This is a genomic window from Cupriavidus sp. UME77, assembly GCF_014170355.1.
Classification (GTDB): domain Bacteria; phylum Pseudomonadota; class Gammaproteobacteria; order Burkholderiales; family Burkholderiaceae; genus Cupriavidus; species Cupriavidus basilensis.
In genome coordinates, this window is the sequence record NZ_LZZU01000049.1 from 1 (window position 1) to 56,463 (window position 56,463).

A 56,463-nucleotide genomic window follows, 5' to 3' on the forward strand; every position below is an offset into this window, starting at 1 on the left:
GCACTGGATCTCGCCAATGCCGACCGCGCGTGGCGCTGCCGACACAGGAGCGGCCGGCTCGGGTGCCCCCGCCCCCGAGCCGGCCGCTCCTGTGTCGGCAGCGCCACGCGCGGTCGGCATTGGCGAGATCCAGTGCAGCCCGCCGCAACCCACCTATCCGTCGCAATCGCGCCGCATGGGTGAAACTGGCAAGGCCGTGGTGCGTCTGACTACAGACGATACCGGCAAGGTGGTCAAGACCGCGGTCGTGACCTCGAGCGGATCCTCCAGGCTGGACCAAGCCGCCGAGGAGGCGGTGCGACGCATGCGCTGCAAGCCCTATCTGGACAACGGTCGTGCCGTGGCGGTTACCGCCCAGCAGCCGATCGGGTTCGAACTCAACTGATTTCAATACCGACCTCACCAGGAACCAACATGCAGGACCTCGGACTTTCTCACCTCTGGACGCAAGGCGATTTCGTCATGCGTGCCACCGCCATCATTCTGCTCATCATGTCGCTGGCCTCGTGGATCGTGATTCTCACGAAGGCGTGGGATCTCTTCCGGCTGAAGAAGATGGCCCATGGCGCTGAAAAGCAGTTCTGGCACTCCGACGATTTCGACCATGCCCTCGAAACCCTTGGCAGCAGCGAAGCCAACCCGTTCCGCGCGCTCGCCATGACCGGCAAGGAAGCCGCGCAGCACCATCGCGCCAGCCAGCCGCAGCTGCACGACGTGATGGACATCTCGGACTGGATCACCCGCTCGCTCAAGAGCGCCATCGACGAGGCCGTTGCACGCATGCAATCGGGCCTGGCCGTGCTGGCGTCCGTCGGCTCCACCGCGCCATTCGTTGGCCTGTTCGGCACCGTGTGGGGCATCTATCACGCGCTGATCAACATCGGCGCCTCCGGCGTCCCTACCATCGACAAGGTGGCAGGCCCGGTCGGCGAGGCACTGATCATGACCGCCTTCGGCCTGGCCGTTGCGATCCCCGCCGTGCTGGGCTACAACGCGCTGACCCGCGGCAACAAGGGCGTGATCTCGAAACTCAACCGCTTCGCCCACGACCTGCACGCCTACTTCGTCACCGGCGCCCGTGTGCGCCCGACCAGCGCCAGCGCGCGTGCCACCGATGACAACGGTGTGCGCCTCGCAGTCAAGAATCAGTAAGGCCGCAGCAAGGCAACAAGGAAGTCATCATGGCATTCGGCACCCTCGACTCGGACGATGACGAAGTAATGAGCGAAATCAACATGACGCCGCTGGTCGACGTCATGCTGGTGCTGCTGATCATCTTCATCATCACCATTCCCGTGATCAACCACACGGTCAAGATCGACCTTCCGCGTGCAACCAACACGCCCAACGATCCCAAGCCGCAGAACATCAACCTGTCGATCGACGCCAGCGGCAAGGTCTTCTGGAACCAGGCTGAAGTGGACGAGCCCACGCTCGAAGCCAACATAGCCCAGGCCGCGCAGCAGCAACCACAGCCTGAGCTACATCTGCGGGCCGATCGCGACGTGCGCTATGAGCGTGTGGCGGAAGTCATGGCAGCCGCGCAGCACGGCGGGCTGGGCAAGATCGGGTTCATCACGGAACCCAAGCATTAGTGTTGTTCGTGCCGCGCTCTTTGGGCCGGCAACGTGGCATCGACAAAAAGGGCACTCCATGGGGTGCCCTTTTTGTTTGCGCTGACCCGTCCGACACGATTAAAAATCCCTATTGTAATGATAACAATTCTCATTTAAGATTGAGCCAACTTGAACCCGGTCGTGACCGCTCGCAGTCCCGCGTAGCCGCCACGGACCACCGGACCGGAGCCCGCCCATGAGCACCCTGACCCTGCCGCTGTCGCAACCGCACGAAGTCACCCGTCGCCGCCTTTCTCTGCGCCGGGTCGAAGTCAATCCCAACAAGGCTGCGCAGGCGCGGCGCGAGAGCCCCGCCAGCGCGGCGATCGAATCAATGAAATCTGCTGTAGCTGCCCTGCCCGCCCGGCTCGAAGCGCTGGTGCGCGACAGCCTGCCCGCTGCGCCCGCAGGGGATGCGGTGCCCCTGGATTCGCTGATGCGTGGCGCCAACCTGCTGCCGATCCTGCATAACGGCGAGGTCTACACGCTGCGCATCACGCGCTATGGCAAGCTGATCCTGACGAAGTGACCGTGCCCAGGCGCGCACGCGCCAGCCCAAGCCATGCCGTGGGAAACCATCGTGGCAACCATGTAACGCTGTACGGGATTTCGATGCAAGAAGGGCTACCGGAACTGGCAGCCCGATGCCAAAGCCGTCGACAGGCATCAGCATCAGGGAGCACAAGCGATTTGCTCCGCAGTCGGCAGGAGGTGCTGGGCAGTGAGTCACGCTCACTGCCCTGCACCACGGCCGCCTCCGTTTGCAGGCGAGTATCAGACGCCCAGGGCGGCAATGCCCGCACGCGCGATCTGCGCGTCTTCGGTCGACTTCACGCCCGACACGCCAACTGCACCCACGACCTGGTCATTGACCACGATAGGCACACCACCTTCCAGCATGCCTTGCAGCACCGGCGCGGTCATGAAAGAGTGACGGCCGTTGTTGATCATGTCTTCGTAAACCTTGGACTCGCGACGACCCAGCGACGACGTGCGCGCCTTTTCGGTGGCGATGTAGCTCGAAATCGGTGCAGCGCCGTCCAGGCGTTGCAATGCCAGCAGGTGACCACCGTCGTCCACGATGGCAATTGAAACCGCCCATTGGTGATTCTTGGCTTCCAGCTCGGCTGCGGCCAGTACCTTCTTCACATCATCTGCCGTCAGCACGGTTTTTTGCTGCATACCACTCTCCTCGAAGATCATTTCAGTGAGCCGGAAGTATAGCGCCACGTCCCTTGGCATGACCATGCCGCTGCCGTCCTGGCACCTGCCCGCAAAAAGCAAAAGACCCGCTCGAGGCGGGTCTTTCGATGATTCACGGCGTTGCTGGATGCGGACGGCCGAAGCCCTCAGGGCCGCAGGCTAATGTCCGGCAAACTCAGGCTCCGTCGCTGAACTGGTCGCGGCGATCACCAACCTTGGCGCCGTCTGTGAACGGATCCACTTTGCGTGCGCCGTCGGTGTACGGGTCAACCTTGCCAATCTTGGCGCCATCGGTGTAGGGATCAACCTTGCCGATCTTGGCGCCATCGGTGTAAGGGTCTGCCTTGGCGATACCGGCTGCGAAGGCGGAGGCGGAGAGTGCGGAGAGGGCGGAGAGGGCGGTCAGGGCTGCAATCGCCACCAGGCTGTTTTTGATCTTCATGGGCGGATCCTCTTGGGAATTAGGTCGTGCTGGAGGGGCGCTGGATGATGAAGCATTGCGGAATCTTGTCATCACGGCGTCACAGCAGCAGTATAGGTGGAAACCCTAATAAAGATATGAGAGCCGGTTTGACCTGTCTCTTCAAATTTTTTGACCCCACTGATGACTATGGAACCTTGTCTGGATTGCCGCCTACAGTGTGACTCCCAAGGCCTCGCCTGCAAAACGAAAGGGCCCCGCGGGGCCCTTTTTTCCGGCCTGCGCAAGGCAGGTCGTTCATGCTTATCGCCAGTGGCGTCCATGTCCCGGACCGTAGTAGCCCCGCCCATAATAGCCGCGGCCGTAGTAACGCGGGCCGTAATAGCCCGGTCCCGGACCGTAGTAGACCGGAGCCGGCCGCACGATGACGGGCGGCGGTCCATAGTAGACAGGGGCAGGCGCCATGACCACGGGCGGCGCGGCAATATAGGCTGGCGGCGGATAGTACGCCGGGCCGCCGACCACGACACCAGGCACCCCAATCGCCACGCCAACGCTCACATGGGCCATTGCCGCACCGGATGCCAGCGCCCCAAGCAAAGCGAGTCCTGCGAGCCACCAACGTTTCATGATCCTTGCCTCTTGCAATGCGTTATTCGATAAGAGGTATTGTAGGTTCCTGGCAAATTGCAGGTGAAACCGAGAACGTTACATTGTTACCAGGAGTAACAACCGGCACATAAACACGTTGCCGCCACCCGGCTGGCTGCCCACGGTGCAAATCCCGCGCGGAGCTTGCATCACCGCGTCCAACCGACCACAATATCGGGCTTGCCGTGCGGCCGTGGAGAAATTGGTAGACTCAGCAGACTTAAAATCTGCCGCCTTTACGGGCTTACGGGTTCGACCCCCGTCGGCCGCACCAGCATCCACCCTCCCAGCATCCGCGCTCCCCTGCCCCGGCTTTGCGCGCTCAGGCCACCGCCGCGCACAACAACGCGCCACCGCACACCAGGAACACAAACAGCAGGCCTGCCAGCACCAGGGGCTTGCGCCCGGCGCGCAGCAGGGTGCTGATGCGGGTGTGCAAGCCAATTGCCAGCATCGCGCAGGCAAGCAGCCAGTTATCGAAGGCCAGCAGGGCAGGTTTCCAGTCCTGGGGCACAAGGCCAGCCGAATGCACGGCCATCACCGCCACAAAACCCACTGCAAACCACGGGATTGCCTTCAGGATGGCACCCCACGGACGCCCGCCTGCCGCCTTCTCGCCGTTACCTTCTTCCTCGAGCCCGATGCCAGCCTTCGGCCACAGCGCCAGCACCAGCAACAGCGGGCCCAGCGCCAGCACGCGCACCATCTTGGTCACCACGGCGGCATCCGCGGTGGCATCGCTGACCATCTTGCCCGAGGCGATGACCTGTGCCACTTCGTGCAGCGTGGCGCCTGTGTAGATGCCAAATGTGCGCTCGCTGATGGCAAGGTGCCAGTGCTGCGTGGCCAGCTCGAACAGATAGGGATACAGCAGCATGCCAGCCGTGCCGAACAGCACCACCGTGGCCACGGCCACGGCCGTCTGGCGGTCGTCGGTGCGCACCACCGAAGCCACCGCGATGGCCGCCGCGGCGCCGCATACGGCGCTGCCCGCGCTGACGAGGATGGCTTCCCGGCGGCTTAGTCCCAGCAGCGAAGAACCGATCCAGATCCCCAGCAGCATGGTCGAGACCAGCATGGCCAGCGGCACGAGCACGCCTGCCAGGCCCAGGTCGGCGATAGCACCGAAGGTGAGGCGCAGGCCATACAACGCCACGCCGAGGCGCAGCAGTTGCTGGCGCGCCAGCTGCATGCCCGGCGCAAGCGGGGTGAGCCAGCGTTGCGGCAGCGTATTGCCCGCCACCATGCCGGCGAACATGGCCAGCGTCAGCGCGCTCATGCCGAGGTGCGAGACCGCCGGGTTGGCCGAGAACACCATGGCCAGCCAGGCGATGAAACCCAGCGGCACCAGCGTCAAGACCCGGGTCGGCCACGAAGGAGCATCGGTGCCGAGATTGGCAACTGCGGACGATTGAATGGAAGACATGGCGGGGGTCCTGCCCGTAACGCCGGAGGGCTTCGGGGCGCATATTGAATATGTCCGAAGCGTACTTAGCAGGAAGAAATCTGTAAAACAGGTAATATCGCTATACATTACCTGTCTTTCAGATATGACTCATCGCCCGCTCCGCCTGACCCTGCGCCAGCTCTCCGTCTTCGTCGCGGTGGCGCAGCACGGCAGTACCGTGGCTGCAGCCGATGCGCTGGCCATGTCGCAATCCGCGGTCAGCGCCGCGCTGGCGGATCTGGAGGCCACGCTAGGCGGCGCCCTCTTTGACCGGGTCGCGCGTCGCCTGAGCATCAATGAGACCGGCCGGCTGTTTTTCCCGCGCGCGCTGTCGCTGCTGGACCAGGCGCAGGAACTCGAGCGCTTCACCGTGCAACCCGGGGTGCAACTGCGCATTGCCGCCAGCAACACCATCGGCAGCTATATCCTGCCGGGCCTGCTCGCAGGTTTTCGACATGCACAGAGCGGGCCCTGTGCGCTCGACATGCGCATCGGCAATACGCGCGAGGTCCTGCAAGCGTTGCTGCATTTCGAGGCGGATATCGGACTGATCGAGGGCACTTGCCACGAGCGCGACCTGCGCAGCGCCCACTGGCGGGACGATGTGATGGTGGTGGTGGTCAGCCCGTCACACCCGCTGGCAAGCGACCCAGGCAATCTGGCCGCCTTGCGCGACGCCGACTGGGTCGTGCGCGAACCCGGCTCGGGCACGCGCGAGATCATCGAACAACGGCTGGCACCACTGCTAGGCGAACTGCGCTTCGCGCTGGAACTGGGCAACTCCGAAGCGATCAAGCGTGCCGTGATGAGCGGCTATGGAGTGAGTTGCCTGTCGCTGCAGGTGGTGGAAGACGAATTGCAGCGCGGCACACTGGTGGCGCTGCGCGATGGCCTGCCCGACGTGGTGAGGCCACTGCACCTCGTGGTTCACCAGGACAAGTACCCTACGCAGGGCCTGTTGGCCTTTACGGAGTATCTTCGCCGCGATGCCGCAGCGGCCAGCCAGTGAGCAGCGCAGGGCGCTGCATGCCCGCACTCATGCGGGTTGGGGATCCGCTTCGCCTGCATGCTTCGCGGTATAGCGATCGAGCAGGTGGAAGAGCAACGGGTTCAGCACGATGGACAGCAGCGCGCCAGCCAGGATCAGGGCGTGGCCCCGCTCAGGCAGGATCTTCAGATAAACGCCGAGACCCGCGAGGATGAAGGAAAACTCGCCGATCTGGGCCAGGCTGACCGCGATGGTCATGCCGGTACGGGTGGAATGCCCGAACACCCGAACGATGCAAAGCGCAGCGAGCGATTTGCCCACCACGATGATGAACAGCGTGGCCAGCACGCCCCAGGGATCGTTGATCAGCACCATCGGGTTGAACAGCATGCCGACCGAAACAAAGAACAGCACGGCGAACGCATCACGCAGGGGCAGCGACTCCTCCGCCGCGCGGTGACTGAACTCCGACTCCGCCAGCACCATGCCGGCAAAGAATGCACCGAGCGCAAACGACACGCCGAACAGCGAGTACGCGCCAAAGGCCACGCCGAGCGCCGTTGCCAACACCGCCAGACGGAACAGTTCCCGGCTCCCGGTCCAGACGATGCGCTCCAGCATCCAGGGAATAAAGCGACGGCCGATCACCAGCATCACGGCGACGAAGGCGGCCACCTTGCCCAGGGTAGCGAATACGGCGAACACGATGTCGCCCGAGTCTGGTGCGGGCGCGCCTGACGCCGTGCCATCTGCGGATGGCGTGAGCAGGCCTGCCAGCGCCGGCAGCAGCACCAGCGTCAGCACCATGGCCAGGTCCTCCACGATCAGCCAGCCCACCGCGATCCGCCCCTGCGGCGACTCCACCAGTTCGCGCTCCTGCAGTGCCTTGAGCAACACCACGGTGCTCGCCACCGAAAGTGCCAGCCCGAAGACCAGGCCTGGCCCCCATTCCCAGCCAAAGCCCCAGGCCGCGCCCATCCCGAGCAAGGTTGCAATGGCGATCTGTACCACCGCCCCCGGAATGGCGATCGTTTTCACCGCCATCAGGTCTTTGAGCGAGAAATGCAAGCCAACCCCGAACATCAGCAGAATCACGCCAAGCTCCGCCAGTTCCGGGGCCAGCGCCTGGTCCGCGGTGTAGCCCGGCGTATACGGGCCGACCACGATGCCCGCGCACAAGTATCCGATCAGCGGCGGGAGCTTTAGCCGGTTGGCCAGCGCACCCAATATGAACGCCAGGACGAGACCGCCGACGATGGTGCTGATGAGCGGGGTAGCGTGATGCATGCGTTCTGGGTTCCTCGTGCTTGGCCATGGTGGCGGTGACTGGACAACCCGCCCGCCCCCAGGGACCGTAAGGCGGGGACCACAAAGCGACCTCTGGGCCGCGCTGCGGCGTTGAATGCCGGACACAGGCCGAGAGGTACCGCACTGATTGAGGGAAAACGGGAACAGGAGTTTTACGGCAGCCTGGAGGCGAAAAGCGCAGCATGAGTCCAAGCGGACGACGATGGCACGCTGTTCAGGTCGGATATCCCCTGAACGCCCCGTGAAGACTACAACGTGGAATGTAACACGATCACCACAATGGCAAAGCGCGGAATCGGGGCAGGATGTGCCCCCATCCCCGCAGAAGTGCGCCGCCGCCCTGCCATCCCGCCGCCCTGAAGCCCTAGCGCCCGGCCAGCTGGAACGTCGCCACGGTTTCGCGCAGCTTGTCGGCCTGCTCTTCCAGCGATTGCGCAGCCGCTGCCGCCTGCTCAACCAAAGCCGCGTTCTGCTGTGTGACCTGGTCCATCTGCCCGACGGCCTGGTTGATCTGCTCGATCCCGCTGCTCTGCTCGCTCGACGCCGCGGCAATCTCCCCGATGATGTCGGAGACGCGCCGCACGGCCTGGCGAATCTCGCTCATGGTCTTGCCCGCACCTTCGGCCTGCGTCGAGCCCTGGCGGACCGTGTCCACCGAGGTGTCGATCAAATCCTTGATTTCCTTCGCGGCGCTGGACGAACGCTGGGCCAGGCTGCGTACCTCACCAGCCACGACCGCAAAGCCGCGACCCTGCTCGCCGGCGCGTGCCGCCTCGACCGCCGCATTGAGCGCGAGGATATTGGTCTGGAAGGCGATACCTTCGATCAAGGTCGTGATCTCCGCGATACGAGTGGAACTGGTGCTGATTGCACCCATGGTTTCCACCATCTGCTGCACGGCCGTGCTGCCCTGCTCCGCCACCTCGGCGGCATTGTCCGCCAGGCCGCTGGCCTGGCGTGCATTGTCGGCATTCTGGCGTACGGTCGCGGTCAACTCTTCCATGCTGGCGGCAGACTGCTCCAGCGATGCCGCCTGCTGCTCGGTACGCGTGGACAGATCTACGTTGCCCGCCGCAATCTGGTGGGCGGCCGTGCTGACCGAGTCGGTCGACGAGCGGACTTCACGCAGTGCCGACGCCACGCGCTCGATCAACTGGTTGAAGGCAATCGCCGTGCGCCCGATCTCATCCTCATGGCCCACCAAAGCGCGGCGATCGAGGTCGAGCGACTCGCTCACATAGCGCAGGGTCTGCTCAATCTCGGCCAGGCTGCTGTGAATGCGGCGGTAGAGCGAATAGCCGAGCGTACCGGTGACCAGAAAGCCGCAGGCAATGATCGCCGAGAAGACTGTCAAGGCCAGTCCGTAAGCCTTGCCGTTGGTCGCCACCACTTGCTCGCCCAGACCCGCGTTGTACGCCACGTGCTTGTTGATGGCGGTGTGCAGCGCCGAGACCGCGACAAAGAGCGAGCCCCCCATCAGCATGCCACGTGCACCTTCATCGTCGTTGGCGGCGAAGCGCTCCAGGAAGCGCTCCCGCTCCGCGCGATATTGCCTCGCCGCGGCGCGGTCCGCCTCCAGCATCTGGCGGTCGGTCTCATCGGAAATATCGCTGCGCTCATAGGTTGCGACCGTGCTGTCGAAGATCTCGTCCGCCTTCGCCAAACTCTTCATGGCGTCCGAGCGGCTGCCTGCATTCGGCGACAAGGCATAGCGGTAGAGCGACACGCGCATGGTGCTGACGGTATCGCGCAGCTCGCTCAGCATGCGAACGCTGGTGAGCGTGTTGTCATTGAAGTAGGTAAAACGCTCCTGCGACTCGCGGAGCTGCCAGAGGCCACCGACTCCGACGGCAAGCAGGGCAAGCAGGGCCAGCGACAAGGTGGCTAAGAGACGTTGAGTGATGTTCATGACGCAATGTCGGCGCGCGCGAGAGCGGCGCCGATTCTCCATAGAGGTGGACGATGAAATGACGCCCGTGGGCAACGGGAACGGGGTCAGGCAGTCTGTTTTGGAAGCGCGCTTGCAACACTCTCGGAATCCGGCGAGCCGTCTTTTGGACGACCCTCATCCGCCTTTACGGCAGCCGCCGGAATAGCTGAAGCAGAATTGTGAAATAAAACAAAAATAAGCGAAGATATTAGGACTTGTCCTAAAAATCGAAGAGGATGAACGACAAAAAAGAGCTGCGGTGCGCGATCGGGCGGAAAACTTGAGGGGGAAAGAGAGGGGAAAGAGAGGGGAGAGAGGGGGAAAGTTGAAATTGTCGGTGCGGATGGCGCCGATGATCGGATCGCCAGAAAGCAAAAAGCGCCACCGGTTAGGGTAGCGCTCTGTGCTTGACTATTTTGGAGGCGGGGGTCGGAATCGAACCGGCGTACACGGCTTTGCAGGCCGCTGCATGACCACTCTGCCACCCCGCCGGGTGACGGCTGCTGGATTGTAGCCGCATTCGCCAGACCCTGCCGGGCCGCGCTTGCGCACTACCATCACAAACAAAAAGGGAAGCGGTGCTTCCCTTTGGGATTGGAGCGGGAGACGAGGCTCGAACTCGCGACCTCAACCTTGGCAAGGTTGCGCTCTACCAACTGAGCTACTCCCGCATTTACCACTTTGACTACTCTGCGTGCCAACCTGGAACCACAAAACAAACACTGTGCACTTCCAGATTTAACCGAAACCTGGAGCGGGAGACGAGGCTCGAACTCGCGACCTCAACCTTGGCAAGGTTGCGCTCTACCAACTGAGCTACTCCCGCAGGATCCTGCTAACTTCTTACTTAAAACACAGCTTCTGTGCCAATACCGCTCACATCTCGCTACATTCTTGCTGCTTTTCGCTTCGTTCGGTTTGTTTCGTCAGAAGCGAGAACAGGATTATTGCAAATCAGCGGCGTGGTCGTCAAGCATATTTTTCATCGAACCATCACTTTTGTGCGGTGGCCTCGCCACTCAGGCCGCTGCGCTCGCGAATCTGCGGCCACGCCAGCTTCATGTAATAGAACATCGACCACAGCGTCAGCACTGCCGCCACGTAGATCAGCCATGCGCCGAGCACGGAAGCATCGACGATGCCGAGCAGGCTATCGTTGAAGAGCAGCAGAGGGATCGCGATCATCTGGAAGGTGGTCTTGAGCTTGCCGAGGAAATTCACCGCGACGCTCTTCGACGCCCCGATCTGCGCCATCCACTCACGCAGCGCGGAGATGGTGATCTCCCGGCCAATGATCACCAGCGCGATCAGGTCGGCCACCCGGCCCAGCGCCAGCAGCGACAGCAGCGCGGCCGCCACCATCAGCTTGTCGGCGACCGGATCGAGGAAAGCGCCAAAGGAAGACGTCTGGTTCCAGCGCCTTGCCAGGAAACCGTCCAGCCAGTCGGTGACCGCGGCCACGATGAAGAAACCGGCTGCCGTCATGTTCTTGGCATGCATGGGCAGCCATGCTTCAGGCAGGTAGTACACGCCCACCACGAGGGGAATCATGGCAACACGGAGCCAGGTCAGCAGGATCGGTATATTCAGCGGCATGGGGGCTCGGAACGAAACGACGGCAATGGGCAACGCCGAGATTGTCGCCTATTTCAACGATGGCCGAGCATTTCCTGCCACATGGGCGTCCGATTTGGCCGGATCAATGTAGCTGCCGATAGATTTCCTCGGCCAGCGCATGCGATATACCATCGACGCTGGCCAGTTCGTCGATGCTGGCCGCGACCACCCCACGCAGGCCGCCAAAGCGCGTGAGCAGCTTCTGCCGGCGGCGCGCGCCGACGCCCTCGATCTCCTCCAGCCGCGAGGTGTTGCGCACCTTGGCGCGGCGCGCGCGCATGCCGGTAATGGCAAAGCGGTGCGCCTCGTCACGAATCTGCGCCACCAGCATCAGCGCCGCACTGCCCTGCCCCAGCTCCAGCGAAGGACGGCCATCGGCGAAGATCAGCGTCTCCAGCCCGACCTTGCGGCCCTCGCCCTTGGCCACGCCGACCAACAGCCCGATATCGAGGCCAAGCTCCTCGAACACCTGGCGCGCAACCTCCACCTGACCCTTGCCGCCATCGATCAGCACCACGTTCGGCACCAGCGCCAGCGCACCGGATGCCCCCGCCTCGCTGCCTTGCTCGCCACCCTCGGGGGCGGGCTCCTGCGCCTGCTCCATCATCTCCACCAGCTTCTGGTAGCGGCGGGTCAGCACCTGACGCATGGCGGCGTAGTCGTCGCCGGGCGTGATGTCCTGGATGTTGTAGCGGCGGTACTCGGCGTTCTGCATCTCGTGATGGTGGAAGACCACGCAAGACGCTTGCGTGGCCTCGCCAGCGGTGTGACTGATGTCGAAGCATTCGACCCGCAACAAAGCGAGGTCTTCCATGTCGATGCCGATCGTCTCGGCCAGCGCCCGCGTACGGGCCTGCTGGCTGCCTTGCTCAGCCAGGCGGCGCGACAGCGCCAGCTCGGCGCCCTTCTGCGCCATCTCGAGCCAGGACCGGCGCTGCCCCTGCGGCTGGCGCACCAGCGTGACCTTGCGCCCCGCCTGCATCGACAACGCTTCCAACAGGGCCTTGTCTGGCGGCAGATGGCTCACCACGAGGATCGGCGGCACGGCCTGATCCAGATAGTGCTGCGCCATGAAGGCGGACAACACCTCGGCGGCGATGCGCTCGACCGGTATGCCGGCCGGGCCGCCGGGCGCAGCCGCGCCCTCACCGCCTGCCTCGCCTGGCTCGATCACCGCGCCGGCACCGACATCCTCGTCCTGGTGCCCGACAATCATCGCGCCTTCCTCGACGTGCGCGGGGAAGTAAGCCTTGTCGCCAAGATGGCGGCCGCCGCGCACCATCGCCAGGTTGACGCACGCACGGCCACCCTCCACCGCTACCGCAAGCACGTCGATGTCGCTGGACTGCCCGACCTCCTCCACGGCCTGCCGCTTGAGCACGGTGGACAGCGCGCCGATCTGGTCGCGCACCGCTGCCGCCTGCTCGAACTCCAGCCGCCCGGCGTGCTCTTCCATCTTCGCCTGCAGGCCTTCGAGCACCTCGTTCTGACGGCCTTGCAGGAAGCGCGCCGCGTTGCTGACATCGCGCGTGTAATCCGCCTCGCTGATGGCACCTACGCAAGGCCCGGTGCAGCGGTGGATCTGGTGCAGCAGGCAAGGCCGCGTGCGATTGGTAAAGACGGTGTCCTCGCAGGTACGCAACTGGAACACGCGCTGCAGGATCTGCATGCTCTCCCGCACAGCGCCCGCGCTGGGGAACGGCCCGAAATACTGATGCTTGCGGTCGGTGGCGCCGCGGTAATAGGCCATGCGCGGGAAGCGATGGCTGGTCAGCTTGACGAACGGATACGACTTGTCGTCGCGGAACAGGATGTTGTAGCGCGGCGCCAGCGCCTTGATCAGGTTGTTCTCCAGCAGCAGCGCCTCGGCCTCGGTGCGCACCACCGTGGTATCGATGCGCACGATCTTGGCCACCATCATGGCAATGCGCGGCGACAGGAGCGTCTTGTTGAAGTAGCTGGAGACGCGCTTTTTCAGGTCGCGCGCCTTGCCCACGTAAAGGACATTGCCCTGGGCATCGAAGTAGCGGTAGACCCCGGGCAAGCCGGGCAATTGCGCAATCACGGCCTTGGCGTCGAACGGCGCGTCTGGCACAGGTTCGCCAGGTGCCGCGCAAGGGGCCGCCAAGGACGACTTGGTCGGCTGCTCGGGCCGCCCATCCGGCTGGGCGGCGGCGGATGCGCCCTGATCGTGGGTTTCAGGTTCCTGCTGGGACATCGGTAGCGAATTGACCGTGGGTGGGTTGGCTGGTGGCGCGCATGCCCGGCAGGGCCACGGCGCAACAAGCTCTAAAATCGCAAGTTTAGAGCAAATCCTTGCGGAGTCCCGCCACCATGCCCACTCAGCCCGAACGCGCCATCCGCTCCTGGGACATCTTCTGCACCGTCATCGACAACTATGGCGATATCGGCGTCTGCTGGCGGCTGGCACGCCAGCTGGCCCAGGAACACGGCCACGCCGTGCGCCTGTGGGTGGACGACCTGGCCAGCTTCGCGCGCCTTGCGCCAGGCCTCAACTTCGCCGCCCCAGAGCAAGTGCTTGCCGGCGTGACGATTCGCCCGTGGCGCCGCGCGGACCAGGAAAACGCCCAGGAGAGCGCCGCGCGCTTTGCGGGGGTCACGCCTCACGATGCGGTGATCGAATCCTTCGCCTGCGACCTGCCCGCCACATTCCTGGCCGCCATGGCTGCATGCGAGCCCAAGCCGGCCTGGATCAATCTCGAATACATGAGCGCCGAGCCCTGGGTCAGGGAACACCACGGCATGGCCTCGCCCCATCCGCGCCTGCCACTGGTCAAGTACTTCTTCTTCCCCGGCTTCGAGCCCGGCACGGGCGGCCTGCTGCGCGAAGCCATGCTCGGCATGCAACGCGAGCACCTGCGCACCAGCCCCGCGGCCCAGGCGGCGCTCTGGCATCGCCTTGGCTTCCAGCCCATCGACGGCGCCCTGAAAGTCAGCCTGTTCGCATATGCCAACGCTGCGTTGCCGGCGCTGCTCGCGCAATGGCGGGATGGCCCGGACCCGGTCCAGTGCCTGGTCCCGGCCGGCCTGGCGGCGCAGCAGGCAAGCGAATGGTTCGGGGCGGCCGATTGCGTGCCCGGCAGCGCCTTCGAGCGCGGCAACCTGACCGTGCAGGTGGTGCCCTTTGTGCGCCAGGAGCACTACGATGAACTGCTCTGGCTCTGTGACCTGAACTTCGTGCGTGGCGAGGATTCATTCGTGCGCGCGCAGTGGGCTGGCCGGCCCTTTGTCTGGCATATCTACCCGCAATCCGACGCCGCACACATGGTCAAGCTCGATGCTTTCCTGGCTTTGTTCCGGCATCGGCTGGAACAAAGCGGCCAGATTGAGGTTGCCAATGCACTTTCCACTTTCTGGCACAGCTGGAATAAGGATGGTGAATCACCTGATTGGTCGCGCCTGCGCGCCCATCTGCCCATGCTGGGTGCCGCCACCGAGCAGTGGCAGCGCAGCCTGCAGCACCTTGGCGACCTGGCCGCAAATCTCGTGGCCTTCTGCGAAAATCGGGTAAAATAATGGGTTATTTTGATGGTGACCAGGCCGGAAGACGGAAACGCCCCGCGCAAGCTTGCGCGCAGTGTGTCGGCAGAGCGCCTTCGCCATACCGAATTCCGAGACATTCTTTTTCAGGAAATAGTTCAGATGAAAACCGCACAAGAACTCCGCGTCGGCAACGTATTCATGATCGGTACCGACCCGATGGTCGTGCAGAAGGCTGAGTACAACAAGTCGGGCCGCAACTCCGCCGTGGTCAAGATGAAGTACAAGAACCTGCTGACGGAAGCCCCGGGTGAGTCCGTCTTCAAGGCTGACGACAAGTTTGAAGTCGTGATGCTGGAACGCCGCGAATGCACTTACTCGTACTTCGCCGACCCGATGTACGTGTTCATGGATACCGACTTCAACCAATACGAAGTCGAGCAGGACAGCATGGGTGACTCGCTGAACTACCTCGAAGACGGCATGACCGTCGAAGTGGTGTTCTACAACGACAAGGCCATCTCGGTGGATATGCCGACCACGCTGGTCCGCGAGATCACCTACACCGAGCCGGCAGTCAAGGGCGACACCTCGTCGGGCAAGGTGCTCAAGGGCGCCAAGATCAACACCGGCTTCGAGCTGCAAGTGCCGCTGTTCTGCAGCATCGGCGACAAGATCGAAATCGACACCCGTACCGGCGAATACCGCAGCCGCGCAAACTAAGCGCAGCTGATTCGCCGCCATCCGCAGCGCGGGTGGCGCAACGGAAAAAGGGCAGCTTCGGCTGCCCTTTTCCTTTCCCTGCTGCTTGCCGGCCTTCGGCCAATGCAGCGTCAGGCAATCAAGCTGTGGCGCTTGAGCACGCGCATGGCGGCGGCGTATTCCGCCTCTTGCATCAGCTTGTTCCAGTCCAGCGGCTTGCGGCGCCCGAACAGGCGGCGGATACGGCGTTGCGAGGTCTTGCCGATACGTACATCGAGCTCATCCAGCAACTGGTCGGCCCGCTCCGGATGGTTACAGATCAGCACCATGTCGCATCCGGCGCCCAAGGCAGCACGCGCGGCCTCGGTCACCGTGCCTGCCACGCTGGCCCCTTCCATGCTAAGGTCATCGCTGAAGATCACGCCCTCGAAGCCCAACTGGGTACGCAGCACGTCCTGCAGCCAGTAGCGCGAGAAGCCGGCCGGGTGCGGGTCGACCTTGGGGTAGATCACGTGCGCCGGCATTACCGATGACAGCGTCATCCCCATCCACTCGTAAGGACGCGCGTCCTGCGAGAGGATCTCGTCAAGTCCGCGCTCGTCCACCGGTACGGCCACATGCGAATCCGCGGCCACAAAGCCGTGCCCCGGGAAATGCTTGCCGCAATTGGCCATGCCGGCAAGCAGCAGGCCGTGGGTCAGGTGGTTGGCAAGCATGGTCACCACACGCGGGTCAGCGTGGAAGGCTCGGTCGCCGATCACGGCGCTGAGCCCGTAGTCCAGGTCGAGCACAGGGGTGAAGCTCAGGTCGATATCGCAGGCGCGCAATTCGGCCGCCAGCACGTAGCCGCAGGCCACGGCCGCCTTGGTTGCCGCCAGCACGTCCTGCTCCCACAACGCGCCAAGCCGGGCCATGGCAGGCAGGTGCGTGAAGCCATCGGTCTTGGCGCGCTGCACCCGGCCACCCTCGTGATCGATGCAGATCAGCACATCGTCGCGCACGGTGCGGATCTCATGCGTCAGTGCCTGCAGCTGCGCGCGCGATTCGAAGTTGCGCGCGAACAGGATCACGCCGCCGGTCAGCGGGTGAGCGATGCGGCGCACATCGTCCGCATCGAGTTGCTTGCCTTTGACATCGAGTACAACCGGACCCGGCCGTTTACCGGGAATCTTCTTGATCATTTGGATTCTTCACTAGGCTGGGAGGCAAGCGGCGGGCTGACGCCAGCGCCGCCCGGCTCGGCAATCGCAAAAGCGACCGCATAATCATGTTCGTCGCTGACACTGACCCGCACCACGAGGCCGCGCTCCCGCAGCCAGGCGTCGAGCTCGCCGTGGCAATGCGGATACGGCTCGCCGGAGGGCAGGTTCAGCAGCTCCATCGCGCGCCAGGTCATTGGCCAGCGCATGCCCAGGCCGATCGCCTTGGAGAAGGCCTCCTTGGCGGCGAAACGCGTGGCCAGGAAAGCGAGCCCGCGTTTTTCCGAGCGCGCCTTGCGGGCGTGGTACTTCTGGAGTTCCTGCGGACCAAGCACCTTCTCGGCAAACCGGCCGCGCGTGCGCTCCATCACGCCCTGCACGCGATCGATCTGGATGATGTCGGTGCCGATGCCGTAGATCACGCTGCGGCGTCCGGGCGCGGATAGGTGGTGCCCAGCCGCGCGGCGACCATGATGGCCTTCATCTCGCGCACGGCGTTCTGCCAGCCGACAAAGACCGCATGCGCGACGATGGCGTGGCCGATATTCAGTTCCTTGATGCCATGCAGCGCGGCCACCGGCTGCACATTGGTGTAGTGCAGGCCGTGGCCGGCGTTAACCACCAGGCCAAGCCGCACGCCGGCATCGACGCCTTCGGCGACGCGGCGCAGCTCGGTAGCCTGCTCCTCGGCCGAATGCGCATCGGCATAGCGCCCGGTGTGCAGTTCCACCACCGGCGCGCCGCAAGCGGCAGCGGCTTCGATCTGCTCGACCTGCGCATCGATGAACAGCGAGACGCGAATGCCCGCGTCGGCCAGTTGGCGGCAGGCGGCCTTGACCTGCTCGAAGCGCCCGGCTACGTCCAGGCCGCCTTCGGTGGTGACTTCCTCGCGCCGCTCGGGCACCAGGCAGACATCCTGCGGACGGATCCCGCAGGCGATGTCGAGCATTTCCTGGGTGATCGCGCACTCCAGGTTCATGCGCGTGGCCAGCAGCGGGCGCAGCGCGCGCACGTCGGCGTCGCGGATATGGCGGCGGTCTTCGCGCAGGTGCAGCGTGATCAGGTCGGCGCCGGCCTGCTCGGCCTGCAGCGCTGCCTGGATCGGATCGGGATAGACCGTGCCGCGCGCATTGCGCAACGTGGCCACGTGGTCGATATTGACGCCAAGGTCGATGACGCCGGGATGCGCGTGGAAGATCATGCGGTGGGCTCTAGAGGCTCGGAAATGAATCAGAGATAGTGCAGGTCGATCAAAATCTGGCGCGTCTTCAGCGGCGCGCCTTGCAGATAATAATGCAGCAGGAAGCGCATCAGGGCGCGACTTTGCGTGACAGTTTGTGTACGGCTATAGTCGTCCTGCGACATGTCGAGCAGCGTCTGGCCGGAAACCACCGGCCAGGATGATGGATCGCTGGCCTGAGCGCGACGCACGCCCCGCTCGGGCTGGTAGACGTAGTCCAGCCCCGGCTCGACCGTCTCGCCGGAATTGGCGCACTCATCGAAAGCCACCGCAAAGCCGGTTTCCTGCAGCAGCACACGTTCAAAGCCGCGCAGCACCAGTCCGGCCGGCTCGCCGTGCGAGAGCTGGGTCAGCGTGGCCATGTACTGGCGAAACAGGGTAACGTGGGCGTCTTCGCGGGCGCAAAAGCGCAGCAGCAATTCGTTGAGATAAAAACCCGAGAGCAAGGCGTCGCTTGCCAGCGGCAGCATGCCGCCAACCCACTCCGCGCGCGTCAGCGTCTTGACCTCGCCGCGGCCGCTCCATGACAGCGAGATCGGCTGGAAATGCTGGAGTACCGGGCGCAGCGCCGAATGCGGCCGCTTGGCCCCTTTGGCCACCATGGCGACGCGCCCGTGGTCACGCGTGAACACGTCGAGGATCAGGCTGGTTTCGCGGTAAGGCCAGGCATGCAGCACGAAGCCGGGCTGGTTGGCGACGCGCAGCTCGGTGCGCGCCGGCACAATGCGCAACGCGCGATCCATCATCGCGCGTTGCTCCGCCACGGCCATGCCAGGCACGGCATGGCTGCCCAGCAGTTCGGCGGCTTCTTCCACCACCGGGTCAATGCGGCGGGCCTTCAGGGCAGGCCCGCCCGCTCTATCACTCATAGCCGTAGGCGCGCAATCCAGCTTCGTTGTCGGCCCAGCCGCTCTTGACCTTGATGAACATCTCCAGGTAGACCTTGCCGTCGAACAGCTTCTCCATGTCGATGCGGGCCTCCGTGGAAATGGTCTTGAGCTTGGCGCCCTTGTTGCCAATGATCATGGCCTTGTGCCCGTCGCGCTCGACCAGGATGGTGGCAAAGATGCGCCGCAGCCGGCCTTCGGTCTCGAATTTCTCGATGATGACCGTGCTGGTGTAGGGCAACTCGTCACCGGTCCAGCGGAACACCTTCTCGCGGATGATCTCCGAGGCCATGAAGCGCTCGCTGCGATCGGTCATGGAGTCGGCGTCGTACATCGGCTCGCCTTCCGGCAGGTAAGGCCGGATGATGGCGAGCAGGCGTTCGATGTGATCGTGCGTCTTGGCCGACATCGGCACCACTTCCGCGAACTGGAACTGATGCCCCATCTTTTCCAGGAAGGGCATCATTACCTCTGCGCGGTCCGCGCCAAGGCGATCCAGCTTGTTGGTGACCAGCAGCACCGGCACCTTCTTGGGCAGCAGCGACAACACCTTCTCGTCATCGGCGCCGTAGTAGCCGGCCTCGACCACGAACAGCACCAGGTCCACCGACGACAGGGTCGAGGTGACGGCACGGTTCAGCGAGCGGTTCAGCGCGCTGGCATGGCGGGTCTGGAAACCCGGCGTATCGACGAAGACGAACTGGGCGTCCTCGGTGGTCTGGATGCCAACGATGCGGTGGCGCGTGGTCTGCGCTTTGCGGGAGGTGATGCTGACCTTCTGGCCAACCAGCGCGTTCATCAGCGTGGACTTGCCGACGTTGGGACGCCCGACAATAGCCACGGTGCCGCAACGAAAGGCTGCGCTTGGGGTACCCGCGGCGTCTTGCTGCGGATTGGTAGATTCGGTCATTCCTTCAACCTGAGAGACAACTGGGGATCGGGTGGCACCGGCTGCTTGCGCGTCTTGCCGGTGCGCTCGGCCCGGCTGCGCTTGAGCAACTGGGGCACGAGCTTTTGCACCTCGTCGAGCGCCAGCTTGGCGGCGGCTTGCTCGGCGGCACGGCGCGACGCGCCGGTACCGAACACCCGCACTTCCAGTTTAGGCACGGTGCACTCGACTTCAAACTGCTGATTATGCGCGGCGCCATGGGTGGCGATCACGTTATATTGCGGCAGGGCTATCTTGTGGCCTTGCAGGTACTCCTGCAACAGCGTCTTGGCATCCTTGCCCAGCGTGCGCGGATCCACCTGCTCGAGGATGGGGATGTAGAGCTTGCGGATCAGTGTGCGCGCACCTTCGAAGCCGGCATCGAGGAATACGGCGCCGACGATGGCTTCCAGCGCATCGGCAAGAATCGAAGGGCGGCGGAAACCGCCGCTCTTCAGTTCGCCCTCGCCCAGGCGCAGCGCCTCGGACAACTGCAGCATCTGGGCAATTTCATACAGCGCCTGCTGCTTGACCAGGTTGGCGCGCACGCGGGAGAGATCGCCTTCGTCGAGCTTGCTGAACATGCCGTACAGCATATCGGCCACGGCGCAGTTCAGCACCGAATCGCCCAGGAATTCCAGGCGCTCATTGTGCAAGGCACTGTGGCTGCGGTGCGTCAGCGCCTGCTGCAGCAATTCTGGCTTGCTGAAGCGGTAGCCGAGGCGTTGCTGCAAGGCATCGAGGTTCATGTCAGTACTGCGTTCCCGAATAGGTAATCATAAGGCTCAGAGGGCCGTATAACGGCACCTCGTTACGGTAGGAAAAACCCACCGAGCGGATCGTGCCATTGTCGTCCTCGTGAATGTCCAGATCGTCGCTGCGCACAGCGGTGATACGGTCAATCTGTGCCTGCTTGGCGAAATAATCGGCCACTTCGCGTTTGTTGGATGCCTGTTGCTTGGCATAACTGATGGCGCGCTTGACCGAAAAGTACTCCAGCAAGCTTGGGATCGCCCTGACCGCCGGGATCACGATGCCTCCGACGATCAAGATGACGATCAGCAAGCTGCCAAGGGAAAATCCGCGCACCTTGTACCGCCCCGCCAGACGCGCCCTCCCCCTCCTTGAACCAACCTCCCGACGCGATTGATCCGTTTGTTCTGCTTGTTCTGCCAGTGCCGTTTGACCGGCCTGACGCTTCTGACCATTCTGACCCTGTTGACCCATGTTGCGCTTTCCCTCGCTTGACTGGAGTGATTTATTCGCGCCGCGGAAGGCTTACTTGAACGCCCCCACGCGTCCGATATTGCCGAGGTTCATCCAGATCAGGAATGCCCGGCCGACAATATTCTGATCGGGCACGAAGCCCCAATAACGTGAATCCAGGCTGTTGTCGCGGTTGTCGCCCATCACAAAATAGTGACCTTGCGGCACCTTGCAGGTCAGCCCTTGCTGATTGTAAGTGCAGTTTTCGCGGAACGGAAAATCGGGGTCCGCGCCGGAGACAAACGGTGGCCGGTCGGTGTCGTTGAGAATACCGTGCTCCGGGCCGTCGGGCAGCTTCTCGCGGAAGTGCTTCGAGTACGAAAGCCGTTCTTCATCCAGGTAATCGGGCAGCGGGCTGTAATCGGCGGCCTTGCCGTTGATGGTCAGGCGTTTGTTCTGGTAGCTCACCACATCGCCCGGCACACCGATCACACGCTTGATGTAGTCGAGGGACTGATCCTTCGGGTAGCGGAACACCATCACGTCGCCGCGCTTCGGGTCGCCGACCGAGAGGATCTTCTTGTTCACCACCGGCAGCCTGATGCCGTAGTCGTACTTGTTGACCAGGATGAAGTCGCCGATCAGCAGCGTCGGGATCATCGAGCCGGACGGGATCTTGAACGGCTCGACCACGAAGGAGCGCAGCACGAACACGGCCAGTATCACCGGGAAGAAGCTTGCGGAATACTCCAGCCACCAAGGCTGGCGCAGCTTTTCCTCGGCGAGGCGGCTACGCGACGTGTCGATCTCGCCGACGCCGTAGCGTCCCTGGAGATCAGCTTTGCGCGCATCGAACTCGGCCAGCGCGGACTGGGCGGAAAGCCGCCGCTGCTTCTCGAACACCAGTTTGTCGGCCACCCAGGCAATGCCCGTAATAACCACAAGCACAAAAAGGATCAGTGCAAAATTCATGTCGGCTAGATCGTCGTGTTGTTTTGATAGAGTCCGCGTCAACCACTGCCAGGAGCCTGCCGGCAGTGCCGGCGCGGCCCAGCCGGCTTACTTGTCGCCCACCTGCAGGATCGCGAGGAAGGCCTCCTGGGGAATCTCGACCGAACCCACTTGCTTCATGCGCTTCTTGCCTGCCTTTTGCTTCTCCAGCAGCTTCTTCTTGCGCGAGATATCGCCGCCGTAGCACTTGGCAAGCACGTTCTTGCGCAGCGCCTTAACGTTCTCGCGCGCGATGATGTTGACGCCGATGGTGGCCTGGATGGCTACGTCGTACATCTGGCGCGGGATGATCTCGCGCATCTTGGACACGACTTCGCGGCCACGGTACTGCGAGTTGGAGCGGTGCACGATCACGGACAAGGCATCGACCTTGTCGCCGTTGATCAGGATGTCCACCTTGACCACGTCGGCGGCGCGGTACTCCTTGAACTCGTAGTCCATCGAGGCGTAGCCGCGCGACACGGACTTCAGCCGGTCGAAGAAGTCCATGACGATTTCCGCCATTGGAATCTCATAGGTAAGCTGCACCTGCTTGCCGTGATAGCTCATGTTGATCTGCGTGCCGCGCTTCTGCGTGCACAGCGTGATCACCGAGCCGACATAGGCCTGCGGCATGTACAGGTTGACCGTGACAATGGGCTCGAGGATGTTCTCGATGCGGCTCGGGTCCGGCATCTTGGCCGGGTTCTCCACGATCAGCTTGGTCTTGTCGCGCATGTCGACCTCGTACACCACCGTCGGCGCGGTGGTGATGAGGTCCATGTCGAATTCGCGCTCCAGGCGCTCCTGCACGATCTCCATGTGCAGCAAGCCCAGGAAGCCGCAGCGGAAGCCGAAGCCAAGCGCCTGCGACACCTCTGGCTCGTACTGCAGCGATGCGTCGTTGAGCTTGAGCTTTTCCAGCGATTCGCGCAGCGCTTCGTACTGGTTGGCTTCCACCGGGTACAGGCCGGCGAACACCTGCGGCTTGACTTCCTTGAAACCAGGCAGCGGCTCCGCCGCCTTGCGTGCCATGGTGGTGATGGTGTCACCCACCTTGGCGGCCTTCAATTCCTTGATGCCGGCGATCACGAAGCCCACCTGCCCTGCCTGCAGCGATTCGCGCGGCAGCGACTTTGGCGAGAATACGCCGACCTGCTCGACCAGGTGCTGCGAGCCCGTGGCCATCAGCAGGACCTTGTCCTTGGGCTTGAGGGTGCCGTTGACCACGCGCACCAGCATCACCACACCCACGTAGTTATCGAACCACGAGTCGATGATCAGGGCCTGCAGCGGGGCCGCGGGGTCGCCCTTGGGCGGCGGCACGCGGGCGATCATCGCCTCGATGACGTCCTGCACGCCGAGGCCGGTCTTGGCCGAGCAAGGCGTGGCGTCATGCGCATCGATGCCGATCACTTCCTCGATCTCGCGGATCGCGTTTTCGGGATCGGCCGACGGCAGGTCGATCTTGTTCAATACCGGCACCACTTCCACGCCGAGCTCGATGGCGGTGTAGCAGTTGGCGACGGTCTGCGCTTCCACGCCCTGCGATGCATCGACCACCAGCAGCGCGCCTTCGCAGGCGGACAACGAGCGGCTCACTTCATAGCTGAAGTCGACGTGTCCCGGGGTGTCGATGAGGTTGAGGTTGTAGATCTTGCCGTCACGCGCCTTGTAACTCAGCGCGGCGGTCTGCGCCTTGATGGTGATGCCGCGCTCCTTCTCGATGTCCATCGAGTCAAGCACCTGCGCTTCCATCTCGCGATCGGACAGGCCTCCGCAGAGTTGGATGATGCGGTCGGCCAGGGTCGATTTACCGTGGTCGATGTGGGCGATGATCGAGAAATTGCGGATATGGTCCATCTGATACTCAGGGGTGCGCCGTTTCAGGCCACGAAGTGCCCGCGTGGGCACGCCGGGCGGCGCAGCAATTATGAACGGCCTGGAACTGGCGCCCTGCGGGGCGCACGCCGATCCCGGCCGCAGGTTGGTGACGCAGACTTTGCGCCAAAGTGCGATTTTACCGTATTTTCAAGGACTTCCGTATCGCGAAATGGACCACGGCGCTAGCCCTGCAGCCAAACCAGGCTTCGCCGGGCGCACTTATGTGCCATCTGACGCCCCATTGCCCACCTGTTAGCCCGCCCGCGGCCCCGCATGTGCGGCCAACCACGCCCTCACCCGCTTTTCGTCAAGAAAGTAATGGCACAGCTCCACGTCCGGCCCGGCCTGGGAGCCGGCCATCAGCACGGGCACCAGCTCGTCGAAACGGGCTATGGCCGCCGGATCGGCATCCACGTCCACCTCGTGCAAGACAAAGGAAAAATCGCGCCGGAGCGGCTCCAGCGCGATTTTCATGTCCTCGCACAGATGGCAGTAGCTCCTGCCATACAGTGTGAGATGGGCCACGATGGCGGCGCCGGTCAGCGCGAGGACATCGTGCCCGGCCGCAGGGTCAGCACCTGCGTGGCGTCCCCGCGGCGCACGAACACCGCTGCGATCTTGGCTTTGTCGAGTCCCTTGACCAGCTCGTTGAACTGCTTGGGGCTGGTCACATCGCTGTCGCCCAGCCGCAGGATGATATCGCCCGGGCGAATGCCGGCGCGCATCGCCGGACCATCCGCCTGCTCGACCTCGACCCCCGACTTGATCTTGAGCTCCTTGAGCTTTGCGTCGGGAATCTCGTTGACGACCAAGCCAAGCGCATTGGGCTTGGCCGCCGGCGGGGTGCTATCGTCGCGCGAGCCATTGCCGCGGGTTTTCACCTTCGCATCCCCATCCAGCTCGGCCACGGTGATGGACACCTCGCGCGTTGCGCCCTTACGCCAGAGTTGCAGCGGAACGCGCGTGCCCGGCTTGATGTCGCCAACCATGCGCGGCAGATCCGACGCCTTCTCAATGTCGCGGCCGTTGAACTTGAGGATGATGTCACCAGCCTCGATCCCCGCCTTCTCGGCAGGGCCGCCGGGCTCGACGCTGCCGACCAGCGCGCCCCGGGCACGGCCCAGGCCGAGCGAATCGGCAACTTCCTTGGTCACATCCCCGATGGCCACCGCGATGCGTCCGCGCGTGACCTTGCCGGTCGCCTTGAGCTGCTCGGTGACCCGCAAGGCTTCGTCGATCGGGATGGCGAAGGAGATGCCCATATAGCCGCCGCTGCGGCTATAGATCTGCGAGTTGATGCCGATCACCTCGCCACGCAGGTTGATCAGCGGACCGCCAGAATTGCCGGGATTGACCGCCACATCGGTCTGGATGAACGGCAGGTAGTCGCCGGTATCGCGCCCCTTGGCGGAGACGATGCCTGCTGTCACGGTGTTATCGAGGCCAAAGGGAGAACCAATGGCCAGCACCCATTCGCCAGCGCGAACCTTGTCCGAATCGCCGAGTGTCAGCTTGGGCAGACCGGTCGCGTCGACCTTGAGCAAGGCGACATCGGTGCGCTTGTCCGAGCCAATCAGCTTGGCCTTGAATTCACGCTTGTCGGGCAGCGTGACATAGATGGTTTCCGCATCGGCAACCACGTGGGCATTGGTCATCACATAGCCATCCTGGCTGATGACAAAACCCGATCCCACGCCACGGCTCTGCTCTTCGCCTTGCGGCGGCTGCCCGCGGCGCGGGGCACCCGGCGGCGTGGGGGCACCCGGCATGGGCACGCCAAAGAAACGGCGGAAGAACTCTGCCATTTCGTCATCTTCGGTCCCCCCCGGTGTGCCGCGTGCGCGCACGCGCTCGGTGGTGCGGATGTTCACGACAGCCGGTCCGGCCTTTTCCACCAGATCGGTGAAGTCGGGCAGGTTATAGGATGGCGCGGCGGCCTGCGCGTGACTCAGCTCCGCGGCAAAGGGCGCAAAGGCGAGAATGGCAGCCATGAGCACGGTCCGAGCCAAGGCTGGAGATCTTGGTGACATCGTCGACTCCCGGGAAATCAGCGAAAAGAGGAAGAAAGCACAGGCAGCAGGGTTGCCGATCGGCGGCGGCACACAGGCGGTGTTCACGCCTGCGGCAACGCCGCGATCCGGCCTAGTGGGCCTTCGGTGGTTTGTATTCTACCGCCGAGGCAAACTGCCTCACTGTGGCCGGCGGGACTTCGCCCACCACGGTGATCCAGAAATCGGCTACGCGGCGTACCACGACCTGCGTGGCACCCAGCGAGGCGACGCCTTCGCGGCGCACGCGCTGCTCGGAAACCGGCTCGATAAACACCGACAGGCCGGTCAAGCCATCGCTGTAGACAACCTGGAGCACTTCGAAAACATTGCCGCGCGGGTTGGCCTGCGGTGCGCGCAACTCTCCCAGCGGGCGGCGAACTTCGCGGATCTTCAGGAACCCCTTGACCGGAACCGCGATGCTCCAGCCTTCATCGGCAATATTGGCCGGATGGTTGGTCACCTCATAGTGAGTCCATGAGCCGGAGTTCTTGATGGCCGTGAGAATGCGCTGCTTTTCCGATGGCACGCCGATGTCGACTTGCGAGAAAGCAACCTGTTCCAGCACCTTGCCGCCCTCGCCCAGGGTCTGTGCGCGCATCAGCAAGCCGGAATTCTTCTCCGCCCAAAGGCGCACGGCGTAGCGCGCCGCGTCGTGCGGCTCGAGCGAAAAGACCTCGCACTCGACGCCAGCCACGCGCTCGCCCGGAAGCTTGCGCATGTCGTAGATATCGAGCACATCGCTCTTGTTGGTGGCCAGCAGCGCCGGAAAACGATCCTTGGCTTCCTGCTTCTCGACCACCACCAGCTTGGCCTCGGGAATCAGGCTGTGGACGATGTCGTTCTGGCGCAGCACCTCGCGCGGCTTGCCGTCAAGGGTCTCAAGCCGTTCATACTCGTTGTTGACGAGATCGCTGTAGTGCTGGATACGCGATGCATGCATCACGCTTCCACGCTGATAAATCAGCGTGCCGACATAATTCTCGCGCTGGGCCGCGCGATGGATCTTGTTGAGCCAGGCCGTTGCGTCGCGACGGGCCAGCGTATTGTCCGGCGGCTGCGCAGTTGCCGCAGCCGCAGTCAGACACAAGGCCAGAAAAAAGGACCTGCGAAGGGCCCTAATTCTGTGTGCGCCCGCTACGTTGGCGGGCGACCATCCTTTATGCATGTCCGGCATTATTCCTGCGAATTGTCCTGAGAGAAGTTTGCGCTGTTAGCCACTTGGCGCATGGTCGGCACTACCGCATCGGTGGCAACCGAGACGCGGTGAGCGCGAAGATATTCATCCAGACGGGGATCGCGGATCATCTGCGCGTTGTCGGCGGAGACAGTCACGATGCCGCCAGCCTTGGGCGCTGCAGGTTGTTCGACACGCGCCACAACCGCATCCGGCGTGCCGAGGTCGGCGGCGCCGCGCATTTGCGGCACGGCCACCCAGCTGACGGCGGCCACAGCAGCAGCAATCGCAGTGCTCGGCATGACGCGCCGCACCCACGACGGCTTGAACAGCAGGCGATGAGCCGACGACGCCTTGGCGACGGCGGGCACCAGCACATGCGGCTCACTGTCCAGACGAGCGGAAAACCGGGAAAGAAAGTCATCGGTCGAGCCGGCATGCGTCAGTTCTTCCGAACGCAGGGCATCGCCAATCAATTGATAAGAGGCCCAACTCGCCATGCCCGCCTCGCTTTTCGCGAGGTCCAGCACTGCGTTTACTTCGTGCGGCGCCAGCTCGCCATCCATCAGCACGGAGATTTGCTCCGCTGCTTCCACTTCATGAACCGACTGCTTATGAGCCTGACCCATTTCCCACCCCTAGAAAAACCATTGAACAACCGACAATCCCGTCTACCGCTTTGTCGTTTTTCGATGCAGGAATAGGCTGCAACGCTGGCCGCACGACATTTTATTTACTGCTTACCACTAGACATCACCACCTGCTACATCACCACCTACTACCACCGCTTGCCCTCTGCCGTTCCCAGCAACGGGCGCAATTTATCGGCAATCGCCTCGCGCGCCCGGAAGATGCGCGACCGGACTGTGCCGATCGGGCAACCCATGGCTTCCGCGATCTCCTCATAACTGAGGCCCTCGATCTCGCGAAGGGTGATGGCGGTGCGCAATTCCTCGGGCAATGCTTCCATCGCGCGGTTGACCGTCTCGGCCACCTGGCGGGTATGAAGCATCGACTCCGGCGTATTGATATCTCTTAGTTGCTCACCGTCCGCAAAAGTTTCAGCCTCTTCGGCATCGATATCACTAGAGGCTTCCGGCCGGCGTCCCTGGGTCGCCAGGTAGTTCTTCGCCGTGTTCACCGCGATCCGGTACAACCAGGTGTAGAAGGCCGACTCACCGCGAAATTGCGGCAATGCACGATACGCCTTGATGAAGGCATCTTGTGCTACATCCTCCACTTCCGCGGAATCCCGCACCAAACGCGAAATGAGCCTGATGATCTTGCGGTGGTATTTCACCACCAACAATTCAAAGGCCCGCTTATCGCCCTGCTGGACGCGTTCAACGAGGAGCTGATCGGCTTCGCGTTCGCTCACGAATATTTCACCTGCAGTGTATCTCTTGGTATCGTCTTCACGACAAACGTTGTATTTTACCTACGTTGCGGGCCGCACGGTCAGTGCGTTGCAACGCATATTGTGAAGAATGGTTGAAATAGCCGCGCATCAGCCGGCCTCGCCGGCTGCCGGGCCTTCGCGGCGCGCAACCCGAATAGTGCGCCTCAGGGCGCGCAAAGCGCTGGCGCCGGCAAATGCACGATTGACCACCAGCACGCGTGGTGGCTGTCCGGCTACCGGTTCCAGGGCCAGCACGAGCGCCAGCTCGCCCAATTCCCAGCTGGATTCCACCCTCGCTATCGCGCGGCTTCCGTCCGGCATATCGACCAGGATGCCGGGCCGGCCGGTACGGTCCCGCCCTGGCGCAAGGCCGCCGTAGGCACAGGCGGCACCGCGCCAGAGCTTGGGCCAATGCCAGGCCAGCCAGCCGCACAACCCGGCCAGGCCGGCCACCAACAGCCACTGCGTCAGATCCCATCCTTGCGCCGAGCGCCCCAGTTCCTGCACGCCTTGCCGGGCTAGCAACGTGAATGTTGCCAGCTCGCAGGCCAGGAACAGCACCAAGGCCCACCGCAGGGGATGGGCCTTGAAACGCAAAGGGGAAGCCACCCGGCGGCCGCCGGTTTCAGGCGCGACGGAAGACAAGCGTGCCGTTAGTGCCGCCGAAGCCGAAGTTGTTTTTCACCGCCACGTCGATCTTCAGGTCACGTGCCGTATTGGCCACGTAATCCAGGTCACATTCGGGATCCTGGTTGAAGATGTTGATGGTCGGGGGCGACACCTGGTGGTGCAGCGCCAGCACGGTGAAAACCGACTCAAGCCCGCCCGCGCCACCCAGCAAGTGGCCGGTCATCGACTTGGTCGAGTTGACAGCCAGCTTGTAGGCGTGATCGCCAAAGGCCAGCTTGATTGCTTCGGTCTCGTTCTTGTCACCAAGCGGAGTCGAGGTGCCGTGCGCATTCAGGTAGCCGACTTCATCCGCATTGATGCCAGCATCCCGGAGGGCGTTGGCCATGCAGCGGCGCGGGCCGTCCATATTGGGCGCGGTCATGTGGTAAGCATCGCCGCTCATGCCGAAGCCGATCAGCTCCGCATAGATCCTGGCGCCACGCGCCTTGGCCGACTCATACTCCTCGAGCATGACCACACCGGCGCCCTCGCCCAGCACGAAGCCATCGCGATCCTTGTCCCAGGGGCGGGAGGCGGCTGCGGGGTCATCGTTACGGGTCGACAGTGCACGCGCTGCGGCAAAACCGCCAATGCCCAGCGGCGAGACGGTGGATTCAGCGCCACCGGCCAGCATCACGTCGGCGTCCCCCGCCTGGATCAGGCGGGCCGCCAGGCCGATGCTGTGCAGGCCAGTGGTGCAAGCCGTGACCGCGGCCAGATTGGGGCCCTTGAGTCCATGGATAATGGATAGGTGGCCCGAGATCATGTTGATGATCGAGCCAGGCACGAAGAACGGGGAGATCCGGCGCGGGCCACGATTGGTCAGCTCCGCGTGGGTATCCTCGATCATCGGCAGGCCGCCGATGCCCGATCCGACCAGCACGCCAATGCGATCGGCATTGGATTCGGTCACTTCGTAGCCGCTATCCTTGAGCGCCTGCGAACCCGCTGCGATGCCATAGTGGATAAAGGTATCCATATGGCGGGCTTCCTTGGCCGGGATGTAGTCCTCGGCGTTGAATCCCTTGACCTCGCCAGCGAAGTGCACGGCAAGCGCGGAATGATCGAATTTGGTGACGGTGGCAATGCCAGACTTGCCGGCAACCAGGTTGGCCCAGCCTTCGGCAACCGTGTTTCCGACCGGAGACACAAGGCCAAGCCCAGTGACGACGACGCGACGACGGCTCACTATGATTTCCTACGGGTACGTGAAGCAAAACCGGATTGGGAATCGATGCCGGCCAACGGCCAGCAACCGGCTGCACCGACACCGGCGCAACGCATCCAATTGTGCTTCTTCGAACAGACGAAAGCCACAGAAAACAACGCAGCAGACCCACGGGCCCACGCGCCTGCCTTCTGTGGCTCGGAATTCAGATACGACAGGCTTAAGCCTTGACGTGTGCAGTGGCGTAATCGATTGCCTGTTGCACGGTCGTGATCTTCTCGGCTTCCTCATCAGGAATTTCCATGCCGAATTCATCTTCCAACGCCATCACCAGCTCAACCGTGTCGAGCGAGTCAGCGCCCAGGTCGTTCACAAACGACGATTCGGTCTTGATGTCTGCCTCGGCCACGCCGAGTTGCTCTGCCACGATTTTCTTGACGCGTTGTTCGATATTGTCCATGTAACCCTCCAGGGAAGTTCGACAAAAAGTGGGCGCATTTTAGCAGGTTTGGGCCATAAAAATGCCCCCCGCCATCTATTGCAAGAACTGCGCCCGATCAGTTTTAAAAATAACCACTTCATACAGCTTCTGCCGGCTTCTCCCTCGAACCCGACCACTGCACAAGGCGATCAATTCATGTACATGCCACCATTCACATGGAGCGTTGTACCAGTGATGTAGGCCGCCTGCGGACCTGCCAGGAAGGCCACCGCATGTGCGATGTCTTCCGGCTGGCCGAGCCGGCCCAACGGGATCTGCGTCTTCAGTGCCGCATGCTGCTCTTCCGACAAAACCTTGGTCATGTCGGTATCGATAAAGCCCGGCGCCACGCAATTGACGGTGACGTTGCGGCTGCCGATCTCGCGCGCAAGCGCGCGGCTCATGCCTTCCACGCCGGCCTTGGCCGCCGCGTAGTTCATCTGGCCCGGGTTGCCGGTCGAGCCGACCACCGAGGTGATGTTGATGATACGGCCACCGCGGGCCTTCATCATCGGGCGCAGCACGGCGCGCGACAGGCGGAACACCGCCGTCATATTGGTCTCGATCACCGCGCTCCAGTCTTCGTCCTTCATGCGCATGGCGAGCTGGTCCTGGGTAATGCCGGCATTGTTCACCAGCACGCCCAGGCTGCCATGCGCCTTGACCAGTTCGTCGATCAGCGCTTCCGACGCCGCTGCATCATTGACGTTGAGCACGGCGCCGCGGCCCTTGCCGCCGGCTGCCGCCAGGTATTCGCTGATCGCTGCCGCACCCGCCTCGCTGGTGGCGGTACCCACCACTGTAGCGCCCTGGGCGGCCAGTTCCAGTGCGATGGCGCGGCCAATGCCGCGCGATGCGCCGGTTACCAGCGCGACCTGGTTTTCCAGAAATTTTGTCATTGCGTTGGTCCTTGTTTACTTCAGCAGCGCCAGCGTGTCCTGCAGCGAGGCCGGATCGAAGATCGCCCCGCCCACCAGATTGCCGTCGATGCGCTTGGTCATACCGGCCAGCACCTTGCCGGGGCCGCACTCGATCACATGGGTCACGCCTTCAGCAGCGATCTTCTGCACGCACTCGACCCAGCGCACCGGGGCAGCGGCCTGGCGGACCAGCGCGTCCTTGATGGCTTGCGGGTCGTTGACGATGGCCACATCGACGTTGTTCACCAGCGGAATCGACGGCGCGGAAAACACCATGCCGGCCATGCGCTCGCGCAGACGGTCCGATGCGGGCTTGAGCAGCGACGAGTGGAACGGTGCCGACACCGGCAGCGGCAGCGCGCGCTTGGCGCCACGTGCCTTGGCCATTTCGCAGGCCTTCTCCACGGCACCCTTGTTGCCAGCGATCACCACCTGCAACGGAGCATTGAAGTTCACGGCCTCCACCACGCCGGCACCGGTCGCCGACGCTTCGGCGCAAGCGGCGCGCACGTCATCGTCGGACAGGCCCAGGATGGCCGCCATGCCGCCCTCGCCAACCGGCACGGCTTCCTGCATGGCTTGTGCGCGAAAGCGCACCAGCGGCACCGCATCAGCAAAGGGGATCACACCGGCTGCCACCAGCGCGGAATACTCACCCAGGCTGTGCCCCGCCACCACGGCCGGAGCCGGGCCGCCGGCGTCGAGCCAGGCGCGGTAGATGGCCACCGCGGCGGTCAGCATCACCGGTTGCGTGTTGGTGGTGAGGTTCAGGTCCTCGGCCGGGCCTTCGGCGATCAGTCGGCCCAGGTCCTGCCCAAGCGCGGCGGATGCCTCATCCAGCGTGGCACGAACTACTGCATTGCCGGCAAAGGCGTTGAGCATGCCAACTGCCTGCGAGCCTTGCCCTGGGAATACAAAGGAGAATTTCATCGCAATCGAATCGTAAAGATGAATAGCGCCAGGTCGGTGCAGCGGCATGACACCGCCGCGCCGGCCCGAATATTACATGCGCAGCAATACCGCACCCCAGGTGAAGCCGCCGCCCACGCCTTCCATCAGCACGTGATGCCCTGCGCCGATGCGGCCATCGCGCACCGCCACGTCGAGCGCCAGCGGGATCGAGGCGGCCGAGGTGTTGCCGTGCTCATGCACCGTAGCCACCATGCGCTCGGCGGGCAGGCCAAGCTTCCTGGCCGTGCTTTGCATGATGCGGATATTGGCCTGGTGCGGGATCAGCCAGTCGACCTTATCCGCCGGGAACTGCGCGCCCGCGAGTGCTTCGCGCGCGACCTTGTCGAGCACGGTGACCGCTAGCTTGAACACAGCCTGGCCATCCATGTGCAGGAAGGGGTTCCCGGTGATATTGCCGCCCGAGACGTTGCCCGGCACGCACAGGATATCCACGTGGCTGCCATCGGAGTGCATCGCCGACGACAGGATGCCGGGCTCCTCGGAGGCCGACAGCACGACTGCGCCGGCACCGTCGCCGAACAGCACGCAGGTGGTGCGGTCGTTGAAATCCAGGATGCGGGAAAACACTTCCGAGCCAATCACCAGCGCATTGCGATGTGAACCGCTGCGGATGAATTTCTCGGCGGTGGCCAGCGCATAGACAAAGCCCGAGCACACCGCTTGCAGGTCGAACGCCGCGCAGTTGTTGGTGATGCCAAGCTTCTGCTGCACGAGGCAGGCGGTGCTGGGGAAGACGAAATCGGGCGTGGAAGTGGCAACGATGATCAGGTCGATGCTCTGGCGATCGATGCCGGCGGCCTCCAGCGCGCGCTCCGCTGCCTTGACGGCGAGGTCGCTGCTGGTGACATCCGGCTCGGCCCAATGGCGGGCCGAGATGCCACTGCGCGAAAAGATCCATTCGTCGCTGGTCTCGATGCCCTTCTCAGCCAGTTGCGCCGCGATATCTTGGTTAGTGACGCGCCGCGGAGGCAAATAGCTCCCGGTCCCGATGATTTTTGCGTAGCTTGTCATGTAATGTCGGATCGATCGTCTGGCCACGGGTCGTCGCCCGCGGCATCTACATCAAGACCTCAGGCGGCGTGCGGGCTTGGACTGGAATCCTCGGCGCCTGACTGCGGGCCGGTAGCCGGAGTGCTGTTACCTGACTTGTTGGCGAAGGCCTGAATGGTGCGTTCGATCACACCATTCCTGGCCGCATCATACCCGCGTTTGATAGCCCACTCAAAAGCGTGCGCATCGGCGGAACCATGACTTTTGACGACCAGCCCGCGCAGACCGAGCAGGGAAGCGCCGTTGTAGCGCGCCGGATCCAGGCGCCGGGACAGTCGCTTGAGCACCGGCAAAGCCAGGACCGCCAGCAGCTTGGTAAACCACGACCGCGTGAATTCTTCCTTGATCATGTTGGCGATCATCTTGGCCAGCCCTTCGCTGCTCTTTAGCGCGACGTTGCCGACGAAGCCATCGCACACCACGATATCGGTGGTGCCCTTGAAGATGTCGTTGCCTTCCACGTTGCCGTAGAAGTTCAGTTCCGAAGCGCGCAGCAGCTCACCCGCGCGCTTCACCACATCGTTGCCCTTGATCACTTCTTCGCCGATGTTAAGCAGGCCGACGCTCGGGCGTTCCTTGTGATCCACCACGGCAACCATGGCCTCCGCCATGCGCGCGAACTGCAGCAGGTGCTCGGGCTCGCAGTCGGCATTGGCACCGAGGTCGAGCACCGTGGTACCCCAGCCCTGCTCGTTGGGAATGGTGGTAGCGATAGCCGGCCGCTCGATGCCCTCGAGCGTTTTCAGCACATAGCGCGACACCGCCATCAGGGCGCCGGTATTGCCTGCCGAGATGCATGCGCCAGCCAGCCCCTCCTTCACCTGGGTCACCGCCACGCGCATCGAGGAATCCTTCTTCCTGCGCAGCGCCACTTCAACGGGGTCGTCCATGGTGATGACTTCGGACGCGGTCACAATGCGCACGCGCGGATGGTCGAGCGCGTGCAGCTTCTTGAGCTGCGGCTCGATGCTGTCCCGCAAGCCGACCAGCACCACTTCGGCGTCGCTATGGCTTGAGAGAAAACTGATCGCCGCCGGTACGGTCACGGAGACACCGTGATCGCCACCCATGCAGTCGATAGCTAGTTTGATCGTCATTGTTTCCTGGTGCAGAAGCGCTGGTCGGCGTGACTTGGAATACTGGCTCCCGAGCCGGGCAGGCATGACCCTGACCAGCCGGTGGCAACCCGACGGCACTCCCGGAGCGCTCCACGGCGAAATCTGGCGCCGCCCTCGCCGCCGCGCATGGCATCCAGCCATGCACTCAACTTGAGCCGGCGGCGCAAATCGGCCCGATGGAAGCCTGCGCTACGGTTTGCGCTGCGAGCGCGCAACAAAAAAGCGGCAACGATTTTGCCGCTTTTTTGTTTTTGACCTACCAACGTGCGCGTACGAGACGCAAAGTCACGCCGAACGATCTGTCAGTCGTTCTTGGTCTTGATGACCTTGCGGCCACGATAGTAGCCGTTCGGGCTCACGTGGTGACGCAGGTGGGTTTCGCCCGTGGTCGGCTCCACTGCCAGCGCTGCCGTGGTCAGGTGGTCGTGCGAGCGATGCATGCCGCGCTTGGAGGGCGACTTCTTGTTCTGTTGAACTGCCATGATGACTCCTTCGAGAATTTTTCAATGGTAACACACGCATCCCGCACGAGGCGTAGCCGGGCCCGGCCGGATGCTGATCCTGGTGCCCTCGAACGTTGCAAGATGCCGGCGAACCGGCTTCAGTGCTTCGTTTTCAGGCCGGCCAGCGCCGCAAAGGGCGAAGGCCGTTTTTCTTCTTCCGGCAGAACCTCTGGTTCAGGTTCCGCCTGTCCGTCCACCCCGGTCACGAGACTTTCGTGCACCGTGGGGCAAACGTCATGCTTGGGCGCCACCGGCAAAGCCAGCAGCACTTCATCTTCAATCAGCGTCAGCAGGTCGAAGCGCTTGGAGCCAACAATCACATCGAGCTCGTCGTCATCCATGGGCGCCGCATCGGCATCCGCCTCGCTGGCGACCACCTCGAAACACATGTCCGTGGCGATCGGCTGCTCGTAGACCTGCAGGCAGCGCTGGCAATCCAGCCAGACCCGGCCGTTCACGGCCAGGTCGATGAACAGGCGCTCCACCGCGGGCTTGCCGGGCTCGCTCGCCTCTTCCTCGACAAAGCCGGAAAGCGCGTAGCTGAACACCTCGTCCGGCGCCGACGCTGGCGCTTGCGCCGCAGTCTCGGCTATGATGCGCGGCAAATCGCGTGCAGCAACTTCGCCGGCGGCGTCGTCGCCAGCGCGGCAAAACGCAAAGAGATCGAGCGCGCGCAGGTCAATCGGCTGGGTCATGTCTTATCGTGCCGTCATGCCGGGCGGCATCCCGGAGGATCGCGGCTTCGACGCATTTTTTTACGTATACCTGACACATGCCTGCTGACACACGCCTGTATACGCACCGTCGAAACGTGACTCGGAAGCTACACAACACCGGAAAAAACACGGTATTGCGCCGGACTTGCTTGGCTAAACGCGAGATTATACGTCGATTCTGCTGCCGCGGTCAAAATTTTGGAAGACGGCCATTCGCCGCTTTCCCTTTTCGCTCAATTACTTATGCCGCAAACTTCCCGCCCCACCCTGATCCTGGGTTCCAGCTCACGTTATCGCCGCGAATTGCTGGAGCGCCTGCGCATTCCTTTCGAGGTGGCAATTCCCGACATCGACGAAACCCCACAGCCTGGCGAGAGCCCCGAGGCCACCGCGCTGCGGCTCTCCCACGCCAAGGCACAGGCCATTGCCGAGCGGCATCCCGGCACGCTGGTCATCGGCTCCGACCAGGTCGCCACGCTGGATGGCAGGCAGATCGGCAAGCCCGGCTCCCATGAAAAGGCCCTGGCGCAATTGCAGTGGATGCGCGGGCGCACCGTCACTTTTCACTCCGCGTTGTGCCTGCTTGACAGTCGTAACGGCGAGGCTCAGCTGGCCGATATCCAGACGCGCGCGACTTTCCGCGACCTTCCCGACCAGGAACTGGATGCCTACCTGCGCATCGAGCGCCCTTATGATGTCGCGGGCAGCGCCAAATCCGAAGGACTGGGCATCGCCCTGCTCTCGCATATGGAGTCCGACGATCCCACCGCGCTGGTAGGCCTGCCCCTGATCGCGCTGACCAATATGCTGCGCCAGGCCGGCTACCCCTTCTTCCAGGACTGAGGGCTTCGCCCACCTTGCACCAAGCCACAGAAGACAAATGAGAACCCAAGCATGAGCGGCACCCTGTACCTGATCCCCAACACCTTGGGCAAACGCGACGAATTCGACCCGCTCGCGGATGTCATTCCGGCTGGCGTGCAGCAAATCACGGCCAGCCTGGACTACCTGGTGGCGGAAAATGCCAAGACGGCACGCGCCTTCCTGAAGAAGCTCAACGAAACGTGCCCGCTGGCCAAGCCAATCCAGCAGATCGAGATCCGCGAACTCAACGTCAATACGCGCGAAGGCGAACTGGCCGCCCTGCTGGCACCGATCCGCGAAGGGCGCGACGGCGGCTTGCTATCGGAAGCCGGCGTGCCGGCGGTGGCCGATCCAGGCGCCAACCTGGTGCGCCTGGCTCACACCAAGGGCGTGCGCGTGCGCCCGCTGGTAGGTCCGAGCTCGATTCTGCTGGCCGTGATGGCGTCCGGCCTCAATGGCCAGAGCTTTGCATTCAACGGCTACCTGCCGGTGGATGCCGGCGAGCGCGCCAAGCGCCTGCGCGAACTGGAGCAGTTATCGCGCAAAGCGCGCCAGACCCAGGTCTGGATCGAGACACCGTACCGCAATGGCCCCTTGCTGGAAGCCATGCGCCAGCATTGCGCAGGCACCAGCCTGCTGTCGATCGCGGTAGACCTGACCTTGCCAAGCGAGACGATCGTCACGCTGCCCATCTCCGATTGGCGCCCTGAGCGGCTGGCACTGAACAAGCGCCCCGCCATTTTCTCCTTGCTGGCAGCCTGAGCGACGGCCGGCAAGCGAGGAAGCAAACGAAAAATGGGGCGTTTCCGCCCCATTTTTCTGCCCCGAGCCCGGCTCGGCTGGCTTAATGCATGGCCTGCACGCGCGTACCGAACAGCATCGTCTTCATTGCGGCCGTGCCCACCGCGGCGCCGAAACGCTTGGCTACCCGCTCCGCAATATTCTCCTTGACGGTGTAGTCGACGATGTCCTCGGCCTTGAAGAGATCCCGCGCCACGTAGTCGGCGTTGCCCAGGCCGTCGGCCAAGCCCAGCTCAACGCTGCGCTCGCCGGACCAGAACAAGCCGGAGAACAGGTCCGGATCGTCCTTCAGGCGATCGCCTCGGCCTTCCTTGACCACGTCGATGAACTGCTGGTGGATCTGCTTGAGCATGGTTTCGGCGTATTGCTTCTGCCGCGGCACCTGCGGCGAGAACGGGTCGAGCATGCCCTTGTTGGCGCCGGAGGTATAAAGCCGGCGCTCGACGCCCAGCTTGTCCATGAGCCCGGTGAAGCCAAAGCCGTCCATCAGCACGCCGATCGAGCCGACGATGCTAGCCTTGTCGACATAGATCTTGTCGGCCGCCGCCGCCACGTAATAGCCGCCCGAGGCGCAGATCTCCTCCACCACCACGTAGAACGGCTTGGTGGGATAAAGCGTCCGCAGGCGCCGGATCTCGTCATTGATCATGCCGGCCTGCACTGGCGAGCCACCCGGCGAGTTGATCTTGAGGATGATCCCGGCGGCATTGGTATCGGCAAACGCGGCCTGCAGGGCTGCGTTGATCGATTCAGCGCTGGCCGGCGTCCCGGCAGCAATCTCGCCGTCGAGCGACACCATTGCCGTATGGCGACCGCTCGTGGCAATGGTGCCGTCGCCCTTGAAGTCGAAAACGGCAAAGAAGATCAGCGCTAGCAGGGCGAGCCCGGCGAAGCGGAAGAAAATCCGCCAGCGGCGTGCCGCGCGCTGCTCGCGCAGCGTCGCCATCAGCACCCTTTCCAGCACATCCCGCTCCCAGCCTGTTCCCGTGGGGACCGGGCCAATGTCACGACCGGCCATGCGCGCCTTGCGCTGGCCAGCTTCTTTCTGCGAAGCAGCATCTCCGGCGCGCAACTCTTGCTCCAGCGGGTAATCGGCCTGCGAGGCGGTTTCCAGCCGGTCATCCCCCGCCCCGGGCACCCCGGCGCTGGCCGAAGCCACCGGTTCCTGCGCCTTGCCGGATTCGTCCTGCGGCGGTTTTTGCTGTTCAGTCATGCAGTTGGCTCTTGATTATGAATAGAGAGGCGGGCCGGGGCACCGGGCCCGCCGGCTGCCCGCTAGCCCGCGGGTGCTTCGTATGGACTTTCCGGCAGCCAGTACACATTGCCGTCGCGCACTTCGACGCGCAGCTTGGCCAATGAAGCGCCCCGGCAGGGGCCGCCCACGCACAAGCCGCTGTCCGGCGCATAAACCGCGCCATGTGTCGCGCACATCAAGTATAGGCCCGAGGACTCGAAAAACTGTCCCTCCTGCCAATCGAGCTCCATCGGCACATGCGCGCACTGGTTAAGGTAGCCGTGGACAGCCCCCTCGAAGCGCACGACAAACGCACTCACGGGGCGCCCGCCCACTTCGACCACAAAACGCACCCCGGCGCCGCCGTCAGCCAAATCCTCGGCCGCGCAAAGGTGACGCTCGCCAGTCATCCCCTGGCCCGCTGCGTCAAGCATGCGCCAGCAGCCAGTCTTTCAGGTCGGCGATGGACGACGCGCAATGCAGCGGCGCCATGGCGCGCAGGGCGTCCGCGGGATGAGCGCCGTAGCCTACGCCGATGCCAGCCGCGCCGGCATTGGCCGCCATCTGCAGGTCATGGGTGGTATCACCGATCATCACCGTGCGCTCCATGTCCTGCCCCAGTTCGCGGGTCAGCTCTTGCAGCATGGCGGGGTGGGGCTTGGAAAAGGTCTCGTCGGCGCAACGCGTGCCGTCGAACAGGCGCACGAGGCCAGTTGCTTCCAGGGCGCGCTGCAGGCCGACGCGGGTCTTGCCCGTCGCCACGCCGAGAAAATAATGCTCGGCGCGCAAGGCTTCCAGCATCTCGTGCACCCCGTCGAACAGCACCAGTTCGGCGTCGCGGGTCAGGAAGTGGAAACGGTAGCGCTCGGCCAGTCGGGGATAGTCGGCGGGATCGAGCGTCGGCACGGCGTACGACAGCGCGTCCTTGAGTCCCAGCCCGATCACGTGGCTGGCGGCGCTGTCGTCGGGCACCGGCAAGCCGAGGTCGCGGCTGGCCAGCTGGATGCATTTGGCGATGGTCGGGGTGGAATCCATCAGGGTTCCATCCCAGTCGAACACGATCAGGTCGAAGCGTTGCCTGGCCATGAATATCCTTGTTGGCGCCTTAGTCAGCGGCGCGCTGGTTACGGGCTTGCTGCAGGAACGCTTCGCACTCCGGCGGCATGGGTGCAACGACAGTGGTGATTTCTCCACTGATCGGATGCGTAAATGTCAGGCTGTGCGCGTGCAGGAACATGCGCTTGAGCCCGGGATTGGCGCCGCTGCGGGCCAGCGCCTTGTTGAGGGCGTAATCGCCGTACTTTTCGTCACCCAGGATAGGGAAGCCGGAATGCGCCAGATGGACCCGGATCTGGTGGGTCCGCCCTGTCTTCAACTCGGCCTCGAGCAAGGTATAGCCAGGCATGACCTCGAGCCGGTTGAACACGGTATGCGAGGCAATGCCATCTTCCTGCACCCGAACGCGGCGCTCGCCCTCCGGGGTGGTGTACTTATATAGGGGGAATTTCACGTGCTGCCGGGCATTCTCGAAATGCCCCGCCACGCAGGCGAAGTAGCGCTTGTCCAGCGCACTGCCGCGCATCTGCTCATGCAGGTTCACCAGCGCCGTACGCTTTTTCGCCAGCACCAGCAGCCCGGAGGTCTCGCGGTCGAGACGGTGCACAAGCTCAAGAAACCTGGCTTGCGGGCGGGCGCGCCGCAATTGCTCGATCACGCCGAATGCCACGCCGGAGCCGCCATGCACGGCCACGCCGGCAGGCTTGTTGATCACCAGCAGGTATTCATCCTCGAAGACCACCGGAAAGCTGGCCGGCGGCACGAACTTGCCGGCATCAGGTGCCGAAGCCGCCACACGCATAGGCGGGATCCGGACCACGTCGCCCAACTGCAGGCGATACGTGGCGTCGACCCGCCCCTTGTTCACACGCACTTCACCCGACCTCAGGATGCGGTAGACATGGCTCTTGGGCACCCCTTTCGAGAGCTTCAGGAGGAAGTTGTCGATACGCTGGCCATCGGCTTCGTCGCCAATCGTTACGTACGCCACCTGGGGCCCGGCCGCGGCGGGCCGCACCTCTTTTTCAATTTGATGGCGTAACTCATTCATTTTCAATATAATTTCCTCGCTGTTCCGGCCAAAGACCGGCAGCGCAAGTCAGGTGTAGACGATTCGTCGTATTTTACACTTCGGGTTGCCGCCAACCCTGCCAGCCTCCCGCTTCTTTGCGTACCACGCGAGCCCGGGGCTGGTAAATGGCAGCAAAAACGCAGCACGCACGGTATCGCCCGCGCAGGAAGTCGCCCAAAGGCAACTTCGGCGCTGACGGCGGTCACGTGGGAGTAGTGTTCAGGTAGAACAGAATTTGATAGTGGATGCCCACCCGGCATCCACTCTGGTGAGAGAAGTCCCGCCCGCACCGGGAAACGGTGCCGCCGGCATGCTTCCAACGCCGCCTGACTGGTTATACCGGCGCCCGGTCGCAGAACTCCAAGAAGCAGTAGGTGCGCCCGCCAGGAGATGTCAGGAAGCGAAGCAGCATTGCCGTGACGACAAACTTGCTCTTTGACGCGTCTAGCCCTTCCGCGGCCGGCCGCGGTGCGATGGCGCCTCTTTGCGCCCGCACCGCCGCCATGCCAGCCGGAAACCCGCTGGGTCGCTGCGCAAAGCAGCACACCGGCGTTCTCTCCGACCATGCGGACGGCGCTTTCGACGTCGTTACCTCTCTTTCACCCGTGCCCAGCCGGCCGCGCTCATTTGCGCGACGGCGCTTTTGGCAATTCTCGCGCCCTCACTCGCTCCCTCGCGTGCTCCACGGAACGAACGCCGCGGGCACCGCATGCCGGTGCAATCCGCGGCATTGAGTGAGGTAATGCGATGAAACGCATGCTTTTCAACGCGACGCAGCAAGAGGAACTGCGCGTCGCCATCGTCGATGGTCAGAAGCTGATCGACATCGACATCGAAGCCGCCGGGCGCGAACAGCGCAAGGGCAACATCTACAAGGGTGTCATCACCCGGATCGAGCCCTCGCTGGAAGCCTGCTTCGTCAACTACGGCGAAGAACGCCATGGCTTCCTGCCCTTCAAGGAAGTAGCACGCGCCTTTTTCAAGGAAGGTGTGGACGTGCGCAACGCCCGCATCCAGGACGCGTTGCATGAAGGGCAGGAACTGATCGTCCAGGTAGAAAAGGAAGAGCGCGGCAACAAGGGCGCTGCGCTGACCACCTTTATCTCGCTGGCCGGCCGTTACCTGGTGCTGATGCCCAACAACCCGCGCGGCGGCGGCGTATCGCGCCGCATCGAGGGCGAGGACCGCCAGGAACTGCGCGAGACCATGGGCCAGCTGGCCGTGCCCGAGGGCATGAGCATCATCGCCCGCACCGCGGGCATCGGCCGCTCGGCCGAAGAACTCCAGTGGGACCTGAACTACCTGCTGCAACTGTGGAAGGCCATCGACGGCGCCGCCGGCGACAACAAGGCCCCGCTGCTGATCTATCTCGAGTCCAGCCTGGTGATTCGCGCCATCCGCGATTATTTCCAGCCGGATATCGGCGAGATCCTGATCGACACCGACGAAATCTACGAGCAGGCCCGCGCCTTCATGAGCGTGGTCATGCCCGATAACATGAACCGCGTGAAGAAGTACCGGGACGACGTCCCCCTCTTCTCGCGCTTCCAGATCGAGCACCAGATTGAGTCGGCTTATTCGCGCATGGTGATGCTGCCCTCGGGCGGCGCCATCGTGATCGACCACACCGAAGCCCTGGTGTCGGTGGACGTGAACTCGGCCCGCGCCACCAAGGGCGCCGACATCGAGGAAACCGCGCTACGCACCAACCTCGAAGCCGCCGACGAAATCGCCCGCCAGCTGCGCCTGCGCGACCTGGGCGGCCTGATCGTGATCGACTTCATCGACATGGAAGCCAGCAAGGCCCAGAAGGACGTGGAAACGCGCCTGAAGGATGCCCTGCGCCATGACCGTGCCCGCGTGCAGATGGGCAAGATCAGCCGCTTCGGCCTGATGGAGCTGTCGCGCCAGCGCCTGCGCCCGTCGCTATCGGAAGGCTCGCACATCACTTGCCCGCGCTGCAACGGCACCGGCCATATCCGCGATACCGAATCCTCCGCCCTGCAGGTCCTGCGCATCATCCAGGAAGAAGGGATGAAGGAAAACACGGCCGCCATCCACTGCCAGGTGCCGGTGGAAGTGGCCGCGTTCCTGCTCAACGAGAAGCGCCAGGACATCAACCTGATCGAGATGCGCTTCAAGGTCAACGTGCTGCTGATCCCCAACAAGCACCTGGAGACCCCGCACTACAAGCTGGAGCGCCTGCGTCACGACGACCCGCGCCTGGAAGACAGCATGGCCAGCTACAAGATGGCCGAGGCTGCCGCCAAGGAACTGGAAGCCGACACCAGCTACAGTAGCCGCAAGAAGGAAGATGCCAAGCCGCGCCAGGAAGCTGCCGTCAAGGGCATCACCCCGGAACAGCCGGCCCCCGTCTCCGTGCCGCGCGCAGAGCGCGCCCCGCGCCCGGAAGCCGCGGCAGCAGCCGCACGTCCGGTGCCGGCTACCCAGCCGGTGGTCGGCGGTGGTTTTATCGGCTGGCTGAAGAACCTGTTCGGCGCCAAGCCCGCAGCGCCCGCCGTCGAGCCGGCCAAGCCGGCTGACGCAGAGCAGCGCAGCGCCGAGAACCGTCGCGAACGCGGCCAACGTGGCGAACGCGGTGAAGGCCGTGGCCAGCGCGGCGAACGCGGTGGCGAGCGTGGTGAGCGTGGCGGCGAACGTGGCGACCGCCAGGGCCGTGGCCAGCGCGGCGAGCGCGCACCCCAGGAACGTGGCGAGCGCACCGAGCGCACGGACCGGGGCGAACAGCGCACGGAGCGTGGCGAGCGCGTCGAAGCGCGCGGTGAACGTGGCGAACAGCGTGGCGAACAACGCGGCGAGCGCAACAGCCGCGCCCCGCGCCAGGCCGCACTGGAAGTCCAGCCGGCCCGCCAACCCGAAGGCGCGCCGGCCGAGCGTACGGAAGGCCGTGGCGAAGGCCGCCGCGACCGCAACCAGGAACGCCGCGAGCGTCAGCGCGACCGCCAGCGTGAACGCGCGGATGCACCGCGCGAAGGCGAAGCCACCGAAGGCCTGGCTGCCGAAGCCGTAGCCGCGAGCGCCGCAGTTGTCGTGGCAGCGCCGGCCGTAGCGGCAGCGGTTGCCTCGCACGATGACGCCGACAACGCACGCACCGACCTGCCGGAAGGCACGGAAGGCACGGAGAACGGTGAAGGCGAAGAACGCCGCCGCCGCAATCGCCGTGGCCGCAACCGCTATCGCCGCGAACGCGACGACGGCGCCCAGGCAACCGAAGGCGCGGAAAGCGCTGAAGGCGAATACACGGCCGAAGTGCGCGAAAGCACCCAGGCCGCCGCCCCGGCTGTGGTCGCCCAAGCGCCTGCGATCGAAGCCGCTGCCGCGCCGGCTGCCGAAAGCGCGCCGAGCGCTCCGGCTTACCAGCCCGCCCAAGCTGCCGCAGTGACGCAACAGCCCGTGGCACTGCCGGCGGAGCCGGTGTTCGTGCAGGCCGCGCCGATCTCGGCGCCGGTCGCTGCGCCAGTCGTTGCGCCGATCATCGAAACGGTTGCCGCGCCGGCGGCTGAAACGGTGGTTGCGACGATCGCAGCAAGCCCGGCCGCCTACTCGGCTCCGGCTCCGGTTGTGGCTGAAGCCGTCGTGGAAGCCCCTGCTGTCGTGGAAGCCCCTGCTGTCGTGGAAGCACCTGCTGTCGTGGCACCTGCCGTTGAAGTGCCGGCCGCGGCCCCTGTGGCAACGGTAGCCCCGGTGGCCCCGGTCGCGGTCGAAAGCCTGCAGCCGATGCTGGCCTCGGTTGGCCTGGAGTGGGTCAACACCGACACCAGCAAGCTGCGCGCTGCGCAGGAAGCGGCTGCCAGCATCCCGCCGGCAGCGCGCGTCGTGCGGGAGCGCAAGCCCCTGCCGCCGCTGCCTGAAGGTCCGATGATCCTGGTCGAAACCGGTGGCGATACCGCTGGGACGCCGCAGAAGTAAGCGGCACCCTCGCGGGTAGCAAGGAAAGGGACGGCGATGCCGTCCCTTTTTCATGCCTGCGGGCTTTGTCTGCGGGCTTTGTCCCGGGTGATGCCGGCGGTACCATGCCCGGCTCAGCTAGAATGACAAATAGATGGCACCCGAAAGATGGTGCCCGGAACGGGCGATGCTGCCCCATGCAATCGCGCCAGAACCGCCCGTCACCCGCACTGCCACGCCCCCAGGCCATGACCGAATCCGTCATTCCCATTTTCGACCTGCGCGATCATCGCTACCGCTCGATGACGCCAAGCATTCCGGCCGTGCTCACCGCACCGTCCGGGCTGGTTGCCGACACGCGCGGCCGGCCGCTGCATGATCTGCGCATCTCGGTTACGGATCGCTGCAATTTCCGCTGCGTCTACTGCATGCCCAAGGAAGTGTTCGACAAGGACTACACCTTCCTGCCCCATTCCGAGTTGCTGAGCTTCGAGGAAATCGAGCGCGCGGCTCGCCTCTTCGTTGCGCACGGCGTCGAGAAGATCCGCCTCACCGGCGGCGAGCCGCTGCTGCGCAAGAACATCGAGAAGCTGGTGGAAATGCTGGCGCGCATCGACACGGTGTCCGGCAAACCACTGGACCTCACCCTTACCACCAACGCCTCGCTGCTGGCCCGCAAGGCGCGCGCGCTACGCGATGCAGGCCTGACGCGGGTAAGCGTGAGCCTGGACGCCATCGACGACGCCACCTTCCGCCGCATGAACGATGTCGACTTCGCGGTGCGCGACGTGCTGGACGGCATCGAGACCGCTCAGGCGGCCGGCCTGGCGCCGATCAAGGTCAACATGGTGGTCAAGCGCGGCACCAACGACGGGGAAATCGTGCCGATGGCCGCGCATTTCCGCGGCAGCGGCATCATCATGCGCTTTATCGAGTTCATGGACGTGGGCGCGAGCAACCACTGGCAGATGGACGAGGTGCTGCCCTCGGCCGACGTGGTGCGCCGCATCCACGAGGCCTTCCCGCTGGAAGCCATCCCCGCCAACTACAGCGGCGAGACCGCCGAGCGCTGGCGCTACCGCGACGGCGCCGGCGAGATCGGCGTGATCTCCAGCGTGACCCACGCCTTCTGTGGCGACTGCAGCCGCATCCGCCTGTCGACCGAAGGCCGGCTCTACCTGTGCCTGTTCGCCACCGAAGGCTACGACCTGCGCGCGCTGCTGCGCGGCGAGCACAGCGACCTGGAAATCTCGAACGCCATTGCCGGGGTCTGGCAAGGCCGCACCGATCACTACTCCGAACAGCGCAGCGACCCCGCGGTGCGGCAGGCGCGTGCCGAGAACAAGATCGAGATGTCCTATATCGGCGGCTGATCACAGCCACCCCGCCCAACCCATCACCCTATCCTCCCATCCCCCGATGATTTCTCGCGAAGACATTACCGGCCTGATCCTGGCTGGCGGCAGGGGCAGCCGCATGGGCGGCACCGACAAGGGCCTGCAGCCGTTTCGCGGCGCGCCCATGGCGATGCATACGCTGATGCGCCTGTCCGCGCAGACTGGTGGCATGCTGATCAACGCCAACCGCAACCTGGCCGCGTATGAGTCCTTCGGCGTGCCGGTGGTCACCGATTCGGTGCCGGACTTCGCCGGGCCTCTCGCCGGCATGCTGGCCGGGCTGGAACAATGCCAGACGGGCTGGATGCTGAGCGCCCCCTGCGACTCGCCTTTCCTGCCATCCGACCTGGCCGCGCGCCTGGCGAGCGCGATCGACGCACAAGGCGCCGAAATGGCCATCCCGGTCACCATCGACGCCGATGGCCGCCGGCAGGTCCAGCCGGTGTTTTGCCTGATGCCGGTCACGGCGCTCGACGGCCTGGTGGCTTTCCTCAACGGCGGCGGCCGCAAGATCGAAACCTGGGCCGCCTCGCACCGCCTGGCCGAGGTGCTGTTCGAAGACGCCGGCGCCTTCGCCAATATCAATACCCTGGATGAGTTGCGCACGCTCGAAGCGCGCTGACAACCCAAGCCAGGCCGCTGCCCCGGGAACGGTCCATGCCATCACTACAATCCGTCATTTCCTGCCTGTCCGACTACGATCCCGGTGCATTGCCGGTGGCGCAGGCCAACCAGATCATCGGCGAGGTGGTCGAGCCCGTGAGGGGCACCGAGCAGGTGGCCCTACGCACCGCGCTCGACCGCGTGCTGGCCGAAGACGTCATCTCCATGCTAGATGTGCCTGCGCACGACAACTCCGCCATGGACGGCTATGCGTTCGCCAGCAGCGAGTTGGCCGCGGGCGGCAACGTGACCCTGGCTGTGGTCGGCAGCGCCTTCGCCGGCGCTGCCTGCGAGCAAGCGGTTGCGCGCGGGCAGGCAGCGCGCATCATGACGGGCGCCATCATGCCGGCCGGCTGCGACACCGTGATTCCACAGGAATTCGTCGACGTCGAGGGCGAGATGATCCGCTTTGACGCCAAGGCGGTACGGGCCGGCGACAACCGCCGCCTGCGGGGCGAAGACCTCGCCATCGGCCAGCCGGCACTGGCCGCCGGGCGCATCCTGCAGCCGGCCGACCTCGGGCTGCTGGCGTCGCTGGGCGTGGCCGAAGTCAAGGTGAGGCGCCGCCTGCGCGTGGCATTCTTCTCCACCGGCGACGAACTGCGCTCCATTGGCGAGCCGCTCGATGCGGGCTGCGTCTACGACTCAAACCGCTACACGCTGCACGGCATGCTGCGGCGGCTGAACGTGGACCTGATCGACATGGGCGTGGTGCACGATGATCCTGCCGCGCTCGAAGCGGCGTTCCGCAGCGCGTGCGAAAACGCTGACGCGGTCATCACCTCGGGCGGCGTATCGGTGGGAGAAGCCGACTACACCAAGCAGATCATGGCCCAGCTTGGCGATGTGACCTTCTGGAAGATCGCCATGCGCCCCGGCCGGCCCATGGCCTTCGGCCGCATCGCTTCCCACGGCCGCGAAGCGCTGCTGTTCGGCCTGCCGGGCAACCCCGTGGCGGTGATGGTGACGTTCTATCATTTCGTGCGGGCGGCCCTGCACCGCCAGATGGGCGCCAAGGTGGCGCCCCTGCCGCTGATGCGCGTGCGCAGTGCCCAGGCTATCCGCAAGAAACCTGGCCGCACCGAGTACCAGCGCGGCATCCTGGCACCTGCACCGGAGGGCGGCTGGCAGGTGAGCATCACCGGGCAGCAGGGCTCGGGCGTGCTGCGCTCGATGAGCGAGGCCAATTGCTTCATCGTGCTCGGGCACGAACAGGGCATGGTCGCCGCTGGCGACGAGGTCGAAGTCATGCTGTTCGACGGGCTGATGTAAGCGCTGTAAGCGCTGGCGGAAAGCCCGCCACGGTACGCCAGCTGCACCTTTGTGTCGTTTTTGCGCAGCAGTTTTGCCGGGGTTTAGCAAGCAGATCGGCGGTTTTCCGTACCCCGCGAGTGCCGGACTATGCGCCGCCTCCCCCATTGGATACACTTGCGCAACATTACTTTGCTTACTGCCCCAGCTGTCATGAATCAGGAGATTGCGTACCTCCACCCGGTCAAAACCGCCCGCGCGCTCGTGCTCGTGTACCTGTGCTTTTCGGTACCCATCGTCTCGCTGGGCCTGTTCGTGGCCTTTATCCGCTACGGCGACCTGCCCGGCATCACCGTCTTCACGGCACTGATTCTCAATGCGCTGATCGGTTTCGGCCTGCTCTGGCTCGCCTGCAAGGCCTACAACTGGGTGGCAGCGCGTTTCGGCGGCATCGAGGTGACAATCCGCGACTTGTCCTGAAACAGCCGGCCGCCGGAATGTAAAAAGCGCATCGAATCGATGCGCTTTTTTTTCTCCAAAGTTCTTTGCCCCTCAACCGCCTGCGGCCTCGTCATCCACCACTGCGGCCAGGCCGAGCAGCTCCTGCGCGTTTTCGCCTGGCAGCGCTTCCACGGTGCGCAGCTTGCGCTCCATCTGGCGCGTACGCACCTCGGCCCGCTCGATGTTGCGGGCAGCGCGTTCCAGCGTGTCGCGGGTCTTGGCCAGCACATCGCCGAACTTGCCGAACTCGGTCTTGACCGCGCCCAGCACCTCCCAGACTTCGCTTGAGCGGCGCTCCAGCGCCAGGGTGCGAAACCCCATCTGCAAACTGTTGAGCAACGCGGCCAGCGTGGTCGGCCCGGCTACCGTGACGCGGAAATTGCGTTGCAGCAGATCGGCCAGCCCCGGGCGCCGCAAGACTTCAGCATACAACCCCTCGGTGGGCAGGAAGAGGATGGCGAAATCCGTGGTCGCCGGCGGCGACACGTATTTCTCGGAGATCGTCTGGGCCTCGCGCTTGATCGCGGCTTCCAATTCGCGCCCGGCCAGTGCCACGCCTTCGACATCGCCGCGCTCCTGCGCGTCGAGCAAGCGCTCGTACTGTTCCTTCGGGAACTTGGCATCAATGGGCAGCCACACTTGCCCACCGGCAGCATCCTTGCCCGGCAGGCGAATCGCAAACTCCACGCGCGCACCAGTATTGCGCACCGTCTCCACGTTCTTGGCGTACTGCTCGGCGGTTAGCACCTGCTCGAGCAACATCTCCAGCTGCACTTCGCCCCATGTCCCGCGCGACTTGACGTTGGTCAGCACCCGCTTGAGGTCGCCCACGCCCTGGGCCAGCGCCTGCATTTCGCCAAGGCCCCGGTGCACCTGCTCGAGCCGGTCCGAGACCAGCTTGAAGGACTCGCCCAGCCGCTGCTCCAGCGTGGCGTGCAGCTTCTCGTCGACGGTGCGGCGCATTTCCTCGAGCTTGGCCGCGTTGTTGACCTCGATCTCCTTGAGCCGCTGCTCAAGCGTGGCGCGCACTTCGCCCAGGCGGCGCTCGTTGCCCTCGGACATCTGCGCCAGTTGCTGCTGCAGCCCGTCGCCAAATCGGCGCAGCGCGCTGCCTTGCTCGTCGCGCGCCTGCTGGCCCTGTTGCAGCAGGTTCTGCCGGACCTGCTCGAGCTGTTGGGCGTTGGACTCGGTCAGCTTGGCAAGCTGCTGCGCGAACATGTCGATCTGGTTGTTCTGCAGCGTGGCGATGCTGGTGAGCTGCGAAGACAGAGCCTGCTGGAAACGCATCATCTGCTGGCCGGCTTCGCCACGGCCGACGCGCGCGCTCTCAGTCACCTCGGTGCGCAGCTCGCGCTCCAGGCGTTCATTGCCGCGCGCGCCTTCGGCGCGCAGGTCAGCGAGCTGGCGCAGCAATTCCGGGCCGGCACCGTCCTGTGCCACGCGGGGCCGCAGCAGCAACACCACCAGCAGCAGCACGGCTGCCAGTGCAAGGGCCAGGGTCAACAGGGAAATCAAAGTCATGAATAGGTTGGCAGGTGTGGGCAGCGAGAGGATCAGCGGCGGCGCGCCATCACTTCGGGATTGATCACGGAAGGCGGCTGCCCTGCCTGCGGCCCTACGCCGAGCGCGGCGATCAGGTTGTCGGCGGCCAGATCCGCCATGGCGCGGCGGGTCTTCTCCGAGGCGCTGGCGATATGCGGGGTCAGCACTACATTGGGCACTGTCAGCAGGTCGGGATGGACCTGTGGCTCGCCCTCGAACACATCGAGCCCGGCAGCAAAGAGGCGGCGTTCGCGCAGCGCCTGAGCGAGCGCAGCGTCGTCGACCACGCCGCCGCGCGCCAGGTTGACCAGCGTGGCCGACGGCTTCATCTGCGCCAGCTCGGCGGCGCCGATGCTGTGATGGCTCTGCGCGCTATACGGCAGCACCAGCAGCAAGTGATCGGACTGTGCCAGCAACTCGGCCTTGCTGACATAGCGCGCGTTGAGCGCGAGCTCGGTGTCACAGGCCAAGCGGCTGCGGTTGTGATAGAGCACCGACATGCCAAACCCCGCAGCGCGGCGTGCCAGGGCCTGGCCGATGCGGCCCATGCCAAGGATGCCAAGCGTGCTGCGGTACAGGTCCATGCCGAGGAACATGTCATAGCTCCACCGCTCCCACTTGCCAGCGCGCAGCCAGTGCTCGGACTCGGTCACGCGGCGCGCGGTCGCCATCAGCAGGGCCCAGCCGAAATCGGCCGTGGTCTCGGTCAGCACATCGGGCGTATTGGTGGCCACGATCCCGGCGGCGGTCAGCGCCGGCACATCGAGATTGTTGTACCCCACCGCCATGTTGCAGACCGCGCGCAAGGCCGGCAGCCCGGCTACCAGGCCGGCATCGATGCGGTCCGCGGCATTGGCCAGGACACCGGCCTTGCCGGCGAGGCGAGCCTTGAGCGCGGCGCCATCCAGCGCCACGTCCGGCTGGTTGTCGTCGACGTCGAAGTACTGCGCGAGCCGGTCGATCACTTCGGGAAAGACGGCGCGGGTCACGAGAACGGAAGGCTTGGTCATGCTCACTCTCACACGCGGAAGAAGATAAAGGTCATCACCAGGAACAGCGGCACCAGCACGCAGATCGACCACAGCATGTAGCCGAAGAAGCTGGGCATGCGCACGCCGCGGCTTTCGGCAATTGCCTTGACCATCAGGTTGGGCGCGTTGCCGATATAGGTATTGGCACCCATGAACACGGCGCCGGCCGAGATGGCCGCTAGCGTTGAGGCATCGCGCGTCATCAGCGTAGCGGGGTCGCCGCCGGCGGTGTTGAAGAACACCAGGTAGGTCGGCGCATTGTCCAGGAAGGACGAAAGAATGCCCGTGGCCCAGAAATACATGCTGTCGATGGGCTGGCCGCCGCTATCGCTGACCATGCGGATCACGCCGGCGAAGGCGCCGTCGGTACCGGCCTTGAGCATGGCGATCACGGGAATGATGGTGAGGAAGATGCCGGCGAACAGCTTGCCGACTTCCAGGATCGGCTCCCAGTTGAATTCGTTGCCCGTGCGCGCCGTGCCCGGCGTGATCAGCAGGGACACGAGCGCCACTACCACCAGCAACACATCGCGCACCGCCGCCGGCAGGCCGACCATGGTGCCCATCACGTTGAATTCGATGCCGGGCTTCCACAGCCCGCTCATCAGCACCAGCCCCACCACCGCCAGCAGCAGCACGAAATTACGCTTGCCTTCGATGCGAATGCCGGCGGAATCGGGCGTGGGGTCCGCTGCCTGCGGCAACTCTTCTTCCTTGTTCAGGTAGTAGTGGCGATCGACGAAATAGAAAATCACCAGTAGAGCGATGCAGATGAACAGCGTCTCGGGCAGGATGTTGCGCAGGGTCCAGAAAAAATCCACGCCCTTCAGGAAACCCAGGAACAGCGGCGGATCGCCCAGCGGCGTCAGCGCGCCACCCGCATTGGCCGCCAGGAAAATAAAGAACACCACCACGTGCGCCACATGCCTGCGGTTGTCGTTGGCGCGCAGCAGCGGCCGGATCAGCAGCATGGCGGCGCCGGTGGTGCCCATCAGGCTGGCCAGCACCGTGCCGAGTGCGAGCAGACCGGTGTTCAGGCGCGGCGTGCCATGCAGGTTGCCACGCACGCAGATGCCGCCGGCCACGATATAGAGCGCGGCGATCAGCGCGATAAAGGGGATGTACTCCGACAGCAGCGCGTGCACGGCATTGGCGGCGGCGGCATGCATGCCGAAGGCCTGCGCGAACGGTACCAGGAACAGCACTGCCCAGGCTGCGATGATCTTGCCGTAGTGGTGATGCCAGAAGCGCGGCGCGATCAACGGGAACAGCGCGATCGACAGCAAGGTGCCGGCGAAGGGCAACGCCCACATTGGCGACAGCGTGGCGCCATCGAGATCGGCGGCATGGGCCAGGCTCGGTGCCAGCGTGAACAGCAGGGTGAACAACAGCGGGGCCAGCAGGGAAAGCAGTGCGGGGGCACGTCGCATCGGGCGGGATCTCCTTGTATCGGATTGCGTCACCCGGGCCTGATGGCGGCCGCGAGCGGAGAAAGCGCACGAGCCCGAGTGGCCCGGCAAGCGGGTCGCAGGCGCGCGGCGAGACCCTCAAGTGTAAAGCAATCGCCGCGCGGCTCCACCAATTCCGGACGCCCCGGACTGCCGCGCTCAGTCCTGCTCGACGAGGATCACGTGCACGCGGTATGGGCCGTGCGCGCCGAGCACGATGGTCTGCTCGATATCGCCGGTGCGCGAGGGCCCGCTGATGGTATTGGTGGCACGGGGCAGTTCCCCGCGCTCGCTGCGCACCAGCGCGAAGGCGTCTTCCAGGCCATCGACGATGCGCGAGACCGGCACCACCGCGATATGCGTCTCCGGCAGCAGCGCCGCCGAAGCGAAGGTCTGCGGGCCGGACAGCAGCATCAGCGAGCCGGTCTCGGCGATCGCGCAAAAGCAGCCCGTGATGCCGACCATGTCGCCATGGTCGTGATCGGCCTGCGCATCGCGGATGGGCGGGCGGCACTCCACGGTCAAGCCCTGCCCTTGCCAGTCCAGTGCCGCCAGGGTGTCCCAGGCCACGGCGCGGCGCGCCAGGCCAAGGCTGTCCAGGTAGCGCGCAGCCGCGGCCGGCACATCTGCCATCGTGGCCACCCGCTCCACCGTGGAGGCCATTTTCTGCGCCTGTTCATGGAAGGCCTGGATCCGGTCCACCGGCGCAGGCGGGCGGGGCCCGGCGAGATGGCGCGCGAGATAGTCGGCCACCGCCGCACGCTCGCCGTTGCTCACCCCGGGCGCGCGGCCCTGGGCGGCGCGGATGCGGGCAAAGATGCGATCGCGGGCGGAGGTGGTGTCCATGAGTCGATTTCCCGAGGTTGGTAGCTTGGTGGCTTGGTGGCTTGGTGGCCTGTTGGCTTAGTGGATCTGGGGGCTGCGGCGACGGCGCGCTTGCATCGAACTTGAACCCTACGCCGGCGCCTTGATGCCGAACACCTGCCGCAGGTACGCCAGGTAGGCAGGATCGTCGCACATGGTCTTCTCGGGCGTGTCCGACAACTTGGCCACTGGCTGGCCATTGCAGCGGGTCATCTTGATGACGATCTGCAGCGGCGTGTAGCCAAGATCGTTGGTCAGGTTGGTGCCCACGCCAAAGGCAAGCCGGCAGCGCCCGCCAAAGCGCTCGTACAGCTCGATCACGCGCGGGATGTCGAGGCTGTCGCTGAAGATCAGCGTCTTGCCCAGCGGGTCGACGCGGCTGGCGGCGTAGTGCGCCAGCATGCGTTCACCCCAGGCGATGGGGTCGCCGGAATCGTGCCGCACGCCGTCGAACAGCTTGCAGAAGTACAGGTCGAAATCGCGCAGGAAGGCGTCGAAGCCATAGGTGTCGGACAAGGCAATGCCGAGGTCGCCGCGGTATTCCTTGGCCCAGACTTCCAGCGCGTACACCTGCGAGTCGCGCAGCCGCGGCCCCAGGGCCTGGCAGGCCTGCAGGTATTCATGCGCCATGGTGCCAAGCGGAACCAGGTTATGCGTGCGCGCGAAATGCACATTGCTGCTGCCGGCCAGTTGCGGGCCGAGTACCCGGCGCATGGTCCGCAACACCTCTTCCTGCCAGTCGCGCGAAAAGCGGCGACGCGAGCCGTAGTCGGCAATCACGCAGTCCGCGTGGGCAGGCATCTTCAGCAAGGCCAGTTTGTCTTCCAGGCGCTTGCGCCCCTCGCTCCAGTCAGGTTGCGGTTGGGTGCGGCGGAAATAGACCTCGTTGACGATGGCCAGCAACGGCACCTCGAACAGGATGGTATGCAGCCACGGCCCGCGAATGGTGATCTCGATCTCGCCGCTGCCGGGAGCGGCGGGCGCGATCGTCACGTATTTCTCGTTGAGGTGGAACAGGCCGAGGAAGTCGACGAAATCGCTCTTGATAAAGCGTAGCTCGCGCAGGTATTGCAGCTCGTCCGGCGTAAAGCGGACCTGGCAGAGCTGCGCCACTTCTTCGCGGATCTCGTCCACGTAGGGCGTCAGATCGACCCCCGCGTTACGGCATTTGAAGCGGTATTCGACCTGTGCCGCCGGGAAGTGATGCAGCACCACCTGCATCATGGTGAACTTGTACAGGTCGGTGTCGAGCAATGAGGTAATGATCATGTCGGGCCAAACGGCGGTGCCGGGTCAGAGCGCCATGCTACCCGAAAGCGCGGCGCTCAAGCTATGAAGCCGCATCGGCCACGCCGGCCTCATGCGCCATCGAGGAAAGGATCAGGCCGGCGGCCGCGCGCGCTGCCGCGCAGGCACCACAGGACCTGCCCGCGATAGCCAGGGCAGCCAACCAGCGTGGCCTGCGCCCGGGGCACTTCGGCGGGCAGCGGCTCGGCGAAGGTTGCCGAACGGGCCGTGATGCGCTCCTGGTAGACCCGCTGCGTGCCGCGACGGAACACCAGCACCTGCACCGGCGCGCCGCGCTCGGGCTGCAGGCTGGCATCGCATGGCAGAAAGCCGGCCTGGCCGCAGTTGGCCATGCCCTCGCCCGCCGCCTCGACCACCACGCCGAAATCATCCCACTCGAACAGCGCCAGCGCACTCAGGGATACCGGCCTGTCGCTCATCATGCGCCAGGCCATCAGGCGGGCCACCACGCTGTCCGGCGGTCCGGCCTTGGCCAGCGTTTGCGCATGCGCGGCTGGCATGGCCAGCGCCGCCAGGCATAGCAAGGCACTCGCCGCCCGGCTGAAACGGCAGTTGCGCGGCGACTCCCGGACTGGACTTGGCATGGAGCACTCCTCACTCGGTTGGGCACGCGGCAATACCGCGCAGGCAAGCTCAGGCAGCATACAACGGCAACGCCGCACCGGCCAGAAAAGCACATCGGCAGGCGTGACACCAGCTGTCTTGGATCAAATGCACATAAAGAAATAAGAAAACTATCTGATCTGGCTATATAGAGCGACTACCCTAGCGTTATGGCTCAGCTACAATATCGGTCTTTGATAGGCCACGGCCTTCGCTCGCGCCGCGTATGGTGAACCCGGTGAACTCCGGGTTGGGCCCGCACCGGCGTGACGAGCAAGGCACAACAGGCCAAATCCATTCCCATCGAAGCCGATCCCGTTTTTCTGGAACCGAAATGACTCACGTTGTCACCGAATCCTGCATCCGTTGCCGCTATACCGACTGCGTTGACGTGTGTCCGGTCGATTGTTTCCGCGAAGGCCCCAACTTCCTCGCCATCGACCCGGATGAGTGTATCGATTGCGCGGTGTGCGTGGCGGAATGCCCGGTCAACGCGATCTACGCCGAGGAAGACGTGCCGGGCGACCAGCAACAGTTCATCGACCTGAACGCCGAGCTGGCACGCAACTGGCCCTCCATCACCAAGACCAAGGCCCCGCTGGCCGAAGCCGAGGAATGGAAGGACACGGCTGAGAAGCTGCAGTACCTGCAACGCTGATACCTGCAACACCAAAAGACAGGTCAGAAAGCCGTCCCCACCCACGCGCTTTCCCGTAATGCCGGGCACGCCTGTGCCCACAACGTATCAGGACGAATATGGACTTGAGCATCCCTAACCCCGTCGCCGACGCCACCAACCACGTTGCCGCCGGCAACGCTGGCGGCGGTCACCCGCTGGAAATCGACGCGCTGATCGTCGGTGCCGGCCCGGTCGGACTCTTCCAGGTCTTCGAACTGGGCCTGCTCGAAATCAAGGCGCACGTGATCGACTCCCTCAAGGTGGTTGGCGGCCAGTGCGTGGAGCTCTATCCGGACAAGCC

General features: G+C 64.1%; 57 protein-coding genes and 4 tRNA genes (1 of these 61 only partly in view). 17 read left to right on the forward strand and 44 right to left on the reverse strand.

What is annotated here, in order from left to right; translation table 11 throughout:
• From A9975_RS19725 to A9975_RS19740, 4 genes are all read left to right on the forward strand, one after another.
• Positions 1–385, forward strand: a 385-nt coding sequence (locus tag A9975_RS19725) for an energy transducer TonB (RefSeq protein WP_255503316.1), incomplete at its 5' end; no start/stop codon positions are given.
• Between the two features lie 29 nt (positions 386–414).
• A complete protein-coding gene (locus A9975_RS19730; RefSeq protein WP_174425106.1) occupies positions 415–1,152 on the forward strand; it encodes a MotA/TolQ/ExbB proton channel family protein in 738 nt (245 codons plus the stop codon).
• A 29-nt stretch (positions 1,153–1,181) separates the two neighbouring features.
• Positions 1,182–1,595 carry a biopolymer transporter ExbD gene (locus tag A9975_RS19735; RefSeq protein ID WP_174425105.1) on the forward strand — a complete coding sequence of 138 codons (414 nt, stop codon included), beginning with the start codon at positions 1,182–1,184 and terminating at the stop codon, positions 1,593–1,595.
• A gap of 217 nt (positions 1,596–1,812) precedes the next feature.
• Complete coding sequence (locus tag A9975_RS19740) at positions 1,813–2,145, forward strand: hemin uptake protein HemP (RefSeq protein ID WP_150983188.1); 333 nt, start codon at positions 1,813–1,815, stop codon at positions 2,143–2,145.
• A 245-nt stretch (positions 2,146–2,390) separates the two neighbouring features.
• Here A9975_RS19740 and A9975_RS19745 read toward each other — a convergent pair whose 3' ends face one another.
• The 3 genes from A9975_RS19745 to A9975_RS19755 all read right to left on the reverse strand — a co-directional run bounded on the left by A9975_RS19745 (position 2,391) and on the right by A9975_RS19755 (position 3,870).
• A complete protein-coding gene (locus A9975_RS19745) occupies positions 2,391–2,798 on the reverse strand; it encodes a heme-binding protein (protein WP_006158644.1) in 408 nt (135 codons plus the stop codon).
• Between the two features lie 196 nt (positions 2,799–2,994).
• Entirely contained in the window at positions 2,995–3,261 is a 267-nt protein-coding gene (locus tag A9975_RS19750) for a hypothetical protein (RefSeq protein ID WP_183034240.1), read from the reverse strand.
• Between the two features lie 282 nt (positions 3,262–3,543).
• Positions 3,544–3,870, reverse strand: coding sequence for a hypothetical protein (locus tag A9975_RS19755; RefSeq protein WP_043347826.1), 327 nt, complete (start codon positions 3,868–3,870; stop codon positions 3,544–3,546).
• 208 nt (positions 3,871–4,078) lie between these two features.
• On the opposite strand from A9975_RS19755, the gene A9975_RS19760 reads away from it, so the two are divergent.
• Positions 4,079–4,165 (forward strand) — tRNA-Leu (locus A9975_RS19760).
• Between the two features lie 48 nt (positions 4,166–4,213).
• On the opposite strand, the gene A9975_RS19765 is transcribed toward A9975_RS19760, so the two are convergent.
• Positions 4,214–5,317, reverse strand: coding sequence for a YeiH family protein (locus A9975_RS19765; protein ID WP_255503317.1), 1,104 nt, complete (start codon positions 5,315–5,317; stop codon positions 4,214–4,216).
• Between the two features lie 124 nt (positions 5,318–5,441).
• Between A9975_RS19765 and A9975_RS19770 the strand changes: the two genes are divergently transcribed.
• Positions 5,442–6,347: a LysR family transcriptional regulator gene (locus A9975_RS19770; protein ID WP_183034242.1), complete on the forward strand. Its 906-nt coding sequence runs from the start codon at positions 5,442–5,444 to the stop codon at positions 6,345–6,347.
• A gap of 27 nt (positions 6,348–6,374) precedes the next feature.
• Here the strand turns inward: A9975_RS19770 and ybaL are convergent, their stop codons facing one another.
• From ybaL to uvrC, 7 genes are all read right to left on the reverse strand, one after another.
• Positions 6,375–7,613, reverse strand: coding sequence for a YbaL family putative K(+) efflux transporter (gene ybaL, locus A9975_RS19775; RefSeq protein WP_183034243.1), 1,239 nt, complete (start codon positions 7,611–7,613; stop codon positions 6,375–6,377).
• Positions 7,614–7,998: 385 nt separating this feature from the next.
• The gene (locus tag A9975_RS19780; RefSeq protein ID WP_183034245.1) at positions 7,999–9,543 is read right to left on the reverse strand and encodes a methyl-accepting chemotaxis protein; all 1,545 of its coding nucleotides are present in this window, start codon (positions 9,541–9,543) and stop codon (positions 7,999–8,001) included.
• A 438-nt stretch (positions 9,544–9,981) separates the two neighbouring features.
• Positions 9,982–10,055 (reverse strand) — tRNA-Cys (locus A9975_RS19785).
• Positions 10,056–10,159: 104 nt separating this feature from the next.
• Positions 10,160–10,235, reverse strand: a tRNA-Gly gene (locus A9975_RS19790).
• Positions 10,236–10,314: 79 nt separating this feature from the next.
• A tRNA-Gly gene (locus A9975_RS19795) sits at positions 10,315–10,390 on the reverse strand.
• 167 nt (positions 10,391–10,557) lie between these two features.
• A complete protein-coding gene (gene pgsA / locus A9975_RS19800) occupies positions 10,558–11,160 on the reverse strand; it encodes a CDP-diacylglycerol--glycerol-3-phosphate 3-phosphatidyltransferase (RefSeq protein WP_150983177.1) in 603 nt (200 codons plus the stop codon).
• 103 nt (positions 11,161–11,263) lie between these two features.
• Positions 11,264–13,399, reverse strand: coding sequence for an excinuclease ABC subunit UvrC (gene uvrC / locus A9975_RS19805; RefSeq protein WP_255503318.1), 2,136 nt, complete (start codon positions 13,397–13,399; stop codon positions 11,264–11,266).
• 116 nt (positions 13,400–13,515) lie between these two features.
• On the opposite strand from uvrC, the gene earP reads away from it, so the two are divergent.
• Entirely contained in the window at positions 13,516–14,718 is a 1,203-nt protein-coding gene (gene earP / locus A9975_RS19810) for an elongation factor P maturation arginine rhamnosyltransferase EarP (protein WP_183034247.1), read from the forward strand.
• 126 nt (positions 14,719–14,844) lie between these two features.
• Positions 14,845–15,405, forward strand: a complete 561-nt coding sequence (gene efp / locus A9975_RS19815) for an elongation factor P (RefSeq protein ID WP_043347839.1) — start codon at positions 14,845–14,847, stop codon at positions 15,403–15,405.
• A gap of 110 nt (positions 15,406–15,515) precedes the next feature.
• Here the strand turns inward: efp and nagZ are convergent, their stop codons facing one another.
• From nagZ to A9975_RS19930, 23 genes are all read right to left on the reverse strand, one after another.
• Positions 15,516–16,565, reverse strand: coding sequence for a beta-N-acetylhexosaminidase (gene nagZ / locus A9975_RS19820; RefSeq protein WP_183034249.1), 1,050 nt, complete (start codon positions 16,563–16,565; stop codon positions 15,516–15,518).
• Positions 16,562–17,005 carry a holo-ACP synthase gene (gene acpS, locus A9975_RS19825; protein WP_150983172.1) on the reverse strand — a complete coding sequence of 148 codons (444 nt, stop codon included), beginning with the start codon at positions 17,003–17,005 and terminating at the stop codon, positions 16,562–16,564. The genes nagZ and acpS overlap by 4 nt, the downstream gene beginning before the upstream one ends.
• Positions 17,002–17,784, reverse strand: coding sequence for a pyridoxine 5'-phosphate synthase (gene pdxJ, locus A9975_RS19830; RefSeq protein ID WP_183034251.1), 783 nt, complete (start codon positions 17,782–17,784; stop codon positions 17,002–17,004). The genes acpS and pdxJ overlap by 4 nt, the downstream gene beginning before the upstream one ends.
• A gap of 29 nt (positions 17,785–17,813) precedes the next feature.
• Positions 17,814–18,692: a DNA repair protein RecO gene (recO, locus tag A9975_RS19835; protein ID WP_183034253.1), complete on the reverse strand. Its 879-nt coding sequence runs from the start codon at positions 18,690–18,692 to the stop codon at positions 17,814–17,816.
• On the reverse strand, positions 18,685–19,620 hold the full coding sequence (gene era / locus A9975_RS19840) for a GTPase Era (RefSeq protein ID WP_174425095.1): 936 nt from the start codon (positions 19,618–19,620) through the stop codon (positions 18,685–18,687). Before era ends, recO begins: the two co-directional genes overlap by 8 nt.
• Positions 19,617–20,387 carry a ribonuclease III gene (rnc, locus tag A9975_RS19845; RefSeq protein WP_020205117.1) on the reverse strand — a complete coding sequence of 257 codons (771 nt, stop codon included), beginning with the start codon at positions 20,385–20,387 and terminating at the stop codon, positions 19,617–19,619. Before rnc ends, era begins: the two co-directional genes overlap by 4 nt.
• Position 20,388: 1 nt before the next feature.
• On the reverse strand, positions 20,389–20,865 hold the full coding sequence (locus A9975_RS19850; RefSeq protein ID WP_370565032.1) for a DUF4845 domain-containing protein: 477 nt from the start codon (positions 20,863–20,865) through the stop codon (positions 20,389–20,391).
• A 51-nt stretch (positions 20,866–20,916) separates the two neighbouring features.
• Positions 20,917–21,816 (reverse strand): signal peptidase I, encoded by a 900-nt coding sequence (lepB, locus tag A9975_RS19855; RefSeq protein ID WP_150983165.1) that lies wholly within the window; start codon positions 21,814–21,816, stop codon positions 20,917–20,919.
• 87 nt (positions 21,817–21,903) lie between these two features.
• Positions 21,904–23,697, reverse strand: a complete 1,794-nt coding sequence (gene lepA, locus A9975_RS19860) for a translation elongation factor 4 (RefSeq protein WP_150983163.1) — start codon at positions 23,695–23,697, stop codon at positions 21,904–21,906.
• A 273-nt stretch (positions 23,698–23,970) separates the two neighbouring features.
• Positions 23,971–24,243, reverse strand: coding sequence for a glutaredoxin family protein (locus A9975_RS19865; protein WP_183034255.1), 273 nt, complete (start codon positions 24,241–24,243; stop codon positions 23,971–23,973).
• 14 nt (positions 24,244–24,257) lie between these two features.
• On the reverse strand, positions 24,258–25,709 hold the full coding sequence (locus A9975_RS19870) for a DegQ family serine endoprotease (protein WP_370565036.1): 1,452 nt from the start codon (positions 25,707–25,709) through the stop codon (positions 24,258–24,260).
• 151 nt (positions 25,710–25,860) lie between these two features.
• The gene (locus tag A9975_RS19875; protein ID WP_174425092.1) at positions 25,861–26,934 is read right to left on the reverse strand and encodes a MucB/RseB C-terminal domain-containing protein; all 1,074 of its coding nucleotides are present in this window, start codon (positions 26,932–26,934) and stop codon (positions 25,861–25,863) included.
• Positions 26,935–26,942: 8 nt separating this feature from the next.
• Positions 26,943–27,572 (reverse strand): sigma-E factor negative regulatory protein, encoded by a 630-nt coding sequence (locus A9975_RS19880; RefSeq protein WP_150983159.1) that lies wholly within the window; start codon positions 27,570–27,572, stop codon positions 26,943–26,945.
• 149 nt (positions 27,573–27,721) lie between these two features.
• Entirely contained in the window at positions 27,722–28,321 is a 600-nt protein-coding gene (gene rpoE, locus A9975_RS19885; protein WP_006158605.1) for an RNA polymerase sigma factor RpoE, read from the reverse strand.
• 129 nt (positions 28,322–28,450) lie between these two features.
• The gene (locus A9975_RS19890) at positions 28,451–28,939 is read right to left on the reverse strand and encodes a hypothetical protein (RefSeq protein ID WP_255503319.1); all 489 of its coding nucleotides are present in this window, start codon (positions 28,937–28,939) and stop codon (positions 28,451–28,453) included.
• 28 nt (positions 28,940–28,967) lie between these two features.
• Positions 28,968–30,200 carry a beta-ketoacyl-ACP synthase II gene (gene fabF / locus A9975_RS19895; RefSeq protein WP_183034258.1) on the reverse strand — a complete coding sequence of 411 codons (1,233 nt, stop codon included), beginning with the start codon at positions 30,198–30,200 and terminating at the stop codon, positions 28,968–28,970.
• A 199-nt stretch (positions 30,201–30,399) separates the two neighbouring features.
• A complete protein-coding gene (acpP, locus tag A9975_RS19900) occupies positions 30,400–30,639 on the reverse strand; it encodes an acyl carrier protein (protein ID WP_009522116.1) in 240 nt (79 codons plus the stop codon).
• Positions 30,640–30,809: 170 nt separating this feature from the next.
• A complete protein-coding gene (fabG, locus tag A9975_RS19905; RefSeq protein WP_043347885.1) occupies positions 30,810–31,559 on the reverse strand; it encodes a 3-oxoacyl-ACP reductase FabG in 750 nt (249 codons plus the stop codon).
• 15 nt (positions 31,560–31,574) lie between these two features.
• Positions 31,575–32,510: an ACP S-malonyltransferase gene (gene fabD, locus A9975_RS19910; protein WP_183034260.1), complete on the reverse strand. Its 936-nt coding sequence runs from the start codon at positions 32,508–32,510 to the stop codon at positions 31,575–31,577.
• 72 nt (positions 32,511–32,582) lie between these two features.
• Complete coding sequence (locus A9975_RS19915; protein WP_183034262.1) at positions 32,583–33,563, reverse strand: beta-ketoacyl-ACP synthase III; 981 nt, start codon at positions 33,561–33,563, stop codon at positions 32,583–32,585.
• 59 nt (positions 33,564–33,622) lie between these two features.
• Positions 33,623–34,699 carry a phosphate acyltransferase PlsX gene (gene plsX, locus A9975_RS19920; protein ID WP_150983155.1) on the reverse strand — a complete coding sequence of 359 codons (1,077 nt, stop codon included), beginning with the start codon at positions 34,697–34,699 and terminating at the stop codon, positions 33,623–33,625.
• 323 nt (positions 34,700–35,022) lie between these two features.
• Positions 35,023–35,202 carry a 50S ribosomal protein L32 gene (rpmF, locus tag A9975_RS19925; protein WP_006158597.1) on the reverse strand — a complete coding sequence of 60 codons (180 nt, stop codon included), beginning with the start codon at positions 35,200–35,202 and terminating at the stop codon, positions 35,023–35,025.
• A 119-nt stretch (positions 35,203–35,321) separates the two neighbouring features.
• Positions 35,322–35,918, reverse strand: a complete 597-nt coding sequence (locus A9975_RS19930) for a DUF177 domain-containing protein (RefSeq protein ID WP_183034264.1) — start codon at positions 35,916–35,918, stop codon at positions 35,322–35,324.
• 264 nt (positions 35,919–36,182) lie between these two features.
• On the opposite strand from A9975_RS19930, the gene A9975_RS19935 reads away from it, so the two are divergent.
• On the forward strand, positions 36,183–36,782 hold the full coding sequence (locus tag A9975_RS19935) for a Maf-like protein (RefSeq protein WP_043347904.1): 600 nt from the start codon (positions 36,183–36,185) through the stop codon (positions 36,780–36,782).
• Positions 36,783–36,833: 51 nt separating this feature from the next.
• Positions 36,834–37,565, forward strand: a complete 732-nt coding sequence (locus A9975_RS19940) for an SAM-dependent methyltransferase (protein ID WP_183034265.1) — start codon at positions 36,834–36,836, stop codon at positions 37,563–37,565.
• A gap of 82 nt (positions 37,566–37,647) precedes the next feature.
• On the opposite strand, the gene A9975_RS19945 is transcribed toward A9975_RS19940, so the two are convergent.
• The 4 genes from A9975_RS19945 to A9975_RS19960 all read right to left on the reverse strand — a co-directional run bounded on the left by A9975_RS19945 (position 37,648) and on the right by A9975_RS19960 (position 40,945).
• Entirely contained in the window at positions 37,648–38,817 is a 1,170-nt protein-coding gene (locus tag A9975_RS19945; protein ID WP_183034267.1) for a S49 family peptidase, read from the reverse strand.
• Between the two features lie 62 nt (positions 38,818–38,879).
• Complete coding sequence (locus tag A9975_RS19950) at positions 38,880–39,272, reverse strand: Rieske 2Fe-2S domain-containing protein (protein ID WP_183034269.1); 393 nt, start codon at positions 39,270–39,272, stop codon at positions 38,880–38,882.
• Positions 39,265–39,924, reverse strand: a complete 660-nt coding sequence (locus A9975_RS19955; RefSeq protein ID WP_150983150.1) for an HAD-IA family hydrolase — start codon at positions 39,922–39,924, stop codon at positions 39,265–39,267. The genes A9975_RS19950 and A9975_RS19955 overlap by 8 nt, the downstream gene beginning before the upstream one ends.
• A 19-nt stretch (positions 39,925–39,943) precedes the next feature.
• Positions 39,944–40,945, reverse strand: a complete 1,002-nt coding sequence (locus tag A9975_RS19960; protein WP_043347918.1) for an RluA family pseudouridine synthase — start codon at positions 40,943–40,945, stop codon at positions 39,944–39,946.
• A gap of 768 nt (positions 40,946–41,713) precedes the next feature.
• Here A9975_RS19960 and A9975_RS19965 point away from each other — a divergent pair.
• The 5 genes from A9975_RS19965 (at position 41,714) to A9975_RS19985 (ending at position 48,666) form a co-directional block, all read left to right on the forward strand.
• Entirely contained in the window at positions 41,714–44,896 is a 3,183-nt protein-coding gene (locus A9975_RS19965; protein ID WP_183034271.1) for an Rne/Rng family ribonuclease, read from the forward strand.
• A gap of 227 nt (positions 44,897–45,123) precedes the next feature.
• Positions 45,124–46,248: a GTP 3',8-cyclase MoaA gene (moaA, locus tag A9975_RS19970; RefSeq protein WP_183034273.1), complete on the forward strand. Its 1,125-nt coding sequence runs from the start codon at positions 45,124–45,126 to the stop codon at positions 46,246–46,248.
• Between the two features lie 46 nt (positions 46,249–46,294).
• A complete protein-coding gene (gene mobA, locus A9975_RS19975) occupies positions 46,295–46,894 on the forward strand; it encodes a molybdenum cofactor guanylyltransferase MobA (RefSeq protein ID WP_183034275.1) in 600 nt (199 codons plus the stop codon).
• 35 nt (positions 46,895–46,929) lie between these two features.
• A complete protein-coding gene (gene glp, locus A9975_RS19980; protein WP_183034277.1) occupies positions 46,930–48,207 on the forward strand; it encodes a gephyrin-like molybdotransferase Glp in 1,278 nt (425 codons plus the stop codon).
• Positions 48,208–48,399: 192 nt separating this feature from the next.
• A complete protein-coding gene (locus A9975_RS19985) occupies positions 48,400–48,666 on the forward strand; it encodes a hypothetical protein (RefSeq protein ID WP_006158586.1) in 267 nt (88 codons plus the stop codon).
• Positions 48,667–48,738: 72 nt separating this feature from the next.
• Here A9975_RS19985 and rmuC read toward each other — a convergent pair whose 3' ends face one another.
• The 6 genes from rmuC to A9975_RS20015 form a co-directional block, all read right to left on the reverse strand.
• Positions 48,739–50,208, reverse strand: a complete 1,470-nt coding sequence (rmuC, locus tag A9975_RS19990; RefSeq protein WP_183034279.1) for a DNA recombination protein RmuC — start codon at positions 50,206–50,208, stop codon at positions 48,739–48,741.
• Positions 50,209–50,240: 32 nt separating this feature from the next.
• Positions 50,241–51,239, reverse strand: a complete 999-nt coding sequence (locus A9975_RS19995; RefSeq protein ID WP_183034281.1) for a D-glycerate dehydrogenase — start codon at positions 51,237–51,239, stop codon at positions 50,241–50,243.
• Positions 51,240–51,247: 8 nt separating this feature from the next.
• The gene (locus A9975_RS20000; RefSeq protein WP_183034283.1) at positions 51,248–52,690 is read right to left on the reverse strand and encodes a sodium:proton antiporter; all 1,443 of its coding nucleotides are present in this window, start codon (positions 52,688–52,690) and stop codon (positions 51,248–51,250) included.
• A 177-nt stretch (positions 52,691–52,867) separates the two neighbouring features.
• Entirely contained in the window at positions 52,868–53,554 is a 687-nt protein-coding gene (locus tag A9975_RS20005; RefSeq protein WP_183034285.1) for a lactate utilization protein C, read from the reverse strand.
• Positions 53,555–53,662: 108 nt separating this feature from the next.
• Positions 53,663–54,841 (reverse strand): nicotinate phosphoribosyltransferase, encoded by a 1,179-nt coding sequence (pncB, locus tag A9975_RS20010; RefSeq protein ID WP_183034287.1) that lies wholly within the window; start codon positions 54,839–54,841, stop codon positions 53,663–53,665.
• 89 nt (positions 54,842–54,930) lie between these two features.
• Complete coding sequence (locus A9975_RS20015) at positions 54,931–55,464, reverse strand: hypothetical protein (RefSeq protein ID WP_183034288.1); 534 nt, start codon at positions 55,462–55,464, stop codon at positions 54,931–54,933.
• A 353-nt stretch (positions 55,465–55,817) separates the two neighbouring features.
• Here A9975_RS20015 and fdxA point away from each other — a divergent pair, with 353 nt between their 5' ends.
• Positions 55,818–56,141: a ferredoxin FdxA gene (fdxA, locus tag A9975_RS20020; protein ID WP_043347955.1), complete on the forward strand. Its 324-nt coding sequence runs from the start codon at positions 55,818–55,820 to the stop codon at positions 56,139–56,141.
• Between the two features lie 98 nt (positions 56,142–56,239).
• Positions 56,240–56,463, forward strand: the beginning of a protein-coding gene (locus A9975_RS20025; protein ID WP_183034290.1) for an NAD(P)/FAD-dependent oxidoreductase. 886 nt of this gene lie beyond the right edge of the window; only the first 224 of its 1,110 coding nucleotides appear in the window; its start codon is at positions 56,240–56,242; its stop codon lies beyond the right edge, outside the window.

Bases quoted from the DNA above. Each gene is read 5' to 3' on its own strand.
- rnc (WP_020205117.1), bottom strand. From the start codon at position 20,387: ATGAACCTCGATGCCTTGCAGCAACGCCTCGGCTACCGCTTCAGCAAG.
- A9975_RS19765 (WP_255503317.1), bottom strand. From the start codon at position 5,317: ATGTCTTCCATTCAATCGTCCGCAGTTGCCAATCTCGGCACCGATGCT.
- lepA (WP_150983163.1), bottom strand. From the start codon at position 23,697: ATGGACCATATCCGCAATTTCTCGATCATCGCCCACATCGACCACGGT.
- pdxJ (WP_183034251.1), bottom strand. From the start codon at position 17,784: ATGATCTTCCACGCGCATCCCGGCGTCATCGACCTTGGCGTCAATATC.
- A9975_RS19935 (WP_043347904.1), top strand. From the start codon at position 36,183: ATGCCGCAAACTTCCCGCCCCACCCTGATCCTGGGTTCCAGCTCACGT.
- A9975_RS19750 (WP_183034240.1), bottom strand. From the start codon at position 3,261: ATGAAGATCAAAAACAGCCTGGTGGCGATTGCAGCCCTGACCGCCCTC.
- A9975_RS19955 (WP_150983150.1), bottom strand. From the start codon at position 39,924: ATGGCCAGGCAACGCTTCGACCTGATCGTGTTCGACTGGGATGGAACC.
- A9975_RS20015 (WP_183034288.1), bottom strand. From the start codon at position 55,464: ATGCCAAGTCCAGTCCGGGAGTCGCCGCGCAACTGCCGTTTCAGCCGG.
- acpP (WP_009522116.1), bottom strand. From the start codon at position 30,639: ATGGACAATATCGAACAACGCGTCAAGAAAATCGTGGCAGAGCAACTC.
- pncB (WP_183034287.1), bottom strand. From the start codon at position 54,841: ATGATCATTACCTCATTGCTCGACACCGACCTGTACAAGTTCACCATG.
- A9975_RS19740 (WP_150983188.1), top strand. From the start codon at position 1,813: ATGAGCACCCTGACCCTGCCGCTGTCGCAACCGCACGAAGTCACCCGT.
- era (WP_174425095.1), bottom strand. From the start codon at position 19,620: ATGACCGAATCTACCAATCCGCAGCAAGACGCCGCGGGTACCCCAAGC.
- A9975_RS19915 (WP_183034262.1), bottom strand. From the start codon at position 33,563: ATGACAAGCTACGCAAAAATCATCGGGACCGGGAGCTATTTGCCTCCG.
- recO (WP_183034253.1), bottom strand. From the start codon at position 18,692: ATGAGTGATAGAGCGGGCGGGCCTGCCCTGAAGGCCCGCCGCATTGAC.
- mobA (WP_183034275.1), top strand. From the start codon at position 46,295: ATGATTTCTCGCGAAGACATTACCGGCCTGATCCTGGCTGGCGGCAGG.
- A9975_RS20000 (WP_183034283.1), bottom strand. From the start codon at position 52,690: ATGCGACGTGCCCCCGCACTGCTTTCCCTGCTGGCCCCGCTGTTGTTC.
- A9975_RS19755 (WP_043347826.1), bottom strand. From the start codon at position 3,870: ATGAAACGTTGGTGGCTCGCAGGACTCGCTTTGCTTGGGGCGCTGGCA.
- A9975_RS19940 (WP_183034265.1), top strand. From the start codon at position 36,834: ATGAGCGGCACCCTGTACCTGATCCCCAACACCTTGGGCAAACGCGAC.
- rpmF (WP_006158597.1), bottom strand. From the start codon at position 35,202: ATGGCAGTTCAACAGAACAAGAAGTCGCCCTCCAAGCGCGGCATGCAT.
- A9975_RS19730 (WP_174425106.1), top strand. From the start codon at position 415: ATGCAGGACCTCGGACTTTCTCACCTCTGGACGCAAGGCGATTTCGTC.
- A9975_RS19985 (WP_006158586.1), top strand. From the start codon at position 48,400: ATGAATCAGGAGATTGCGTACCTCCACCCGGTCAAAACCGCCCGCGCG.
- fdxA (WP_043347955.1), top strand. From the start codon at position 55,818: ATGACTCACGTTGTCACCGAATCCTGCATCCGTTGCCGCTATACCGAC.
- A9975_RS19950 (WP_183034269.1), bottom strand. From the start codon at position 39,272: ATGCTTGACGCAGCGGGCCAGGGGATGACTGGCGAGCGTCACCTTTGC.
- A9975_RS19770 (WP_183034242.1), top strand. From the start codon at position 5,442: ATGACTCATCGCCCGCTCCGCCTGACCCTGCGCCAGCTCTCCGTCTTC.
- A9975_RS19850 (WP_370565032.1), bottom strand. From the start codon at position 20,865: ATGGGTCAACAGGGTCAGAATGGTCAGAAGCGTCAGGCCGGTCAAACG.
- A9975_RS19875 (WP_174425092.1), bottom strand. From the start codon at position 26,934: ATGCATAAAGGATGGTCGCCCGCCAACGTAGCGGGCGCACACAGAATT.
- uvrC (WP_255503318.1), bottom strand. From the start codon at position 13,399: ATGTCCCAGCAGGAACCTGAAACCCACGATCAGGGCGCATCCGCCGCC.
- A9975_RS19735 (WP_174425105.1), top strand. From the start codon at position 1,182: ATGGCATTCGGCACCCTCGACTCGGACGATGACGAAGTAATGAGCGAA.
- lepB (WP_150983165.1), bottom strand. From the start codon at position 21,816: ATGAATTTTGCACTGATCCTTTTTGTGCTTGTGGTTATTACGGGCATT.
- A9975_RS19930 (WP_183034264.1), bottom strand. From the start codon at position 35,918: ATGACCCAGCCGATTGACCTGCGCGCGCTCGATCTCTTTGCGTTTTGC.
- A9975_RS19745 (WP_006158644.1), bottom strand. From the start codon at position 2,798: ATGCAGCAAAAAACCGTGCTGACGGCAGATGATGTGAAGAAGGTACTG.
- earP (WP_183034247.1), top strand. From the start codon at position 13,516: ATGCCCACTCAGCCCGAACGCGCCATCCGCTCCTGGGACATCTTCTGC.
- moaA (WP_183034273.1), top strand. From the start codon at position 45,124: ATGACCGAATCCGTCATTCCCATTTTCGACCTGCGCGATCATCGCTAC.
- glp (WP_183034277.1), top strand. From the start codon at position 46,930: ATGCCATCACTACAATCCGTCATTTCCTGCCTGTCCGACTACGATCCC.
- fabD (WP_183034260.1), bottom strand. From the start codon at position 32,510: ATGAAATTCTCCTTTGTATTCCCAGGGCAAGGCTCGCAGGCAGTTGGC.
- rmuC (WP_183034279.1), bottom strand. From the start codon at position 50,208: ATGACTTTGATTTCCCTGTTGACCCTGGCCCTTGCACTGGCAGCCGTG.
- pgsA (WP_150983177.1), bottom strand. From the start codon at position 11,160: ATGCCGCTGAATATACCGATCCTGCTGACCTGGCTCCGTGTTGCCATG.
- A9975_RS19945 (WP_183034267.1), bottom strand. From the start codon at position 38,817: ATGACTGAACAGCAAAAACCGCCGCAGGACGAATCCGGCAAGGCGCAG.
- fabG (WP_043347885.1), bottom strand. From the start codon at position 31,559: ATGACAAAATTTCTGGAAAACCAGGTCGCGCTGGTAACCGGCGCATCG.
- efp (WP_043347839.1), top strand. From the start codon at position 14,845: ATGAAAACCGCACAAGAACTCCGCGTCGGCAACGTATTCATGATCGGT.
- plsX (WP_150983155.1), bottom strand. From the start codon at position 34,699: ATGACGATCAAACTAGCTATCGACTGCATGGGTGGCGATCACGGTGTC.
- A9975_RS19780 (WP_183034245.1), bottom strand. From the start codon at position 9,543: ATGAACATCACTCAACGTCTCTTAGCCACCTTGTCGCTGGCCCTGCTT.
- A9975_RS19960 (WP_043347918.1), bottom strand. From the start codon at position 40,945: ATGAATGAGTTACGCCATCAAATTGAAAAAGAGGTGCGGCCCGCCGCG.
- A9975_RS19880 (WP_150983159.1), bottom strand. From the start codon at position 27,572: ATGGGTCAGGCTCATAAGCAGTCGGTTCATGAAGTGGAAGCAGCGGAG.
- A9975_RS19870 (WP_370565036.1), bottom strand. From the start codon at position 25,709: ATGGCTGCCATTCTCGCCTTTGCGCCCTTTGCCGCGGAGCTGAGTCAC.
- A9975_RS20005 (WP_183034285.1), bottom strand. From the start codon at position 53,554: ATGGACACCACCTCCGCCCGCGATCGCATCTTTGCCCGCATCCGCGCC.
- A9975_RS19965 (WP_183034271.1), top strand. From the start codon at position 41,714: ATGAAACGCATGCTTTTCAACGCGACGCAGCAAGAGGAACTGCGCGTC.
- ybaL (WP_183034243.1), bottom strand. From the start codon at position 7,613: ATGCATCACGCTACCCCGCTCATCAGCACCATCGTCGGCGGTCTCGTC.
- A9975_RS19995 (WP_183034281.1), bottom strand. From the start codon at position 51,239: ATGACCAAGCCTTCCGTTCTCGTGACCCGCGCCGTCTTTCCCGAAGTG.
- nagZ (WP_183034249.1), bottom strand. From the start codon at position 16,565: ATGATCAAGAAGATTCCCGGTAAACGGCCGGGTCCGGTTGTACTCGAT.